Origin of the sequence: Lentzea sp. NPDC004782, from assembly GCF_040609115.1 — a bacterium.
Classification (GTDB): domain Bacteria; phylum Actinomycetota; class Actinomycetes; order Mycobacteriales; family Pseudonocardiaceae; genus Lentzea.
In genome coordinates, this window is record NZ_JBEXJN010000050.1 from 1 (window position 1) to 56,791 (window position 56,791).

General features: G+C 69.3%; 51 protein-coding genes (1 of these 51 cut by a window edge). 11 read left to right on the top strand and 40 right to left on the bottom strand.

The features are described 5' to 3' along the window. Positions 1–151: 151 nt before the first annotated feature. From ABZV40_RS35055 to ABZV40_RS35065, 3 genes are read right to left on the bottom strand one after another with little or no spacing between them, the layout of a single operon-like run. Complete coding sequence (locus ABZV40_RS35055; RefSeq protein ID WP_355451621.1) at positions 152–991, bottom strand: endo alpha-1,4 polygalactosaminidase; 840 nt, start codon at positions 989–991, stop codon at positions 152–154. A gap of 34 nt (positions 992–1,025) precedes the next feature. Then, complete coding sequence (locus ABZV40_RS35060) at positions 1,026–1,697, bottom strand: response regulator (RefSeq protein WP_355451624.1); 672 nt, start codon at positions 1,695–1,697, stop codon at positions 1,026–1,028. Then, positions 1,694–3,298, bottom strand: coding sequence for a sensor histidine kinase (locus ABZV40_RS35065; RefSeq protein ID WP_355451627.1), 1,605 nt, complete (start codon positions 3,296–3,298; stop codon positions 1,694–1,696). Before ABZV40_RS35065 ends, ABZV40_RS35060 begins: the two co-directional genes overlap by 4 nt. 157 nt (positions 3,299–3,455) lie before the next feature. On the opposite strand from ABZV40_RS35065, the gene ABZV40_RS35070 reads away from it, so the two are divergent. Genes ABZV40_RS35070 through ABZV40_RS35080 form a run of 3 tightly spaced genes read left to right on the top strand, consistent with a single transcriptional unit; the run spans position 3,456 to position 6,215 of the window. Next, entirely contained in the window at positions 3,456–4,259 is an 804-nt protein-coding gene (locus tag ABZV40_RS35070; RefSeq protein ID WP_355451630.1) for an ABC transporter ATP-binding protein, read from the top strand. 40 nt (positions 4,260–4,299) lie between these two features. Continuing rightward, on the top strand, positions 4,300–5,154 hold the full coding sequence (locus ABZV40_RS35075; protein ID WP_355451790.1) for an ABC transporter permease: 855 nt from the start codon (positions 4,300–4,302) through the stop codon (positions 5,152–5,154). Between the two features lie 35 nt (positions 5,155–5,189). Next, entirely contained in the window at positions 5,190–6,215 is a 1,026-nt protein-coding gene (locus tag ABZV40_RS35080; RefSeq protein WP_355451633.1) for an ABC transporter substrate-binding protein, read from the top strand. A 94-nt stretch (positions 6,216–6,309) separates the two neighbouring features. On the opposite strand, the gene ABZV40_RS35085 is transcribed toward ABZV40_RS35080, so the two are convergent. From ABZV40_RS35085 to ABZV40_RS35115, 7 genes are all read right to left on the bottom strand, one after another. After that, complete coding sequence (locus tag ABZV40_RS35085) at positions 6,310–6,927, bottom strand: DUF4360 domain-containing protein (protein WP_355451636.1); 618 nt, start codon at positions 6,925–6,927, stop codon at positions 6,310–6,312. A 224-nt stretch (positions 6,928–7,151) separates the two neighbouring features. Next, positions 7,152–8,048 (bottom strand): hypothetical protein, encoded by an 897-nt coding sequence (locus ABZV40_RS35090; RefSeq protein ID WP_355451639.1) that lies wholly within the window; start codon positions 8,046–8,048, stop codon positions 7,152–7,154. A gap of 110 nt (positions 8,049–8,158) precedes the next feature. Continuing rightward, positions 8,159–8,971, bottom strand: a complete 813-nt coding sequence (locus ABZV40_RS35095) for a carbohydrate ABC transporter permease (protein WP_355451642.1) — start codon at positions 8,969–8,971, stop codon at positions 8,159–8,161. After that, on the bottom strand, positions 8,968–9,864 hold the full coding sequence (locus ABZV40_RS35100; RefSeq protein ID WP_355451644.1) for a sugar ABC transporter permease: 897 nt from the start codon (positions 9,862–9,864) through the stop codon (positions 8,968–8,970). Before ABZV40_RS35100 ends, ABZV40_RS35095 begins: the two co-directional genes overlap by 4 nt. Next, entirely contained in the window at positions 9,861–11,156 is a 1,296-nt protein-coding gene (locus ABZV40_RS35105) for an extracellular solute-binding protein (protein ID WP_355451647.1), read from the bottom strand. Before ABZV40_RS35105 ends, ABZV40_RS35100 begins: the two co-directional genes overlap by 4 nt. 260 nt (positions 11,157–11,416) lie before the next feature. Continuing rightward, positions 11,417–12,685 carry a glucuronoxylanase gene (locus tag ABZV40_RS35110; RefSeq protein WP_355451650.1) on the bottom strand — a complete coding sequence of 423 codons (1,269 nt, stop codon included), beginning with the start codon at positions 12,683–12,685 and terminating at the stop codon, positions 11,417–11,419. A 214-nt stretch (positions 12,686–12,899) separates the two neighbouring features. Further along, positions 12,900–13,781 carry an SAM-dependent methyltransferase gene (locus ABZV40_RS35115; protein ID WP_355451653.1) on the bottom strand — a complete coding sequence of 294 codons (882 nt, stop codon included), beginning with the start codon at positions 13,779–13,781 and terminating at the stop codon, positions 12,900–12,902. Between the two features lie 172 nt (positions 13,782–13,953). Between ABZV40_RS35115 and ABZV40_RS35120 the strand changes: the two genes are divergently transcribed. Continuing rightward, the gene (locus tag ABZV40_RS35120) at positions 13,954–15,429 is read left to right on the top strand and encodes an RICIN domain-containing protein (RefSeq protein WP_355451656.1); all 1,476 of its coding nucleotides are present in this window, start codon (positions 13,954–13,956) and stop codon (positions 15,427–15,429) included. A 41-nt stretch (positions 15,430–15,470) separates the two neighbouring features. Here the strand turns inward: ABZV40_RS35120 and ABZV40_RS35125 are convergent, their stop codons facing one another. The 3 genes from ABZV40_RS35125 to ABZV40_RS35135 are packed head-to-tail and all read right to left on the bottom strand — an operon-like array spanning position 15,471 to position 17,857. Then, positions 15,471–16,037 (bottom strand): helix-turn-helix domain-containing protein, encoded by a 567-nt coding sequence (locus ABZV40_RS35125; RefSeq protein WP_355451659.1) that lies wholly within the window; start codon positions 16,035–16,037, stop codon positions 15,471–15,473. After that, the gene (locus tag ABZV40_RS35130) at positions 16,034–16,462 is read right to left on the bottom strand and encodes a nuclear transport factor 2 family protein (RefSeq protein ID WP_355451663.1); all 429 of its coding nucleotides are present in this window, start codon (positions 16,460–16,462) and stop codon (positions 16,034–16,036) included. Before ABZV40_RS35130 ends, ABZV40_RS35125 begins: the two co-directional genes overlap by 4 nt. 57 nt (positions 16,463–16,519) lie before the next feature. Further along, positions 16,520–17,857 carry an MFS transporter gene (locus ABZV40_RS35135; RefSeq protein WP_355451666.1) on the bottom strand — a complete coding sequence of 446 codons (1,338 nt, stop codon included), beginning with the start codon at positions 17,855–17,857 and terminating at the stop codon, positions 16,520–16,522. Between the two features lie 20 nt (positions 17,858–17,877). On the opposite strand from ABZV40_RS35135, the gene ABZV40_RS35140 reads away from it, so the two are divergent. Further along, the gene (locus tag ABZV40_RS35140; protein ID WP_355451669.1) at positions 17,878–18,234 is read left to right on the top strand and encodes a metalloregulator ArsR/SmtB family transcription factor; all 357 of its coding nucleotides are present in this window, start codon (positions 17,878–17,880) and stop codon (positions 18,232–18,234) included. Positions 18,235–18,303: 69 nt separating this feature from the next. Here the strand turns inward: ABZV40_RS35140 and ABZV40_RS35145 are convergent, their stop codons facing one another. Continuing rightward, entirely contained in the window at positions 18,304–19,209 is a 906-nt protein-coding gene (locus ABZV40_RS35145) for an AAA family ATPase (RefSeq protein WP_355451672.1), read from the bottom strand. Positions 19,210–19,409: 200 nt separating this feature from the next. Between ABZV40_RS35145 and ABZV40_RS35150 the strand changes: the two genes are divergently transcribed. Beyond that, positions 19,410–19,859 carry a hypothetical protein gene (locus ABZV40_RS35150; protein ID WP_355451675.1) on the top strand — a complete coding sequence of 150 codons (450 nt, stop codon included), beginning with the start codon at positions 19,410–19,412 and terminating at the stop codon, positions 19,857–19,859. Between the two features lie 35 nt (positions 19,860–19,894). Here the strand turns inward: ABZV40_RS35150 and ABZV40_RS35155 are convergent, their stop codons facing one another. The 13 genes from ABZV40_RS35155 to ABZV40_RS35215 form a co-directional block, all read right to left on the bottom strand. After that, a complete protein-coding gene (locus ABZV40_RS35155) occupies positions 19,895–20,257 on the bottom strand; it encodes an STAS domain-containing protein (RefSeq protein ID WP_355451678.1) in 363 nt (120 codons plus the stop codon). 280 nt (positions 20,258–20,537) lie between these two features. After that, a complete protein-coding gene (locus ABZV40_RS35160) occupies positions 20,538–22,082 on the bottom strand; it encodes an FAD-binding oxidoreductase (protein WP_355451681.1) in 1,545 nt (514 codons plus the stop codon). A 21-nt stretch (positions 22,083–22,103) separates the two neighbouring features. Beyond that, complete coding sequence (locus ABZV40_RS35165; RefSeq protein WP_355451684.1) at positions 22,104–22,979, bottom strand: LLM class flavin-dependent oxidoreductase; 876 nt, start codon at positions 22,977–22,979, stop codon at positions 22,104–22,106. Continuing rightward, positions 22,976–24,319, bottom strand: a complete 1,344-nt coding sequence (locus ABZV40_RS35170; RefSeq protein WP_355451687.1) for an aminotransferase class V-fold PLP-dependent enzyme — start codon at positions 24,317–24,319, stop codon at positions 22,976–22,978. Before ABZV40_RS35170 ends, ABZV40_RS35165 begins: the two co-directional genes overlap by 4 nt. Then, positions 24,304–25,065, bottom strand: a complete 762-nt coding sequence (locus ABZV40_RS35175; RefSeq protein WP_355451690.1) for an SDR family oxidoreductase — start codon at positions 25,063–25,065, stop codon at positions 24,304–24,306. Before ABZV40_RS35175 ends, ABZV40_RS35170 begins: the two co-directional genes overlap by 16 nt. Beyond that, positions 25,062–25,925, bottom strand: coding sequence for a sulfurtransferase (locus tag ABZV40_RS35180; protein WP_355451693.1), 864 nt, complete (start codon positions 25,923–25,925; stop codon positions 25,062–25,064). The genes ABZV40_RS35175 and ABZV40_RS35180 overlap by 4 nt, the downstream gene beginning before the upstream one ends. A gap of 19 nt (positions 25,926–25,944) precedes the next feature. Beyond that, positions 25,945–27,102, bottom strand: a complete 1,158-nt coding sequence (locus ABZV40_RS35185; protein WP_355451696.1) for an MFS transporter — start codon at positions 27,100–27,102, stop codon at positions 25,945–25,947. Positions 27,103–27,123: 21 nt separating this feature from the next. After that, positions 27,124–27,639 carry a cupin domain-containing protein gene (locus ABZV40_RS35190; protein WP_355451699.1) on the bottom strand — a complete coding sequence of 172 codons (516 nt, stop codon included), beginning with the start codon at positions 27,637–27,639 and terminating at the stop codon, positions 27,124–27,126. Next, positions 27,636–28,859, bottom strand: coding sequence for a styrene monooxygenase/indole monooxygenase family protein (locus ABZV40_RS35195; RefSeq protein WP_355451701.1), 1,224 nt, complete (start codon positions 28,857–28,859; stop codon positions 27,636–27,638). The genes ABZV40_RS35190 and ABZV40_RS35195 overlap by 4 nt, the downstream gene beginning before the upstream one ends. Then, positions 28,856–29,989 carry an LLM class flavin-dependent oxidoreductase gene (locus tag ABZV40_RS35200; protein WP_355451704.1) on the bottom strand — a complete coding sequence of 378 codons (1,134 nt, stop codon included), beginning with the start codon at positions 29,987–29,989 and terminating at the stop codon, positions 28,856–28,858. The genes ABZV40_RS35195 and ABZV40_RS35200 overlap by 4 nt, the downstream gene beginning before the upstream one ends. Continuing rightward, entirely contained in the window at positions 29,986–31,212 is a 1,227-nt protein-coding gene (locus ABZV40_RS35205) for a styrene monooxygenase/indole monooxygenase family protein (RefSeq protein ID WP_355451706.1), read from the bottom strand. Before ABZV40_RS35205 ends, ABZV40_RS35200 begins: the two co-directional genes overlap by 4 nt. After that, entirely contained in the window at positions 31,212–32,018 is an 807-nt protein-coding gene (locus ABZV40_RS35210; protein WP_355451709.1) for a TauD/TfdA family dioxygenase, read from the bottom strand. The genes ABZV40_RS35205 and ABZV40_RS35210 overlap by 1 nt, the downstream gene beginning before the upstream one ends. A 15-nt stretch (positions 32,019–32,033) precedes the next feature. Continuing rightward, positions 32,034–33,008 carry an isocyanide synthase family protein gene (locus ABZV40_RS35215; RefSeq protein WP_355451711.1) on the bottom strand — a complete coding sequence of 325 codons (975 nt, stop codon included), beginning with the start codon at positions 33,006–33,008 and terminating at the stop codon, positions 32,034–32,036. 188 nt (positions 33,009–33,196) lie between these two features. On the opposite strand from ABZV40_RS35215, the gene ABZV40_RS35220 reads away from it, so the two are divergent. After that, entirely contained in the window at positions 33,197–34,111 is a 915-nt protein-coding gene (locus ABZV40_RS35220; RefSeq protein ID WP_355451713.1) for a LysR family transcriptional regulator, read from the top strand. 10 nt (positions 34,112–34,121) lie between these two features. Here ABZV40_RS35220 and ABZV40_RS35225 read toward each other — a convergent pair whose 3' ends face one another. From ABZV40_RS35225 to ABZV40_RS35245, 5 genes are all read right to left on the bottom strand, one after another. Continuing rightward, on the bottom strand, positions 34,122–34,592 hold the full coding sequence (locus ABZV40_RS35225) for an SUKH-3 domain-containing protein (RefSeq protein ID WP_355451716.1): 471 nt from the start codon (positions 34,590–34,592) through the stop codon (positions 34,122–34,124). Positions 34,593–34,605: 13 nt separating this feature from the next. Continuing rightward, the gene (locus ABZV40_RS35230) at positions 34,606–39,078 is read right to left on the bottom strand and encodes a DUF6531 domain-containing protein (RefSeq protein ID WP_355451719.1); all 4,473 of its coding nucleotides are present in this window, start codon (positions 39,076–39,078) and stop codon (positions 34,606–34,608) included. Further along, a complete protein-coding gene (locus ABZV40_RS35235) occupies positions 39,075–39,398 on the bottom strand; it encodes a hypothetical protein (RefSeq protein ID WP_355451722.1) in 324 nt (107 codons plus the stop codon). Before ABZV40_RS35235 ends, ABZV40_RS35230 begins: the two co-directional genes overlap by 4 nt. Before the next feature lie 5 nt (positions 39,399–39,403). Further along, a complete protein-coding gene (locus tag ABZV40_RS35240; protein WP_355451724.1) occupies positions 39,404–39,874 on the bottom strand; it encodes a YbaB/EbfC family nucleoid-associated protein in 471 nt (156 codons plus the stop codon). 219 nt (positions 39,875–40,093) lie between these two features. Next, the gene (locus ABZV40_RS35245) at positions 40,094–41,734 is read right to left on the bottom strand and encodes a ricin-type beta-trefoil lectin domain protein (protein WP_355451727.1); all 1,641 of its coding nucleotides are present in this window, start codon (positions 41,732–41,734) and stop codon (positions 40,094–40,096) included. Between the two features lie 415 nt (positions 41,735–42,149). Between ABZV40_RS35245 and ABZV40_RS35250 the strand changes: the two genes are divergently transcribed. Next, positions 42,150–42,896 (top strand): DUF998 domain-containing protein, encoded by a 747-nt coding sequence (locus ABZV40_RS35250; RefSeq protein WP_355451730.1) that lies wholly within the window; start codon positions 42,150–42,152, stop codon positions 42,894–42,896. Between the two features lie 292 nt (positions 42,897–43,188). Here ABZV40_RS35250 and ABZV40_RS35255 read toward each other — a convergent pair whose 3' ends face one another. Then, complete coding sequence (locus ABZV40_RS35255; RefSeq protein ID WP_355451733.1) at positions 43,189–44,979, bottom strand: ABC transporter ATP-binding protein; 1,791 nt, start codon at positions 44,977–44,979, stop codon at positions 43,189–43,191. 225 nt (positions 44,980–45,204) lie between these two features. Between ABZV40_RS35255 and ABZV40_RS35260 the strand changes: the two genes are divergently transcribed. Continuing rightward, positions 45,205–46,470, top strand: coding sequence for a cation:proton antiporter (locus ABZV40_RS35260; protein ID WP_355451736.1), 1,266 nt, complete (start codon positions 45,205–45,207; stop codon positions 46,468–46,470). Between the two features lie 14 nt (positions 46,471–46,484). Here ABZV40_RS35260 and ABZV40_RS35265 read toward each other — a convergent pair whose 3' ends face one another. The 7 genes from ABZV40_RS35265 to ABZV40_RS35295 all read right to left on the bottom strand — a co-directional run bounded on the left by ABZV40_RS35265 (position 46,485) and on the right by ABZV40_RS35295 (position 53,939). Next, positions 46,485–47,381: a carbamate kinase gene (locus tag ABZV40_RS35265; protein ID WP_355451739.1), complete on the bottom strand. Its 897-nt coding sequence runs from the start codon at positions 47,379–47,381 to the stop codon at positions 46,485–46,487. Beyond that, positions 47,381–48,373: an ornithine carbamoyltransferase gene (gene argF, locus ABZV40_RS35270; protein WP_355451742.1), complete on the bottom strand. Its 993-nt coding sequence runs from the start codon at positions 48,371–48,373 to the stop codon at positions 47,381–47,383. Before argF ends, ABZV40_RS35265 begins: the two co-directional genes overlap by 1 nt. Positions 48,374–48,386: 13 nt before the next feature. After that, positions 48,387–49,631, bottom strand: a complete 1,245-nt coding sequence (locus ABZV40_RS35275; RefSeq protein ID WP_355451744.1) for an arginine deiminase — start codon at positions 49,629–49,631, stop codon at positions 48,387–48,389. Then, positions 49,628–50,998 carry an amino acid permease gene (locus ABZV40_RS35280; protein ID WP_355451747.1) on the bottom strand — a complete coding sequence of 457 codons (1,371 nt, stop codon included), beginning with the start codon at positions 50,996–50,998 and terminating at the stop codon, positions 49,628–49,630. The genes ABZV40_RS35275 and ABZV40_RS35280 overlap by 4 nt, the downstream gene beginning before the upstream one ends. A 192-nt stretch (positions 50,999–51,190) precedes the next feature. After that, entirely contained in the window at positions 51,191–51,994 is an 804-nt protein-coding gene (gene ppk2, locus ABZV40_RS35285) for a polyphosphate kinase 2 (protein ID WP_355451750.1), read from the bottom strand. Between the two features lie 196 nt (positions 51,995–52,190). Beyond that, entirely contained in the window at positions 52,191–52,751 is a 561-nt protein-coding gene (locus ABZV40_RS35290; RefSeq protein ID WP_355451753.1) for a CBS domain-containing protein, read from the bottom strand. Between the two features lie 69 nt (positions 52,752–52,820). After that, positions 52,821–53,939 (bottom strand): lycopene cyclase family protein, encoded by a 1,119-nt coding sequence (locus ABZV40_RS35295; RefSeq protein WP_355451756.1) that lies wholly within the window; start codon positions 53,937–53,939, stop codon positions 52,821–52,823. Positions 53,940–54,108: 169 nt separating this feature from the next. Here ABZV40_RS35295 and pflB point away from each other — a divergent pair, with 169 nt between their 5' ends. Then, on the top strand, positions 54,109–56,361 hold the full coding sequence (pflB, locus tag ABZV40_RS35300) for a formate C-acetyltransferase (protein ID WP_355451758.1): 2,253 nt from the start codon (positions 54,109–54,111) through the stop codon (positions 56,359–56,361). Next, positions 56,358–56,791, top strand: partial view of a pyruvate formate-lyase-activating protein gene (pflA, locus tag ABZV40_RS35305; protein WP_355451761.1) — the 5' portion only. It continues 298 nt past the right edge of the window; 434 of the gene's 732 nt are visible here — the first part of the coding sequence; its start codon is at positions 56,358–56,360; its stop codon lies beyond the right edge, outside the window. The genes pflB and pflA overlap by 4 nt, the downstream gene beginning before the upstream one ends.

Sequence of the window (56,791 nt, forward strand, 5' to 3'; positions counted from 1 at the left end):
CGGGCCGCCGCTGACGCGGCGACCCGCCCCAAGGAACTCACCCCTGGTTAAAACACCAGGTGGATGAAGGCGCCCTTCATCCACCTGAGGTCGCGAACGGAGTCCTTGCAGACGCCACCAACGAGCCGGGCAGGACCTTGCCGGGCCCTGGTCAGCAGTGCTGGAAGACGTAGTTCGAGTTGTCCGGACCGACCAGTTTCCGGTCGCGCAACGTCGTCGTCCTCGGTGTCGCCGGGTCCGCGCAGACCTCGGCGAACGTGCCACGCAGCTTGTCGGTGTACTCGATGTCCATCACGTGCACGCCGTAGACGCCGGTGTACGTCGCGCACTCGGAGAAGGCGTGGCACTCCTCCGTGACGGCGAAGTCGAAGCCGACCTCGTCGTGGGCGCGCCGGCTGACCTCCGCCGAGTTCTTCTGGCCGATCGGCAGGCCGCGGTCGTGTGCCCGTGCGCTGAGCAACGCCGCGTAGGCCATGTTGTGGTCGACGGTCAGCCGGCCGCCGGAGCGCGAGTAGGAGTCGAGGTTGTCGATCTCGACGGAGCCGAAGCCGCGGTCGGCGCAGCGGGTGATCGACTCGCCGGTGATGCGGGCCAGTTCGTCCCGGTTGGACGGTGTCGAGGTGTCCAGCAGGAACTCGTCCGGCCAGTCCGGGTCGATCACCGGCTCGCCGCCGGAGCCGGTGAGGAGCAGGTGCTTGCGCTGCGTCAGCCACAGCTCGCGGTCCTGCGGCTGGGTCTGGAAACCGTTGACGTAGCAGACGTTGTGGACGCCGGGTGCGGGAGCGGCCGTGCTGTCGCGGGCGATCAGGGTGACCCCGGCGGGAGGCTGGTAGGCGGTGCCGAGCTGGTAGTCCAGCACCGCGGGCGAGGGCGGCAGTGTCACCGCGGCGCGTTCCACCGTCCGCTTCGCCGGCGCGGGCTCGTCGTCCGCGCCTGCAGAGCAAGCGGCGACCAGGAACAGTGCTGCCAGCGGCAGGACGCGGACACTCATCGGACTCCTCGATCGCGGAACGGCGGCACCGAACCTACCGTCCCGCGCCGACCCAGCTGTACTCGTGCTCCGGGCGTCCGGTGGCGCCGTAGCGCAACCTCATCGTCGCGCCGCCGTCGCGCACCAGCGAGGTGAGGTACCGCTGCGCCGTGGCCCGCGCGATGCCGAGTTCGGTGGCGAGCTCCGCCGCGGACGCCGGCGAGCCGTACGAGCGCAACCCGTCGGCGACCAGCTGGGCCGTGGCCGCGGACATGCCTTTCGGGGTGTTGCGGCGGTCGCGTTCGTGCAGCAGGCGCACCGCGCGGTCGATGTCGGCCTGGCTCGCGGTGCGGCCGGCCGGGGAGAGCTGGGCGTGGTAGCGCGCGTAGGCGGTGAGCCGGTCGGCCAGGTCGTCCCCGTCGAACGGTTTGACCAGGTAGTTCAGTGCTCCGGCGGCGAACGCCGCGCGGACGGTGGCGGCGTCGGACACGGCGGTGAGCATGATCGTGTCCGTGGTCATCTCCCGCAGCAGCAACAGACCCGACTCGCCGGGCAGGTAGTTGTCCAGCAGCACGAGGTCCACCGGGGTGTCGGCGAGCCGGGCGCGGGCCTCGGCGGCGTTGTGCGCGAGGCCCGCCACGGCGAAGCCGGGGACGCGCCGGACGAAGTCGGCGTGCAGGTTCGCCACTCTGATGTCGTCCTCCACGATGAGGACGCGGATCGTCACGTCAGTTCCTCCTCGACCAGTACCTCTGCGGGTTCGAGCACCTGCGGCAGGTGAGCCAGGAACAGCGCTCCCCCGCCGCTGTTCTCCGCCAGCTCGACGTCACCGCCGAGACTGCGCGCCGCCTGGCGGGTGAGCGCGAGTCCGAGGCCGCGCCCCTCACCCTCCTTCGTGGACACGCCTTCGGTGAAGATGCTGTCCCGCAGGTGTTCCGGGACCCCCTCTCCGGAGTCGGTCACCGCCACGTGCAGGGTCGTGTCCTCGGCCAGCAGGTCGACCTCGACCGTCGCCGGGCGGCGCGTGCCGTGGCTCGCGGCGTGCAGCGCGTTGTCGACCAGGTTGCCCACCACCGTGGTCACCTCGACCGGTGCGACCACTTTGGACGGAACCCAGCTCGACGGGCCCAGCACCAGCCGCACGCCCTGCTCGGCCGCCGCCGACGCCTTGGCGGACAGGAACGCCTGCAGGTACGGGTCGTTGATCTCCTCGCTGGACCCGAGCATGGTGATCGGCCCGGACGACATCGCCGTCACGTACTCGAGCGCCTCGTCGTAGTGCCGCGTCTGCAGGAGCCCGGACAGCGTGTGCATGCGGTTCGCGAACTCGTGGCGCTGCGCCCGCAACGCGTCGGTCAGGCCGCGCGTGGCGCCCAGCTCGCTGGTCAGCGCCTCCAGGTCCGTCCGGTCGCGCAACGTCAGCACGCCGCCCAGGTCGTAGCCGTCCTTGCGCACCTCGCGGTAGTTCGCCACGAGGACGTGGTCCCCGGCGACGGTGATCAGGTTGTCGACGCGCTCCCGCGCCTCCAGCGCCTCCCGCAACGGCACCGGCAGGTCCAGCTCGGTGACGGGCGTGCCGACCGGGGCGGTGAGCCGCAGCAGTCGCCTCGCCTCGGTGTTGCACACGGACACGCGGCCGTTCGCGTCCACCGCGAGCACGCCCTCGCCGATGCCGTGCAGCACCGCCTGGTGCTCCTGCATCAGCTCGGCGAGCTCGTGCGGTTCGACGCCGAACGTCTGGCGCTTCAACCTGCGCGCGAGCAGAACGGCACCCGCGACGCCGAGCAGGAGCGCGCCGCCCGCGAACAACGCCGTGGTGCCGAGCTGGCGCCACCGGGCGTTGTCGATCTCGGACGCGTTGATGCCGACGCTGACCTCGCCGACGATCGTGCCGGTGTGGTCGCGCAACGGCACCTTGCCTCGGGCCGAGAGGCCGAGCGTGCCGCGTTCGATGTTGGAGACCCTGTTCCCCGCGAGTGCCGCGCTGGGATCGGTGCTCACGTGCTCGCCGATCAGGCCCGGGTTGCGGTGGGCCAGCCGGATGCCGTTCTCGTCGGTCACGACGACGAACAGGGCGCCGGTCGCGATCCGGGCGCGCTCCGCCTGCTCCTGCACCAGCGGCTGCTGGTCACCCGCCACGGCGTCGCCGAGGCCGGGATCCGACGCCACCGCCTCGGCCACGACGAGCGCCCGGTCCTTGTACTGATTGGACAGGTCGCGGCTCTCGGTCCACACGCCGAGCAGGGCGCCCACGACGAGCACCAGCGCCAGCAGGCCGATCTGCAGGATCAGCAGCCGGCGGACGAGCGGCATCTTCGCCCTGGTCATGCGCCAGACGGTAACTCCACGCGGCCGCAGAGCAAAAAGCGCAAAACGCGAATTACGTTCGTTGCGCGTACTGCGCGACAAAGCATCGGGGAGTGACGCAGCGCACCTACCGTTCACCGCCAAGCAACACCGGCGCAACACCAGGGAGCTGGCACGCATGGCGGAACTGATCGAGCTGCGCGGGGCGACGAAACGCTTCCCCACCGGAACCGGTGGGGTGCACACGGCGGTTCGGGACCTCACGATGACCGTGGACCGCGGCGAGTTCGTCGCCGTCGTCGGCCCCACGGGGTGCGGCAAGTCCACGACCCTGTCGCTCGTCTCGGGACTCGAACCCCCGTCGGAGGGTGAGGTCCTGGTCGGCGGGCAGCACGTCACCGGCATTCCGGAGGGTGTCGGGTACATGTTCCAGAACGACGCCGTGCTGCCGTGGCGCTCGGTGCTGGACAACGTCGCGGCCGGGCCCCGCTACCGCGGCGAGTCGAAGGCGGACGCCCGCGCGAAGGCGCGCGACTGGGTGCAGCGGGTCGGCCTCGGCGGGTTCGAGGACTACTACCCGCACCAGCTCTCCGGCGGCATGCGCAAGCGCGTCGCGATGGCGCAGACGCTCGTCAACGAGCCGTCGATCCTGCTGATGGACGAGCCGTTCAGCGCGCTGGACGTGCAGACGCGGGCGTTGATGCAGGACGAGCTGCTGCGGCTGTGGTCGGGCACCGGCGCGGGCGTCGTGTTCGTGACGCACGACCTGGAGGAGGCCATCGCGCTCGCCGACAAGGTCGTCGTGATGACCAGCAGCCCGGCGACGGTCAAGGCGACCTTCACCGTCCCGCTCGACCGGCCGCGGACGGTCGAGGAGGTCCGGCTGACGTCGCAGTTCCTGGAGATCTACCGGGAGATCTGGGACTCGCTGCGCGAAGAGGTCGAGAAGGCGCGGGAGCAGGGAGCACGTCGTGTCGCATGAAACCACGCAGGTACTGGAGGAACCGGCCGTGACGTCCACTGTGAACCCCGTGGCGAAGTCCACTGCGGACAGCGCGTCCCCGGTGGACGCGCGCACCGCGCACCGCAGGCGCAAGGCCAAGGTCTGGTCGATCCGGCTCCTGCTCGTCGTGGCGTGGCTGGTCAGCTGGGAGCTCACCGCGACCTACCTGATCGACCCGTTCTTCTACTCCAAGCCCTCCGCGGTCGCGGCGAAGCTGGCCGACTGGTTCACCGTCGGCACCAGCCAGGGCAGCATCTGGGAGCAGATCGTCGTCACGCTGCAGGAAGCGGTCGCGGGCTTCGTGCTCGGCGCGCTCGCCGGTGTCGTGCTCGGCATCCTGCTCGGCCGCAGCCGCCTGCTGGCCGACATCTGCGCGCCGTTCATCAAGGCGGCCAACGCCGTGCCGCGCATCGTGCTCGCGTCGCTGTTCGTGGTCTGGTTCGGGCTCGGCATGTCGTCGAAGATCGCCACGGCGTTCGTGCTGGTGTTCTTCGCGGTGTTCTTCAACGCCTTCCAGGGCGCGCGGGAGGTCGACCGCAACCTCATCAACAACGCCCGCATCCTCGGCGCCGGCCGGGTGCAGGTGCTCGGCACGATCGTCGTACCGTCCGCCACGTCGTGGATCCTCGCCTCGCTGCACTCGGCGTTCGGTTTCGCCCTCATCGGCGCGGTCGTCGGTGAGTTCACCGGCGCCGACCGCGGCCTCGGCCTGCTGATCAACCACGCCCAGGGCACCTTCGACACCGCGGGCATCTACGCGGGCATGATCGTGATCACGGTGATCGCCCTGCTCGCCGAGTGGCTGCTGACCCTCGCCGAGAACCGCCTGCTCAAGTGGCGCCCGCCGGCAGCCAGCGCGGAAGTCCAGATCTGACCCTCCCGACCCCCTCTTCCCCCGGAGTGAACGTCATGAAGATCCGCGCCACCGTCGCCGTGCTCGCCATCGGCGCACTGAGCCTCACCGCGTGCCGCACCCAGGCCTCGTCCGGTGTCAGCACCGACAACCCCGAGTTCAAGATCATGGTCGGCGGCATCGAGAAGGTCATCTACCTGCCCGCGAAGCTGACCGAGCAGCTCGGCTACTTCAACGAGGCCGGGGTGAAGGTCCAGCTGCTCACCGAACCCGCCGGTGCCACGGCCGAGAACTCCCTCGTCTCCGGCGACGTCCACGGCGTGGTCGGCTTCTACGACCACACGATCGACCTGCAGGCCAAGGGCAAGTGCATCACCAGCGTCGTGCAGTTCGCCGACGTGCCCGGCGAGGTGGAGGTCGTCGCCACCGCCAAGGCCGACACCGTCAAGAGCCCTGCCGACTTCAAGGGCCGCAAGCTGGGCTTCACCAGCCCGGGGTCGTCGACCGACTTCCTCACCCAGTACCTGGCCACCAAGAACGGGGTGTCCACTTCGGACTACACCGGGGTGAAGGCGGGGGCGGGCCAGACGTTCGTCGCCGCCGTCGACAACGGCGCGATCGACGCGGGCATGACCACCGACCCGACCGTCGCCACGCTCGTCAGCACGGGCAAGGCCAAGGTGCTGCTGGACATGCGGACCGCGGAGGGCACGAAGGCCGCGCTCGGCGGGCTCTACCCGGCCAGCTCGCTGTACATGGACTGCAACTTCGTGCAGCAGCACAAGGAGGCCGTCCGCAAGCTCGCCGGCGCGTTCGTGAAGACCCTGGCGTTCATCAACTCGCACAGCGCCGCGGAGATCGCCGAGAAGATGCCCGCCGACTTCGCGGGCGGCAACAAGGACCTCTACATCAAGTCGATCAACGACTCGAAGGGCATGTTCAACTCCGACGGCAAGATGAAGGCCGACGGCGCCAAGAACGTGCTGGAGGTGCTCAGCCAGTTCTCCCCGGCGGTGAAGCCCAAGAAGGACCAGATCGACCTGAGCAAGACCTACACCACCGAGTTCGTCACCAGCCCCTGACGATCCCGGCCGACGCCGTGGCACGCAGGGCCGGACATCCGGCGCGTGCCACGGCGGTCGTCGGTTCGCGGAAGACCGCGCGGGGAACTTGTCGTCATGGACAACGCTTCCAGGCGAAGTGGTAGTCCGTGGCGATGTAGGCGTCGGTCGAGTCCATCGCCATGAAGCTCGTCGTCGTCTTCGGGTCCGACGTGCCCACGTTGACCCGCAGCTCGGTGTTGAGGTTGAGGTTCCTGTTCTCGCCGCACGGGCGGTAGACGATCATCCAGTCCACGTCGGTGGCCTGCCAGTCGTCGCTCACCGGCCCTTGCCAGTTGTGGCTCCTGTACACCGTCTGCGGCGAGCCCTGGAAGTAGTAGTTGGATCTCAAGGTGCTGGTGGCACCACGTGCGAGGTTGACGAAGCCGCGGTAGTCGACCTCGGAGATGCCGTAGGTGAAGCCCTCCGGCACGTGCACGCGCAGGTTCAGCTGACAGTTCTTGCGGGCGTCCGTCGGGAGGGCGCCGACGCCGACCTGGGCGATGTAGCTGCTGTAGACCACGTGGAAGGTGGTGTTGTCCGGTGACACCTCCACCGAGGCCGTGCCGTTGGGGCAACCGGTTCCGTTGACGGTGGCCACGTCGATGGTGACCGCGCCGGGCGGCGGGACGTCGGTCTGCGGGAGGACGGCGGTGGACATCGCCAGGGCGGCGGCGACAACTGTGTTGACCATTGGGCACCTTCCGACTCGTGCGCTGAGCAGCGGCGCGGACGCGATCAGCGTTTCCAGGGGTACCCAACCCGATCGCGGGGGCGTGAGCGTTTCCGGTCGCCTTGCGATTGCCTGACGATCAGGCCGAGTCGCGGAACCGTTGAGCAGCAATGAGAGCGCCGGCCGACACGGTCTCGTGCCGACCGGCGTTCCCGGTCCGGAACCACCGCACCGCGTCGCGGTGATCAACTGTTGACGACCACCACCTCGTACCGGTCGGCCGTGGGCGGCAAGCCGGTGTCGAACTTGGCGTTGACGACCGCCAGCCGGCCGCCGAACTTCGCCGCGGTGCTGGGCGACTGGAAGGTCGGGCTGGTGATGACCTTCTCCAGGACGCCCGCCGTGGCGTCGCGGTCCAGGCGGATGCGGCTGACCTGGTTGTTGTGCACGACCCACATCGTGCGGCCGTCGCGCACGATGCCATCCGCGCCGGGCACGCTGACACCTGCGATCGTCTCGCTCGCGCCGGTGCGCGGATCGACCTTGTTGAGCTCACCGCGGGTGGTGTGCGCCACGATCAACGACCGCGAGTCCGGCGAGGTGGTGATGCCGTTGTTGTTGAACGACCCGCTGGTGTCCCCGGCCGGACCGGTCAGCGCCAGCGTGCGGAACTGACCGAGGCCGCCGGAACGGCTGACCGGCACGAAGTAGAGCTGCGCTTTCAGCGAGTCGGTGAACCAGGCGCCGTCGGTGGTCAGCGTGACGTCGTTGACCATGCCGGCGTTGGCCTCGGCGAACTGGTACACCGCAGCGGTCGTGCCGGTTCGCAGGTCGTAGACGTATGCCTGGCCGGTGAATCCGCCCGCGACGAAGAGCAGGTCGTGCCGGAGGTCGGCGGTCATGCCGACCGCCATGCGGCCGGCCGGTGCGTCGATGAACAGTCCGGCGGTGCCACGCCTGACGTCGCCGCGGTAGATGTCGCCGGCGAAGAGGTCTCCGGCGTAGAAAGTCGTTCCCCTGCCTTCGGTGATGCCCTCGGCCGACTTCGCGCCGGGCAGCACGATCACCTTCTCGGGCGGGGCCGCCGCGGCGGGCGTGACCAGCCCGAGGATCAACATCAGTGCCAGAACCAATGGACGCATCAGATGGACTCCTGTTCGTCGAAGATTCCACCGGCCATCCAACCGCACTCACCGGGCTCGCGGTGCGGAAACCAAATCCCGCAATAGATCCGAAGTGGACACCGGCGGCCTCACTTGACCGCGCCTGCGGTGATGCCTCGCGTGAGGGTGCGCTGGAAGATCAGGAAGAACACGATGGCCGGGATCACCCCGAGCAGAGCGGAGGCGCTGGTCATCGTGGCGTCCATCAGCCGCTGCCCCTGCAGCACGCCCAGCGCGACCGGAACGGTCTGGGTGTCGTTGGAGATCAGCAGGACCAGCGGCAGGAAGAACTCGTTCCACGTCCAGATGAAGGAGAACACGAACAGCACCCCCAGCGTGGGCCTGCTGACCGGCACCACGATCCGGACCAGGACCTGCCACTTGTTCGCGCCGTCGATCCTGGCCGCCTCGAGCAGCTCGTGCGGGAACCCGGCGTAGGTGGAGGTCAACAGGTAGGTGCCGAACGCGGCCTGGACGATCGTGAAGATGACGATCACGCTGAGCTGCGTGTCGTACAGCCCGGTCACCTTGGCCAGGAAGTACAGCGGGTACACCATCGCCTCCTGCGGCAGCGTGTTCGCCACCAGGAAGGCGATCAGGATCCACAGCCTGCCGCGGACCCGGCCGATGCCCAGCGCGTACGCGTTCAGCACCGACACGACGACCGCCAGCACCGCGACCGAACCGCTGATGATGAAGCTGTTGAGCAGCTTCCGGCCGAAGTCGACCCGGTCCCAGAAGTCGGCGATGCCCTGGAAGGTGATGTCGGTGGGCAACGCCAGCGGACCGCCGGACGCGTACTGGGCCGGCGTCTTCAGCGCGTTCAGGGCCACGATCACGAACGGCGCCAGCATCGCGACCGCGAGCACGATCAGCGACCAGAGCACGGCATGGCGTTTCACGCGCGTTCACCCCGGTTCTGCACCTTCAGGAACACCGCGGTGAGGACGAGGATCAGCACCGTCAGGACGGTCGCGATCGCCGCGCCGTAGCCGACCTGGGTCTTCTCGAAGAAGTTCTGGAACGAGAAGTAGGACGGGACGTTCGTCGCTCCGCCCGGACCGCCTCTGGTCAGCACGTAGATCGGCCCGAACACCTTGAGCGCGGCGATCGTGCAGGTCAACAGCACCACGAAGACCTCGGGCCGGATCTGCGGCACGGTCACGTGCCAGAACCGGCCCCACCACGAGGCTCCGTCGAGCTCGGCGGCCTCGTGCAGCGACGGATCGGCCCGCTGCAGACCCGCCATGAAGATCACGACCGGATAGCCGAGCTGGATCCACAGCAGCACGCCCATCACGCTCCACAGCGCGATGTCCGGGTCACCCAGCCAGTTCTGCGCCAAGAAGCCCAGCCCGGCCAGCCCGAGGAACTCGTTCAGCGCGCCCTGCGGAGCAAGGATCCAGCTCCACACGATCCCCGCCACGGCGACCGGCAGCACCTGCGGCAGGTAGACGCACGCCCGCAGCACGCTCGCCGCCCGCGGTCCGAACCTCTTGCCGATCACGTCGAACAACGCGGCCGCGACCACCAGCCCGGCCGCGGTCGGCAGGATCGCCATCGCCACCACCAGCGCCAGGTTGTGCTGGAACGACGACCAGAACGTGCTGTCGCCGAACAGCCGCGTGTAGTTGTCCAGGCCGGTCCACTGAGGATCGCCGACACCTTGCCAGCGGGTGAAGCTGATGCCGACGTTCATCACGAACGGCACCAGGATCACCGCGATCAGCAACAGCGCACCGGGGATCAGGAACAGCAGGTACGACCCGCGCTCCCGGACGGTTCTCGTGATCATTTGCCGACGTTGGCCAGGTTCTCCTGGTACGGCTTGGCCAGCTCGTCCAGGACCTGCCGCGGCGTGGCCGTGCCGGTGATCAGCTTCTGCACCGCGGACACCTGCACGTCGTAGTAACCGGGTGCGGGCCAGTCCGGGTAGAAGGCCAGACGGTCCTGCGCGCTCAAGGTCCTGAAGTTCTCGGTGAGTTCCTTGATCTGCGGCGAGGACGCCGGTGAACCGCTGTCCGCGAGGGGCACACCGCCCGCGTCCCTGAGCTTGTCCTGGATCTGCGGCGACATGGTGATCGCGATGAAGTCGTAGGCCAGGTCCTTGTTCTTGGAGCCCTGCGGCACCACCCACATGTTGCCCGCGGATCCGGCGGTCAGCCCCGGCCAGAGGAACGACCCCCACTGGAAGTTCTTGATGCCGGCCGCGAGCCTGCCGTACCACCACGTGCCCGTGATCATGATCGGGTGCTTGCCCTGCATGAACGACACACCCATGTCCTCGGCCTTCACCCCTGCCGAGTCCTTGCTGACGTAGCCCTTCTTCACCCAGTCGGCGAACGTGGTGGCGCCGTACGTCCACGCCTGGTCGTGGAAGTCCACCGTGCCGGTGTACCGCTGGTACCGGTCCACCCAGTCCTTGTCCGCCTTCGACAGCGCGAGCTGGTACATGATCTGGTGCGCCGGGTACTCGGCGCCGCCGACGGCAAGCGGCGTGACGCCGGCCGCGACGAACCTGTCCATCGCCGAGGTCAGCTCGTCGATCGTGGTCGGCACCGCGATGCCCCGCTGCGCGAACATGTCCTTGTTGTAGAAGGCCATCACGTACTCGGCGTAGTTCGGCACGCCGAACCACTTGCCCGACCCCATCACGCCGCGCTCGTCATAACGTGCGGTGGTCTGGACGCCTTGGCCGAGCTGCTTGTCCCAGCCGCGCTTCGCCACCACCTCGGAGAGGTCGGTCAGCAGTCCCTGCCTCGACAGCAGACCGGCGGTGGCGTTGCCCTTGTTGTACTCCAGCACATCCGGCGCGTCCTTGGAGTTCAGCACCATCGGCGCCGTCTTCTGGATCTGCTCGAAGCCCTTCGCCTCGAACGCCACCTTCACGCCGGGGTGGGTCGCCTCGAACTGCTTGACCGCCTCGGCCCAGGCGACCCCCATCGCGCTGTCCGGGTCCTCGTAGTGCCAGAGCTTCAGCGTCCTCGGCCCGTCGTCACCCGATCCCGACCCGCACCCCGTGATCACCAGCGCGGCTGCCAGCGTGATCACCAGAGCCCGCCCGGACCGCCCCCACACCCCAGTCATCGACCCCTCCTCCACGATGCGAACCGCCCCTGTCGAATTCGCGTCGAAGCGCTTCGATTCAGCCCGCTCCAGCACCGTAGCGCCAAAACCGGCCCAGCGGAACGCCGCCGGGATCAGCTGAACTGGAATCGCGCGGTCAGGCGTGGCGTCTGGCGAGGTGGATGAAGGGCGCCTTCATCCGCACCAGGTGCAGGAAGGCGCCCTTCATCCACGTAACGGCCCGGCGGGCGGGTTGCAGACAAGACCCTCCGGCAAGCCGCTCAGTTCAGGACGAACGTCCTGATGCTGCGGGCGGGCAACTGAGTGTTGAAGGTTCCGTTCGACACGGTGAAGTCGTCGTAGTGGGCGAGGTTCGCGCTTGCGTTCGTCAACCAGCTGGAGGCGGTCGCGGAACCCATGTCCCGGATGGTGAAGACGTGGTCGACCGGCGATGCGTTCTTGTTGACGGCGACGATCACGATCCTGGACCCGCTCTTGTACGCCGAGATGTAGACGTTCGACTGAGGGTTCGCGGTCGCGGCGATTCGCGAGTAGCCGGGACGAACCCACTTCGAGAAGTGGGCCATGTTGGCGCCACGCTTGCTGATCTGTCCGTCCTCCCGCATCGGACCGTAAGAGCGGCGGATGTACCACCACACGTAGGTTTGGAACCCGCCGTCCACCAGCGCGCGGTGGATGTGCTCCCCCACGTCGAGCGCCTGTGGCCAAAGATCGGCGGAGTCGGTGCTGTTGGGGTAGTAGACCTCGGTCATCCACAGCTCTTTGCCACCGCCCTTCTCCCGGAAGAGCGGGTAGGGGAAGTCCGCGGGCCGAGTGCCGTAGAGGTGTGTGCCGATGATGTCCACGTTCGCCAGCGCGGCGCCGTCGTTGAGAATGGGATCGGAGAGGTTCTTCCGGTACTGGAACGACTCGGGAGCGATGACTTTGGTGTTGATCGCACCCGCGTTCTCGCGCAGGAACCTGACGATCTCACCGGACGTCCACGCCGTCCATTCCTGCGCGTAGTCCGGCTCGTTCTGGACCGAGATTCCGTACAGGTTCACCCCGTTGTTCGCCATGAACGCGATGAAGTCGTTCAGGTGCTGCGCATAAGCCCCGTACGAGGAGTAACGCAGCCGTTTTCCTCCGGAGAACGTTTCAGTCATCGAGGCGGGAGGATTCCACGGGGAGGCGATGACCTTGGCCCCGAGCTCGACCGCGCGCCTGGCCGTGGCGACCTCGCGGCTCCAGTTGGCCCGGTTCTCGTGGACGGGGATGCGCAGCACGGTGAACCCGAGCTGCCCGGCACCGTTGCCGAACGCTGTTTCGCGCTGGGCGGCGGTGAGGTCGCTGATCCACACGGTGTGGTTCATACCGCCGAAGCCGAGGATTGTCTGCTGCACTTTCGACGGCTCGACGACCACGGAGGTGGCCGCCGCAGCCGGTGTCGCCACCGCCAGCGCCGGCAGCGCAACGCCCGCCGCCAGCAATGTCCGCCGGCGCAAGGGCTGCGAACCCGCGTGGTCCGAGTGCTCTCGCCGTGATGCCATGACATCTCCACAAAGTTGTTCTCGTTCAGGATCGGAACAACAAACCACCTACTGCCGAAGTGAAGACCAACACTCCGGGAGCGCTCCCAGCAAACAGTACTAACAGCGCTCCCACCTCACCGTCAAGGCACCGAAGAATCGAATTCGTCGAATGGCAAAAATTCTTCGCGCCAGGCCGGACCCTGGCAGAGCATGCCGTGCGGAGCCATGTTCCTCAGCGGCTCGCGCGCACCATGCGGATCCCGTTCAGCGCCGGGGTCGGCGCACCCCCGAACGCCGCGGACCCGCCGAGGTAACCGGAGATCAGGTCGGCGGCGGAGTGGTCCTCGACACCGGTGAACCCGAGGGCTCGCAACTGCGCGGCGATGCCGTCGGGGGTGAAGTAGCTGAACACGGGTTCGCCGACGGCGGCCAGCCGCTCGGCACGTGCGCGTTGGTAGGCGCGTTCCGCCTCGGTGGTCGCGGAGCGCAGGTAGTCGAAGACCACCTCGACCGGCTGGGCCTGACCGGCGATGTAGGCGAGGGTGGCTCGGGCGGCGTCGGGGGTCAGGTAGTAGACCACACCCAGCCACACGAACACGGCCGGGTCCGTCCGCCTGAATCCGGCGGCTTCCAGTTCCGTTGCCAGCGTTTGGGTTTCGAAGTCGACCGGCACGAAGGTCAGGGTCTCGGGGCTGTCGATTCCGGCCGTGGCAAGGCGTTCTCGCTTCCACGCCTGGGTGGCGGGGTGGTCGACCTCGAAGACGCGCACATCGCGGCGCGGATTGCGGTAGGCGAAGGTGTCCAGGCCCGCGCCCAGGATCACGACCTGCCGCGCACCGGCGGCGACGGCCGCCGCCACCGCGTCCTCGGCGAAGCGAGCCCTGGTGGCGAAGAACAGGCGGCGGGGCCGGTCCGTCACGGCGCCGCCGAGGCGATCGGTCGCGGCCGTGCCCAGGTTCGGGAGTTCTTCCGCGGCATGGCCGAGCACCCGTGCCGCGAGAGGATCGGTGAAGATCTGTGGCTGGTCAGCGATCTGGTGGTAGGCACGGGCATACGCGGTGACGAGCGCTGTCCGGCTGGGTCCGCCGTTCTCCATGCTGACGACGTTACTCACGAAGTCGCACCCCTGCGCCCGATCCCTCTTGTGAACGCTAACAACGTGGTGCCACACTGCGACTCGATCGTGTTCGGGCGAGTGCGCCCTCCGGAAATGAGAGCGTTCTCAGTTTCCCGCAACGACATCGAGCCGCCGCCGCAGCACCAGCACTGCACAGGAAAGGATCCCGATGTCGAGCAAGTTGCCTCACCTCGTAGCCGGGCGCCCGCGCACGACTCTCGCGGTACTCGTAGTCCTCATCGCCGGCCTCGTCGGGTTCGTGGCGCCGACGGGCCGGGCGCAAGCCGCGTCGAACACCTTCACCCTCGGTGCCGTGCGCACGGACACCAGCGGCCGCTCCCTGCAGTTGCACGGACTGGGCATCGTCAAGGTGGGTGCCACCTGGTACGGCTTCGGCGAGGGCAAGATCGGCCAGACCAGCTCCAACACCGCGTTCCAGGAGATCCCCTGCTACTCGTCGACCGACCTGGCCAACTGGACGCGGCAGGGTGTCGCGCTGGCCAGGCAGGGCAGCGGCGATCTCGGCCCCAACCGGATCGTCGAACGCCCCAAGGTCATCTACAACGCGAACACCCGGATGTACGTGATGTACCTCCACATCGACAGCACGAGCTACTCCGACCAGCGGGTCGGCGTGGCCACGAGCACCACCCCGTGCGGTCCTTACAGCTACCGGGGCAGTTTCCAGCCGCTGGGCAACCAGAGCCGCGACATCGGCCTGTTCCAGGACACCGACGGCAGTGCGTACCTGCTCAGCGAGAACGCCGGACGCAGCCTGCGCATCTACCGGCTCTCCAACGACTACCTCTCGGTGGCGAGCCAGGTGACGACGCTGCCCAACTACGAGTCGCCTGCGGTGATCAAGGCCAACGGCCTGTACTACCTGCTCGTCTCGCACCTGACCGGCTGGAACACCAACGACAACGTGTACGCCACCGCACCGTCGCTCGCCGGGCCGTGGTCGTCGTTCCGGAACTTCGCGGCCCCTGGCACGAACACCTACAACAGCCAGACCGCGAACATCATCACGGTCCAGGGCAGTGCCGCGACCACCTACATCTACGCGGGTGACCGGTGGACTCTGGGCAACATGGGTGACTCGCCGTTGATCTGGCTCCCCCTCACCATTCGCGGCACCACGGTCAACCTGGGCCAGTACCCGAGCTGGAACCTCGACGTGGAAACCGGTCTGTGGTCACCGAACTCCGGATTGCCCAGCAACGCCGTCCACACGCTGGCCAACCGCAACAGCTCGTTGGTGATGGACGCCTCCGGCGCCTCCACGGCCGACGGCGGCAAGATCATCCAGTGGCAGGCCACCGGAGGCACCAACCAGCAGTGGAAGCTCACGAAGGTCGCCGACAACGTCTTCACCGTCGTCAACGTCAACAGCGGCCTGTGCCTGGACGTGCCCGGCCAGTCGACCGCGGCCGGTGTGCAGCTGCAGCAGTGGACGTGTGACGGCCGCCCCGGCCAGCAGTGGGCGGCCGACCTGGTCGGCAGCCTGAACGGCAACGACTACGTGCTGGTGAACATCAACAGCGGCCTGCAGGTCGGCGTGGCGGGCTCGTCCACCGGTGGTGGCGCACAGGTTCAGCAGCTCGCCGGGACGAACGCGAGCAGCCAGATCTGGCGGGTGTCCTGATCTCGCGGGCGGCGGTGGTGGCCCGCGGATCGGCGAGCTGATCAGGACGACCGTTCGTCGGCCGGCTCCGCCGCGGGATCGACGAGCCGGAGAATCCAGGCGCTCCAAGCCGTGTCGGCGCGTTGGCCGGGCAGGTCGAGTGCGGCCGTGACCGTCTGGACCAGTCCGGTGGCGAAGAACGTGCGCACCTGCCACGCGTCGGCGCCGGTCAACTCGGTGATCGTTTTCATGAGGTCCAGGTGGCGTTGCCGCACCGCCTCCTGGACCTCGCCGTCCGCGGCCGCGTAGCCCTGCAGCATCACCAGGCCGACGGTTCGCTCGCGTTGCAGGAGCTCCACGTAGGCGCTGCCCAGTGCGGCCAGCGTCGGTCGCGTGCGTGCGAACGCGGCTTCGATCTTGTCGTACGTCCCGTCGACGATCTCCAGGAACAGCTTCTTCTTCGAGCCGAACATCTGCACGACGCGGGGGTGCGAGACGCCGGCCCGTTCGGCGATGGCGTCCAGGCGCCCTCCCGCCAGGCCGTTCCTGGCGAACTCGGCCTCGGCCGCCTCGACGATCAGTGCCCGGCGTGCCGCGGCGGGCATCCGGGCAGGCGTGCCCTCGCTCATCCGCGGACCTGGCGCTCCACGAACTTGTTGTCGTACAGGCACCGGTAGGCGTGGATCAACCCGTCCTCGCCCACCTCCAGCCGGTCGTCGCCGTGGAACTCGACGCGCCGGTCTGTGCCCGCGACGGTGCCGACGAACCGCCACGACACCACGACGGCCCGCCTGGTCGTCTCGGCGTAGAAGCCCACACGGGTGAACGTGTAGTCCGGGAAGGTCCGCGACATGTTCGCCACGAAGTCACGGATGGAATCGCGCCCGTACACCGTCTTGCCCAGCGCGGGCTCGTCGTAGACCAGGTCCTCCGCGCACATCGCCGCGACCGCGTCGGCATCGTGCCCGTTCCAGGCCTCCGCCCACCGGTCACCGAACTTCTCGACCGCGTCGATGTCGGCGGCGGCCACTTCAGCCAGGGTCGAAGTCGTCATGCAGCTAACTTACAAGTAAGTAAGAATCGTGGCAATGGCTCGGCCGGTGCGGCGGTCCTAGCGCGGCCAGCGTTCGTGGTGGTCGTCGATGCGGAACTCATGAGCGTGCCGGTACACGCCACCCGCGAGGACCGCGTCGTGCAGATGATCGTGGTCTGCGTCCAGGTCGCAGTGCTCGTGCTCGACGACCGCGGGATCGTGCCGCGGCCACAGCCGAAGCGCGATCAGTGCGCCTGCCGCGGTGATCGCGCCGAGGACGAGGAAGGCGGTGGTCGTGTTCGCCGCGGTCGCGACCCAGCCGGCCAGGGGGTAGCAGAGCAGCCAGCAGGCGTGCGACAGCGCGAAGTCCGCGGCGAACAACGCGGGCCGGTCCTGCGAGTGCGCGGACCGCCGCAGCAGCCGGGCGCCCGGCGCCAGCGCGAAGGAGCACCCGGCACCGATCAACGCCCACAGCACCAGCAACGCGGACCAGTGCCCTCCACCGAGCAGCGAGGCGAACGTGGCTCCGGCGAACAGCAGCACGAACAGCGCCACCACCGCGCGGATCACCACGGTCCTGTCGGAGACGCGGTCGAGCAGCTTGGGAAGCGTCAACGCGGCGGCCAAGGAGCCCACGCCGTTGAACGCGAGTGCGACGGCGACATCGGAAGAGCCGCGGCCGAGCACGTCGCGGACGTAGGCGACGGTGTTGACGAGGACCATCGAGCCCGCCGCCGCGGCCGCGAGATGCACGGCCAGCAGACCGCGCAGCCGGGGCGTGGCGAGGTAGATGCGGATGCCCCGGGTGGTCGCGGCGTAGAGGCTTCCCTTGCGGTGCACCGGTTTCGGCCGCGGCAGCACGATGGACACGACGAGGAGCGCGGAACCGGCGAAGCCGATGGCAGTGCCGAGGAACAGGTTGTTGAAGCTCATCAGCACCAGCAGGGCCGCCGCCAACGACGGGCTCAGCAGGCTCTCGAGGTCGTACGCCATCCGGGAAAGCGTGACGGCGCGGGTGTACTCGCGTTCGTCCGGCAGCACGTCCGGGATCGTCGCCTGGAAGATCGGCGTGAACGCCGCCGAAGCCGCCTGCAGCACGAAGATCAAGGCGTAGACCTGCCACACCTGGTCGACCCACGGCAGGACCACGGCGACTCCGGCCCGGATCAGGTCCAGCGTGACCAGGACGGCTCGTCGCGGCAGTGCGCCGAGCAGGGCGGCCGCGACCGGCGCGACGCTGACGTAGGCGACCATCTTGATCGCCAGGGCCGTGCCGAGCACCGCGCCCGCGTCCGCGCCGGCGATGTCGTAGGCCAGCAGTCCCAGCGCGACGGTCGCCAGACCGGTACCCGTGAGGGCTACGACGTGTGCGCCGAACAGGTGGCGATACGTGCGGTTGCGCAGAACAGCGAGCATGCGTGGCACTATATGTGCTCATGTACGCACGCGACGACGTTGCAACAACGGATGCCTGGCAACAACTACCTTCTGGCGCCCATGTCGAAGCTGCGGTGGACGGGTTCCGGATGCTCGCCGACCCGACGCGTTTCCGCATGTTGTGGCTGCTGTGCGGAGCCGAGTACGACGTCACGACGCTGGCCGCGGAGGTCGGGATCGCACGCCCGGCGGTCTCGCAGCACCTCGCGAAACTGCGCCTGACCGGACTGGTCACCGTGCGCCGCGAGGGCCGGCGAGCGCTCTACGCGGCGCGAGGCGGACACGTGCGGCGACTGTTGTTCGAGGCCTTGAACGCCGCAGATCATCACCTCACCGGCAAGCCCGACCACGACTGACGACGAGCAGAACAACGGCAGCAACAGCAAACGCCTCGATCAGCCCGATCGTCGCCAGCCCTGACGCCGTCAGGCGGTGATGTGCCGGATGACCGCGGCAAGGGCCAGCTCGCGCGGTTGAACGGTATCCACGGAGAGCGCTTCCCCGTGCCAGGAGGGAAAGCTCGCCAGTCGCTGCTGCACATCGGACCAGTCACCGGGGTCGTGCCAGCCGGGGATCGCGCGGCTGCGGCCTTCGAGCCTGCCGCGGTGGACCTGCGGGTCGGAGCACTGGCACACGACCGCACGGAACTCCGCACCGGCCCGGCGCGCCAGGCTGCGCCAGCGATTCCTGGTCTCCACCAGTTCGGTGGGATGATCGAGGATGACGGACTGTCCGGCGAGGAGTTGCCGCAGAGCGAGCGTGGTCAGCATCTCTTCGGCGGCAGCCATTGATTCCTCGAAATGGCGACCGCCGAACGGAGTCAGCGCACCGAGCAGCCAGTCGGTGGCGAAGACCGGGATCCCCAGCTCGGCGCCCGCCGCGTCGGCCAGGGTGCTCTTCCCGCTGCCGGGCACCCCGGAGAACACGACCAGCCGGGCGTTCACGGCGACGGAAGGCAGGTCGTAGTCCGTGAAATCGGCCGGCAACCTCGGTGTCAGATCGGTCGGCACCAGTCCGGCGACCCACGTGGAGGCAATTCGATGCGGCCGTGCGGCCTCCACGACGCAGGAGACGACGTCAACGGTGCCGTCGTGGCGGAGGATCCGCGCCCGCGCGGTGGTCTCGCCGACATCGAGACCGACCACGACGACCGGCGCGTAGTTCGCCGCGCGACCGCGGGTGACCTCGACGTACCTCTCAGGCGTGACGACGGCGCTGAACGCGGCTGCGAGCACGTCGGACGCGTCAGCTCCCCAGCCGGGCTTCCCGTCCAGGCCGTCAAGAATCCACTCCAGCCGCGCCAGGGCGGGACTGGCCGCGAAACGGTGCACTGTTCCCCCGGGCAACGTGGTCGAGGCGAGCCGATCAAGCCTAGCGAGGCTGCCCGCAAACAGACCGGACGTTCGCCCACGACTGAAAGAGACTGCGGTGAGCAGGCCGCGCTCGGGGAACTGTTCGCGGGCGGCGTGACCGCTGCCGACTCGCCCTCCGGACGCGTGAGGATGCCTTGGGCGATATGGTCTGACGCATCATGTGCGAACGCGCGAACGACCCCGGGGACGAAGGCGGCGACGCCACCATCGACGACCCGCTGCTCTCGACCCCGGTGGCAAAGCTGCTGGCACTGGCGATGGGCACGGACGTCCGGGTGTTCGACATACCCGCGGCACGCAGCGCGGGGCTCGCGGGCCTGGTCGGGGTCAACGTCGGCGCGGACGGCGAGCCGCAGTGCTCGATCGGACTCACCGACGACCTGGACGACGACCTGCGCGCCGACGTGCTGGCGTTCGGTCTGGCCGTGCTCGTCGGCACGCCGGAGATTCTCGGGGAAAGCCCCGACGGAGTCCTCGGGATCAGCCGGGAGCGCCTTCCGCAGGCCGGCAACGGGCCCGGCAACCTGGCCTGGCACATGCTGCAGACGTGCGGGCGCGAGTCGCCGTCGACCACGTTCCGCCTGATGATCATCCAGTCGGACGAGTAGCCCAGCTCGGCGACCGGAGCAACGTCCGCCCTCGGTCAGCCCGCGGTGACCGCGCTGCGGACGTCGGTGTGCAGATCGAGAACCTGTTCGATCCCCACGATCGTGAGCACGCGGTTCACGAAGCTCTCCTGAGGCGCCACGACCACCAGCCTCGTGCCGTGCTGGGTGGCTTCCATGTGGCTCTGGAGCAGCACGTTGATTCCGGCCGATCCCATGAACTGGACTTCGCTCAGGTCCAGGACGAGCACGCCCGGTCTGGTTTCGAGCTGGGCGCGAACCTCGTCCCAGACGACGTCATCGGTGGCCATGTCGAGCTCACCGGCTACTGCGGTCACGGGTACGAGATCGATGTGAATGGTCTGCACCGAAATGGGCAGGCGCGGATTGAGCTTGGTCATGGCCTTGCTCTTCCCTGCTGGGTGCGTGCGCTGCCGAGCGCGGCCGTCCAGGTCATCACGACAGCGGCCTGTCACCGGGACGGGCAACGCCTCCCATTTACGCCGTAGTGGCCCCGACCAAGCACGACCAGACTACCCACTTCTTCGCAGGCCGCAAACGTCGTGGTCAGCGCCGTGTGGTAAGAAGCTGAATTTGATCCACACTGAAGCAACTGCAAATAAGAAGCTCGCTGAGCGGCCGCGGCAGCCCCGGCGATGGCACCGCCGGGGTTGCCGAGTCTCACGGCAGCCTGATCGACTGCGCGTGCCGGAAGAAGTCACGCGGGTCCCAGCGGGCCTTGATCCGCTGCAGCCGCGGGTAGTTCTCCTTGAAGTACAACCCGTGCCAGTCCACAGAGGACCGGTTGAACCGGGGATCGCCGAGATCGGCGTCCGGGTAGTTCACGTAACAGCCGTCGGTGACGGTGTTCGGCACCGGCACGCCACCGGTCTCCGCGTATGTCGCGGCATAGGACTCACGGGCCCAGCGCACGTGCAGATCGTCTTCGGCCGGGTCGTTCCAGAACACCTGCCACTGCAGCTTGTACGCCGCGTCGCGGTGCGCGGAAGCGGTGGCATCCGGTGCCACGTCGGCGATTCGGCCGCCGTACGAGGTCAGCTGCACGGCCGCGGTCGGGTTCACGATGTCGGTGCGGGTCAGGTGCGAGTGCAGCGCGGCGAGGTGGCTCTCGGGGAACGTCGAGCGCATGTAGGCGGACTTGTACTCGGCACGCAGGGTCGGGTCGTTCAGCGTGGTGTTGGTGGTGCCCAGCAGGCGGATCGCCTGCAGCCACGGCAACGAGCGCGTGTTCACGAACTGGGGCATGGCGGGCAACTCGGCCATCGGCGTGGTCAGGGCACCCGGCGTCACCGACACCCCGGCGTTGATGTCGCGGAGGTAGGACGACAGCACCGACTCGGCGTCGGGAGCGGTCGCGTCGACCAGCGCCAGCAAGCCGATCTGGCCGGCGCTGCGGTGGGTCAGCACCAGCTGGCTCATCAGCTCCACAGTGGACCGGCGGTGCTCGACGTGCCAGGACGCGTAGTTCTGCGCGATCCGTTCGAACTCCGGCTCACTGATCTCCTCCCACGGCCAGCTGACCGCGCTGACCAGCAGAGAGGCGGGCGGCTGCGGCAGCAGTCCCGCTGGATCGTGGCCGGACGCTCCCGGCGTGCGGAACCAGTAGCGGGTGACGACGCCGTAGCTACCGCCGCCCGCGCCGGTGTGCGCCCACCACAGGTCGTGGTTCGGGTCCTGCGGCGAACGACTGGCCGTCACCGCGCGGGCGCAGCCGTCCTCGTCCACCACCACGACCTCGACGGCCTCCAGGTGATCGACGACCAAGCCGTGCCGGCGGGCCAACGGGCCCCACGCACCGCCGCAGACGTGGCCGCCCATGGCGACCGAGTAGCAGAAGCCGGCCGGCACGACCACTCCCCAACGGGGGTAGGTCGTCTGGTACGTCCGCAGGTTGGTGGCACCGGACTCCACCGCGATCGCACGGCGGTGGGGATCGAAGTAGACGTCGGACATGCCGGACATGTCGATCACGACCTCGACGTCCGGGTTGAAGACGAAGTCCTCGTAGCAGTGACCGCTCGACCGCACGGACACGCGCTTGCCGCGGTCGACGGCGTCCTGGACGACCGCGACCACCTCCTCGGTCGAGCGCGGGAGGTGCACCGACTCCGGCGTGCCCCGGTAGCGCTGGTTCAGGCCGCTGACCAGGTCGGCGTAACGCGCGTCCTGTTGTGTCACCGCGCCGGTGTGTTCTCTGGTTTCCATGTCTCCCCCATTGGTGAAGCATCACTCGCGCAGGGGAGGAATCACTTCCAGTGCGACGCGTTCGAACTCCTCCTGATGCGCCTCACCCGGCCAGTCGAGGACGAAGTCCGACACGCCGATTCCCCCGAAGCGGTCGAACACCTCCTCGTAGCTGTGTCTCCCCCACCTCGGGTCCCAGGGCCCGAAGATCGTGTAGCCACGCCGGATCGCCGCGGGATCACGTCCTGCGGCAGCGGCCAGCGCGTCCAGCTTGCGGTTCTGGGTGGTCGTGGCCCGCAGCGTCTCCTCGTCGGACGCGCCGGGCGGGCCGTGGGTGTTCCAGCCCTGTGCGAACGCGGCCGCGGTGCGCAGCACGGTCGGTGACTGTCCACCCAGGATGATCGGCGGGCGTGGCGTCTGCACGCAGCCGGGTGCGGTCGCCACGTCCTTCACCCAGAGCACTTCGCCGGCGTAGCTGAACATCAGCTCGTCCGCGCGCAGCAGGCCCTCCGTGATCGACACGTAGTCCGCGAACCGCCGCATGCGTTCCTTGGGCGCCCACGGGTCCTCGCCCACGCTGTGGTGGTCCCAGCCGAACAGGCCGGCGCCGATGCCGAGGTCGAGCCGGCCAGCGGACAGGTGGTCGAGCGTCATCGCCTGGCGGGCCAGCTGGGCCGGCGGGCGCAGGATCTGGTTGGCCACCATCGTGCCGATGCGCACGCGGGTGGTCGCCAGCGCGATCGCCGCCAGCACGAGCCAGCTGTCGTGCCACGTGCGGCGGCGATCGCGAAGGTCACCGCTGTGGTCGGGCAGGTAGATCTGGTCGAACCCCAACCCCTCCAGCCACCGCGCCCGCTCGACGAGCACCCCGACCGGCTGGTCCGGGTAGAGCATCACGCCGAACCGGCGTCCGATCACCACTCCTCCAGAAAGGCCGGCGCCTGGCGGGGGTCCGGTACCGGGACCCAGGCACCGCCGCGCCGCTCGTAGGTCCACTGTGGACCTTTGTGCACCAGCGCGTCCAGCCCGGCCACCAACCGGTCGACGTGTTCGGCCGTCGTGCCGAGGCCGATGCTCGCCCGCAACGCGCGGTCGAGGTGGGGCATGTCCTTGTCGGTGAGCAGGGAATCCACCATCTGGTGCGCGCAGAACGCGCCGTCGCGGATCCCGATCCCGTGTTCGGCGGCCAGCGCCGTGGCGACCAGCTGCTGGTCGCGGCCGGTCACGGTGAACGGCACCACGCCCACCTTCGGGTGGTCGTCGTCCCACATGCCGAGCTGCTGCACGCCCGCGATCCCGGCGATCCCGTCCCGCAGGCGCCGGGCCAACGCCGTCTCGTGCGTGATCACGGCGCCCCAGCCGATCCTGGTCAGCGCGTTGCAGGCGACACCCATCGCGTGGGCGCCGATCACGTTCGGCGAGCCGCCTTCGTGCCGGTGCGGTACCTCGGACCACGTGACGTGCTCGGTCCCGGCGTGCTCGGTGACGAGAGCCGTCGCGCCACCGCCCGCGAGGTACGGTTCCGCCGTCGCCAGCCAGTCGGTCGTGCCCACCAACGCGCCCGAACCGAACGGCGCGTAGAGCTTGTGGCCCGACAACGCCACCCAGTCGATGCCCCAGGACGCCAGCTCGATCGGCCGGTGCGCCGCCAGCTGGGCCGCGTCGAGCACCGTGCGGGCCCCGAAGAGCCGGGCGATCTCGGCCAGTTCACCGATCGGCCACAGTTCGCCGGTGACGTTGGACGCCCCGGTGAGCACCACGAGTTTCGGACCGGAATGGGATGCCGCCAGCGCACGGGCCAGCGATCGCACGGCCTCGCTCGGGCTCGCCGGCACGCCGAGCCGCCGCACCCGCGCGCCGCGCCACGGCAGCATCGCGGCGTGGTGGTCCGTCGCGAACCGGAACACCTCGGTGCTCTCCGGCAGCGAACGGCCGAGCAGGTTCAGCGCGTCGGTGGTGTTGCGGGTGAACAGCACGGTGCTGTCCGGCGGGGCACCGGTGAACCGCCGCACCGCTCGCCGTGCCTGTTCGTAGATCCGCGTCGAGACCTGGGAGGCGTAGCCCGCGCCCCGGTGCACGCTGCTGTACCAGGGCAGGAACGCGTCCAGCTCACGCCGCACGTCGGCCAGGCAGGGAGTGCTGGCCGCGTAGTCCAGGTTCGCGTAGGGCACCATCTCCCCGGTCACCAGGGGAACTTCGAGATCAGCGCCGATCACCGACGGCAGCAGGTCGGTCGCGGTGGTCACCTCGCTGTCCACCCGCCGTCCATGACGAGCACGGACCCGGTGAAGAACGCCGCGTCGTCGCCGGCGAGGTAGGCGACCGCCGATGCGGCCTCTTCCGGGGTAGCGATGCGGCCCAACGGGTGCAGCGAGTTGAAGTACGCCGTCATCTCCTCGCTCGCGCCGACCGACGACCGGTACATCGGGGTGTCCACAGAGGCCAGTGCCACCGCGTTGACCCGGATGTTCCGCGGTGCGTACTCCAGCGCGGCGGCCTTGGTCAGGCCGATCACGCCGTGCTTGCCCGCCACGTACGCGCTGATGCCCGCGCCGAACCCGACCACGCCGAGCTGGGAAGCGTTGTTGACGATCACGCCGCCGCCGCGCCTGAGCAACGCCGGGATCTCGTGCCGCATCGACATGAACGTCGTCGTGAGCACCGTGAACAGGTCCTCGCCCCACGTCTTCGGGTCCTGCTCGGCCACCAGGCCCATGGTGCCCATCGAACCGGCGTTGTTGAACGCGACGTCGAGCCCGCCGAACCGCTCCTCAGCGGTGCGCACCGCGTTCTCGAGGTCCTCGTCGACGGTCACGTCCGTGCGCACGCCGACCGCTTCGCCACCTGCGGCGCGAATCTCCTCCGCGACCCGGTCCAGCTCCTCGGTGCGCCGCGCCGCCAGCACGACCCGCGCGCCCTGGGCGGCCATCGCCTTCGCCGCCGCCTCGCCGATGCCGGAGCTCGCCCCGGTCACCAGCGCCACCTTGCCCCGCAGTCTCGTCACTTCGTCCCCCGGAAGGTGCGTTCGACCGGCACGCCGATCAGTGATCCGTATTCGGCCCACGATCCGTCGTAGTTGCGAACCTCCGGCCAGCCGAGCAGTTCCCGCAGCACGAACCAGGTGTGCGCGGACCGCGCACCGACCCAGCAGTAGGTGATCGAGCCCGCCTGCGGGTCCACGTCCGCGAACAGCTCCGCGAGTTCCGCGTCGGACTTGAAAGTTCCGTCGACGTTGACGACGGCGTCCCACGGCCGGTTCAGCGCACCCGGCACGTGCCCGGACCGCTGCGCGACCTCGTGCGGGTTGTTGCCGGGCGCGAAGGCCTCACCGGCGAACCCCGGCGCGAAGATCTCGCCGGAGTACTCCTCCGGTGTGCGGACGTCGAGGACGTTCTTGACGTTGATCGCGGCGATCACGTCGTCCCGCGTCGCCCGCACCGTGAGATCCGGCTCGTCCACGCGGTAGTCGGTGACCGCGCGCAACGGCACTTCCGTCGACAACGGACGTTCGTCCAGCTCCCAGCGCGTGCGCCCGCCGTCGAGCAGCCGCACGTTCTTGTGGCCGTACAACGTGAAGTACCAGTACGTCAGCGCCGCCAGGAGGTTCGACGCGCCGGAGTACAGCACGACCGTGTCGTCTCGACTGATGCCCTTGGCGGACAACAGGTCCCCGAACCGCTCCGGCCCGACGACGCCGAGCCGCAGGTCGTCCTGGAACTCGTCCCAGCCGATCCACACCGCGCCGGGCGGGTGGCCCTTCACGTACTCGGTGTCCTCGTTGCCGGTCTCGACGAGCACCACACCGGGCGCGCCGAGGTTGCGCTCGACCCAGTCACCGTCCACCAGAGCGTTGTCGCGCCCCATTTCCCATCCCCCAACAGTTCTATGCGGCTGAGACCTTCTCAGCAGCGGCGGTGCGGTCGCGATACCAGGCGAAGAGGCTCACCAGGATGCCCGCGACGGTGACGCCGGCGCCGACGAGGTAGATCGGCTTCAGGCCCGGACCGTCGATCACCCGGCCGCCCAGCCAGCCGGCGAACGCCGCGGCGAGCTGGTAGGCCGACGCGTTCACCGCGATGGCCAGCGTCGGCGCGGCGGTGGCGGTGCTCATCACGCGTGCCTGCATGCCGGGCACGACGGAGAACCCGAGCGCGCCCACCACGAACACCATCACGCCGGTGGCGACGATGCTGCCGCTGACCGCCCACATGACCACCAGAGCGGCCGCGAGCGCCGACAGCAGACCGATCTGCGAGGGCATCAACGCCCGGTCGGCCAGCCAGCCGCCGGCGAAGTTGCCGACCGCCGCGCCCACGCCGTACACCAGCAGCATGGTCGCGACCGTGCCCGCCGCGTATCCGGTGACGTCGGTCAGCAGCGGCGCGACATAGGTGAACACCATCAGCAGCCCGGCGTTGCCCACCGCGGTGACCAGGATCGCGAGCTGCACGTTGTGGGCGCGGAACACCTTGAGCTCGGCCACCGCGGAACCACCGGCGTTCGCCACCGCGGGCACCAGCCGCCAGGTGAGGACGAGGCCCAGCGCGCAGACGATCGCGATGGCCAGGAACGTCGTTCGCCAGCCGTACTGGTTGCCGATGAAGGTGCCGAGCGGCGCGCCCAGCACCATCGCGATGTTCATGCCGAACACCAGCTTGGACACCGTCGAGGCCTGCTTGCCCTCCGGCGCGGTCGACACCGCCGTCACGATGGCGTTGGCGAAGAACGTCGACGTCACCAGTGCGGTGATGACCCGGGCCGCGAACAGCATCCCGTACATCGGCGCGAACGCCGACGCGAGGTTGCCGACCACCGTGATCACCATCAGTGTCAGCATCAGCGGCTTGCGCGGGTAGCGGGCGGTCAGCGCGGTCAGCAGCGGGCCACCCACGATCATGCCGATCGCGTACGCGGTGACCAGCAGGCCGGCCGCGGGGATCGACACCTGCAGATCGGTGGCGACGTCCGGCAGGATGCCGGCGATCACGAACTCACCGGTCGTGATGCCGAACACGCACACCATCAGGGAAATCAGGCTCATCGGCATATCAGTCTTCTTTGTTCAGAGGGTTGGTGCTGGGCCGGCGAATCCGTACCCGTAGGTCTCACCGAGCTTCACGATGTGGTCGAGCCCGTACGGGAACTCCTCGGTCGGCAACGTCAGTGCCTTGGCGTGCGGGATCTCCGCGTCGAGGAAGAGGTCGAACTGCGGCCGCTCCCCCTCGCGCGGCGTCGAGTGGATCGTGAGGAACTTGATGTCCGAGGTGGCGACGAACCCGTGCGGGATGGTCCGCGGGATGATCATCGTGTCGCCGGCTTCCGCGATCTGCTCCTTGCCGTCGCAGACCATCTTCAGCGTGCCGTCGAGCACGATGAAGACCTCGTCCTCGAAGTGGTGCACGTGCTGCGGGGTCGTGTAGCCCCGCAGCCCGGTGTGCTGCACCACGGTGAAGCTGTTGCGCGTCGCCTCACCCGGAACGCGCACCTGGGCGAGGCCGCCCATCAGCCACACCGCGGTCTGCTCGCGCTCGGGGATGAACCGCCCCTTGTCGTCGAGCTCCACGTTCAGGTCGGTCATCGGGTTCCTCCGGGGAATCCGGCGAGGAAGCCGTCCACGCCCGCCGGACTGGACAGGGTCTGCCACATGGCGACCGGATCGTTGAAGTTGCTCACGAACGCGTCCGCGACCCGCCGGTCCCGCGCCGCGGCCTGGAACAGGCCCACCACGTGCGGAGGTGGTGGCGCGAGGAACGCCGTGCTCCACTCGACCACCGGCTTCGCGTGCTCCCACAACGAGTCGGAGGCCTTGCGGCAGAACGACTCGTCGAACGGCCCGGTCTGCGCGCTGATGAGGTCCGCGAGCGCGAACGCGCTGTGGGAGCCGAGGTTGGCGCCCTGCGCGGTGAGCGGGTCGTTCGTGATCCACGCGTCGCCGATCGCGAGCGCGCACCGCCCGTTCGGCAGCGTCGCCCAGCCCTTGCGCACGATCGGGGTCACACCACCCTGCAGCACCTCACGCGGGCCGATGGTGGCGAACTCGCCGGTGTCGACGCGTTCGCGCAGCTCGGGCATGAACTGCTCCAGCAGGGTGAGCACCTCGCGGTAGAACTTCGCCGGGTCGGCGTCGGCGTCGAGGTGGCTCACGGACTCCAGCGGACCACCCGGCACCGCCTCGAACGCGAGCACGTTCGCCCGGCCCTTCGGCGAGAGGAACGGGATCTGGAAGATCTCGCCCACGCCCGGGATCAGCCGCAGGTCCAGCTGGTTCGGGCTCTTCTCGACGATGCCGCGGTAGATGCCGGTCGTGATGATCCTCTGTGGACCGCCGAACGGCGAGAGTTCCGGCACTCGCGGGAACAGGTCCCGCATCGAGCGGTCCCCGTTCGCCACCACGACGAGGTCGTGCTCGCGCGCCACCGCGCCGAGATCCGGAGCACCGATCACGACCTCACCGCCGCGGCTCGTGAAAGCCTCGAACAGGTGCGGCAGGTAGAGCCGGAAGTCCACGACGCTGGACGGCGGGGTGAGCGTCGCCTCGAACTCCAGCGGCGGGCCCTCGGGCGCGGACACGGCGACCGACCAGGCGAGCACGCGTGCCTCGTCCGGCCAGTCGAACACGCCGAGCGCCTTCTCGCGGTCCTGGGTCGCGCCGAACCGCGCCGGGAAGTTCTTGGGAGAGCCCGACCTCAGCCCGTCCGCGTCCTGCGTCGAGTGAACGGTGACCGGGATGCCGAGCTGCTGCAACCGCAAGGCGAGCTGCAACCCGGAGATCCCGGCGCCGATGATCCCGATGCTCATGCGCTCACCGTCGCCGTCGTGCGCAGGTGCGTGCCGAGCCACGCCACCGTCTCGACGGTGTAGTTCGCGGCGTCCGGCGAGGCCAGCGCGGACATCGGGATCAGCATCGGGTGCCGCATCCCGGCGTCGATCAGGTCACCGATCCGGTTCAGCACGGTCTCGCGGCTGCCCACGATCGCCTGTGCCGCGACGACCTCGTCCGGGATGTCGCGCATCGCCCGCTCGAACTCCGCACGGGTCAGCTTGTGCGGCAGCAGTTCCTTCAGACCCCGGTAGTCCGGCCCGAACGGGTGCTCGTAGCCGAGTTTGCGCCACGAGGCCGCGCTCGCGTGCAGCGCCATGTACCGGATCAGCTTGGTCTGCAACAGCTTGTGCGCCTCGGCGTCGGTGTCCGCCACGACGATCGGCACACCTCCGGCCGCGACGATCGCGTCGGGGTCACGGCCCGCCGCCTCGGCCGCGTCCCGCACGACACCCCATCGGCGCCCGTACTCGGCAGGCTCGACGAGCTCGGACGGCACCCACCCGTCGGCGTACCGGCCGGTGAGCTTGAGCATCCGCGGGCCGTTCGCGCCGACCCACACCTCGGGTGTGCGGCCTTCCGGTGCCCGCAGGCCCATGAGCGCCTGGTCGAGCGTGAAGTGCTTGCCCTTGAAGTCGTGCGGGCCGACCCCCTCGAAGAACATCCGCAGGATCTGCAGCGTTTCCTCGGTCCGTTCGACCTGCCGGTCGTGCGGCAGCCCGTACGGCACCAGGTTCTCGAACGCGCCGGCGCCGATGCCGAGCACCGGCGCGCGTTCGGTGAACTGCGCCAGCGTCAGCGCCGTCTGGGCGAGCACCGCCGGATGCCGGCGACCGGGGTCGGTGACGGCGACGATCAGCTGCATCGGGCCCGCGTGCGGGGCGAAGTTGCCCAGCACGGTGGCGAAGTCGAGGCACTGGTCGGGTTCCGGCATCGCTTCGGCCAGATGCGTGAACTCGGCGTCCCACGCCTGCCGCGGGAACACGTTGATCAGGTGGTCGAACACCAGGAACGCGTCGAGCCCCTGCCCGCGCGCGAAGTCCAGCAGGCCGCGCCCGGCCTCCACCGAGCCGACGGCGTCCCAGACCAGGCCGATCTTGACACTCATGACGCACTCCTCGCTGCCGCCAGGAACTCGGTCGTGGCCTCGGGCGTGCGGATGCTCTGCCACATCGCCTTCGGCCGGTCCAGGTTCGCCACGAACGCGTCCGCGACCCGCTGGTCGCTCGACGCGGCGCCGAGCAGTTCCAGCACCTGCGCGGGCGGTTCGCCCAGGAACGTGTTCGTCCAGTCGACGACCGGCTGCGCGGTCTGCCACAACGTGTCCGCCACCATCCGGCAGAACGCCCCGTCGTACGGTCCGTTGTGGACGGACAGCAGGTGGGCGACCTGGAACGCCTGCTGCGAGCCGAGGTTCGCCCCCTGCGCGGTCAGCGGGTCGTTCACGATCCACGCGTCACCCACCGCGACGGCGAACCGGCCGTCGGCGACCTCGGCCACGCTGTGGCGCACGGTCGGGACCAGCGCGCCCTGCAGCTTGTCGACCGGCCTCGCCAGCCCGAACTCGCGTTCGTCGATGCGTTCCCGCAACGACGGCGCGTGGTGCGTGATCAGGTCCAGCACCTGCTTGGCCAGCAGCTCGGGCGCGTCGCGGTAGTCGCCGAGGACGACCTCCTCGAACGGCCCGCCGGGTACCGCCTCGATCAGGATCGCGGTGAGCGGCCCGCCGAAGGAGTGGTACATCGGCGCGTGGACCTCACCGGCTCCCGGCACCATGTTCATGGTCATGCCGGCGGGCTCGGGCGGGCGCACCCCGGTGAACAGGCCACCGAGCAGCCGCCGTTGCGCTGTCTCGTACGGGGATCGCGCCGGGTCGCGCGGGAAGACGTCCCCGAGCGCACCGCGGCCGGCCGCGACGACCAGCAAATCGTGCCGCTGCGCCAGTTTCGCGAGCTCGCCGCGCGTCAACGGCCGGTGCCGCTCGACCTGGCCACCGCGCCGGACGTACTCCTCCAGCAGGTGCGCGAGGTACATCCGGAAGTCCACGGAGCTGGCCGGTTGCGGCAGTTTTCCGCTGAACCCGAGGTCCGCACCCTCCAGCCGCATGTGCATCCACGGGTTGTCGAACTCGCTCGACGCCCACTTCGAGATGCCGAGCACGGCCTCCCGTTCCCGCGTGGAGGCGAACCGCGTCACGAAGTTCAGCGGTGGCCCGGCACGCAGGTCGTCCGGGTCCTGCGGGGAGTGCAGGACGGCGTCGACGCCGATCTGCTGCAGGCGGAGTGCGAGGTGGAGGCCGGAGATCCCGGCCCCCACGATGCCGATGCTCATCAAATGACCTCGACCCGCTGCAGGTGCCGGTTGGTCGGGCCGGAGAAGGCGTTGCGGCCGTGGATCAACGAGAAGTTGTCCGCCAGCAGGATGTCGCCCGCCTGCCACTCGTGGTCGTAGCAGTACTCACGGCGGTGCACCGTGCTCGCCAACGACTTCAGGAACTCCTCCTGGTCGTCGACACCGTCGACGCTGACGAACACCGGGTTCTTGTAGACCTCCGGGTCGAGCGGCTCGGCGAACCGCAGCACCGGCAGACCCGTGGCGGGGTGCTGCGAGATCAGCTTCTCGGTGACCTCACCGCCGTAGTGGGCGAGCTTCTCGGTCGAATAGGTCATGCGGATCTTCGACCACAGCTCGCGCGTCTCGGGGTCGGCGTCCCGGTAGACCGCGGTGGTGTCCGAGAACACCGTTTCGCCGCCCGCGCCGGGAGTGGCGTCGAGGCATTGGAAGAAGAACCACCGCGGATTGTCCTCGACGAACGCCCCGTCCCAGTGGAACGGCACGTCGCCGCTCGCGAACAGGTAGTTCTTCGGGTCGTCCTCGACCACCAGGTCGACCACCTCACCGGGCGGCCATTCGAGGACCTCGCCCCATTGGCGGCACCAGTCCGCGAACTGCTGTTTCTCCATGAGCTGGAATCCGCGCAGCACCAGCACGCGCGACTCGATCGTCCACGCGGCGAGCGTGTCGACCGGAATGTCCGAGATGTTCTGGCCGCCGATCGGCGCCTCGACGATCCTGCCGAACGGCCGCAGCGGGGTGTGGACCAGGGAGTCGACCGAAATCGACGTGGACGCAGTCATGCCGTGACCGCCTTTCTAGGAATTGATGCCGAGATGGGGAGCGACGAAATGGCTCGGCCGGCCGTCCCTCCAGACGACCGTGGCCTGGACCTCCTCCGCCTGCCATCGTTTGACCAGCGAAAGGTTCTGCCCGTCGTCCAGCACCACGCCGTGCCACGGCGTGAGCCAGTTGTCACCCGTTCGCAGCAGCTGCAGCCCGAACTTCTCGGAGTGCGGTGGCTGCGGGTGGATGGACAGCCGCATCGCGTCCGGAAAACGTTCCGCGACCACGCGGCTCCACGCATTGCTGCGCAGAATGGTCAGGTAGGCGCTCTCCTTGGACTCCTTGCGGAGCTGGGACTTCGACGCCTCGTGGCCGCGCGCGCCGACCAGGTCCTCGAACATGAACCGGTGGATGCCGTTGAACAGCGATCGGGCCGCCGGGTCGTCCTTGATCTTCGCCTTGAGGTCGTCCAGCGTGGCCGAGTAGTTGCGGTCGAGCACGTCACGCAGAATCGGGTAGTCGAGGCTGCCGAACGCGTCGTCCAGGCCCCACATCTCGAGCGACGTCCAGTTCGCCGTCTCGATCATGTTCGTCAGGCTTTCCCGGTACGCGGTGACCGCCGCGTCGCTGACGCCCACGACGTCGCCGAACACGTGGCCGTCCGAGCAGATCGTGATGCGGGCACCAGGGGAGTAGAAGTGCCCGATGTAGTCGCACAACGACTGCAGGAAATGAAGAGCCAAGCGCTCACCCAGATCCGGCAACGCACCCAGGACCTTGTCCCGGTTGGGCGACTTGGCCGGAAAGGCCGGGATCACGAAATGGATTTGCTCGCCGTTGCGGACGAACGCGTCGATCTTCGACCTGCGCGCCTCGAAACACGCGATGCAGTCCTTGTCGTCGAAGTCGCCCGAGTCGTCCAGGCGGCGATAGCGGTAGAGGATTGCTAATACTTTCTGGGACACCTCAGCGGCCGAGGTCAAAACCTCGGCAGTACTGCCGCTCACACGAGCCCCCCGCGATGGCATGGAATTGTCTGATATCACCCAGTCGGCCGCACGCCTCCCCAGAGACATGTCGACCGAGAACTGGCCCCCAGGTTGCCAGCGATCACTCCCCGCAGGCAACCGCATACCGATAGCGACTTCACGTAGAATGATAATGTGGCGATTATCGATCTAGCTCGGGATATGCGATGACCAGCGCAGACGACCCGACTGCGCACCAGTTGCGGCTGCTGCTGGTGCTGGCCGAGGAGCTGCACTTCGGCAGGGCCGCCAGTCGTCTGTACCTGACCCAGCCCGCACTCAGCCAGCAGATCAGATCTCTCGAACAACGCCTCGGTGTCGAGCTGTTCACCCGCACCAGCAGGCGAGTGGAGCTCACCAAGCAGGGCCAGTCCCTGCTCCCCTACGCCAAAGCCGTCGTCGACGCGAGCGACGCCCTGCGCGGTGCCGTCCGCCGCGCCATCCCGACCAAGCTGCGCCTGGGCGTCTGCGAGAGCTTCGGCGCGCTCGCCCCGACCCGCCAGGTGATCGCCCAGACGTCCGAGCGCCACCCCGAGCTCGGCCCGGACGTGCACGTGGCCGACGACTTCACCGAGCAGCTCGCGATGCTGACCGACGGCGTGATCGACGCGGCGTTCGTCTACCTGCCGGTCCCCGAGGGTCTGACCGCGTCCGTGCTCAGAACCGAGCCGCGCGTGGTGTGCATGGCGGTGTCGGATCCGCTCGCCCAGCGCCGGTCGGTGTCGCTCGCCGACCTCGCCGACCGGCCGATGGTGAACCTCGGCTCGAGCACGTTCCACGTGGGCCGCGACTACTGGGCGCACGACCCCAGGCCCGACGGCTCCAGGGTCCGCTACACCGACCACCAGGTGACCCGCTTCGAGTCGCTGCTGTCGGCGGTGTCGCTGGGCCGCGCGATCGCGTTCGTGCCCGCCGCGGCCATGACCCTCTACCCGCGCCCGGACCTGCGTTACCTGCCGGTGGACGACCTGCCCGGCTGTGCCTTCGGGGTCGTGTGGCACTCGAACGACCACGACAAGCCCAAGATCGCCGTGCTGGAGGACATCGCGCGTCGCGTCCGCAGGGCAGCCGCGGCCTCGTGACCGATCCGCCTCACCAGCGGGGCCAGTGCGTGTTCCGGATGACGCGAGGCTCTCCGGCACCGAGCAGCATGGCTTCGAAAGCGGCGTTGACGGTGTCACCGATGTCGAGCATCTCGACGTCGTCGTACGACGCGACCTTGCCGTGCTCCCCCACGAAGACGCAGCTGGCGGAGATCCACTCCGCCAGCGGGTAGAACCGCTGGTGGAACAGCCCTTCCAGCTCCTGTGCGATGTCGACCGCCCCGGCGCCCGCCAGCTCGGGGTCGAAGGACAGATCGGCCCGGTACTTCGCCTGAGGCGCCGGATGCACGCTCAGGTCCCCCAGGGTCTCCAGCAGCTCCCGCGCCACGTCGGACAGGTGGTAGCCCTCGCTGCCGAGCACCTCGTGCCACGGTTCGATGTCGACGCGGCGACCCCGTGTCCAGCCGCTGGCCTCCAGGACCGCGACCAGCTCAGGGGAGAAGCTGTCGACGACCGACATGAGAGGCCACCTTTCACCAGGAGATCCCGAGTGCTCGCAACAAGGGCTGACAATAGTCGGGACACGGCGTCATCCACGTGCCGTGCTTGGTGGTCGGGCTGTTGATCGGTTTCACGTGGACTGCCCTGGACTCACCACCGTGCATCGCCGCCGGGCCTTCCTCGGCGATCGCCTTGGAGATGGCGTTGACCTCGGCGCACGAGCCGTGCCTGCCGCCGACCGGCGCGATCTTCTCCATCTCGGCCCGCAGCTCGTCGGGAATCGGCACGCCCTCGCTGCTGTGCGCGTAGTACTTCTTGCCCGACGGTGAGGTGTACTCGGCGGCGACGCGGGGTGTCGCGGCCTGGTTCTCGCCGCGCAGGGTGTCGGCGTACTGCCCCAGCGGGCACTTCGTGAGTCCGAGCGGGTCGGTCCACGCCGTCGGGTTGGGCACGTACGCGCTGGGGTTCGGGCCGCCTTCCAGCCCCAGCGGGTCGTTGCTCTGGTACCGGCCGGTCTCCGGGTCGTAGTACCGGTGGTAGTTGTAGTTGAGCCTGCTCTCCGGGTCGTGGTACTGGCCGGGGAAGCGCAACGGGCAGCTGACCTCCGCCGCCGCGCCGGTGCGCACGCCCCACAACGACTCCTCGGCCCGCCACGCCACCGAGCCCGCGGCGTCGACCAGCTCCGTGGCAGTGCCGACCAGGTCCGTGACGATGGCGTAGAAGCGCGCGTCGACCCCGGCGCGGTCGAGCTGGCTCACCGGGCGGAAGGTGCCCGGTTCGTACTCCCACGTCGTGGCGCCACCGCGGCCGGACTGTTCGACGAGCGTCCAGTCGTCCCAGTGGAAGACGGTCTCCTCGGCCACGGTCACGCCGTCCGCGGCGAGCCGCCGCTTCGCGAACCGGCGGCCGAGCGCGTCGTACAGGTAGCGCCAGCGGGTGCCGTCCGGGGTGATGACGGCGATCAGCCGGTCGTCGGCGTTCCAGGTGTAGTGCCAGACATCGGCCTTGCGGGACAGGCGGGTCTGCCTGCGCATCACCACGCGGCCCTGCCGGTCGTGCCGGTAGTGCACGGCGCCGGCGCGCCGCAGGAGGGTGCCCTCGTACACGCGCGGCCCGGCCGCCGACTCGCCGGAAGCGCTGGGCCAGGCGGCGTTGACGACGTTGCCCGCGCGGTCGTACTGGTACCGCTCGGTTTCCGGGCCACCGCGCACCCCGGTCACCCGGCCGCTGGGGTCGAGGTCGAAGTCGCGCGGGCCGGCGAACTGGTCGACGACGCCTTCCAGGTAGCCGTCCGACCGGTAGCGGTAGGACCGGCGCAGCAGCAGACCACCGCGGCCCTGACCCGACACCGCCTGCGTGCGCAGCCGGTGGTTGCCGTCCCACGTCTGCACCAGCGTGGCCGCCCCGAGGTCGCGCTCCACCTCGCGGCCGGCGACGTCGTGGCGGAACCGCACGGTGCGACCGGCGGTGTGCAGCGCCACCGGACGGTTGCCGGCGTCGTACTCCCACACGCTGTCCACTCCGGACGGTGTGGTGCGGGCGACGCGCCGGCCGAGGACGTCGTAGCGGGACGCCACGGTCATGCCGTTCGTCGTCTCCTCGACCACCCGGCCGAGGACATCGCGCACGAAGACGGTGTCCGCGTCCGGGTTCGTGGCGCGCAGCAGCCGGCCGAGCGGGTCGAACGCGAACGTGGTCCGGGCGCCGTCCGCGATCTCCTCGACGACGTTGCCCATCGGGTCGTGCCGGTACCGCGAGGTCTCCCCTGCACCGTTCGTGCGCGCAACGATCTGACCCGCGGCGTCGCGCTCGTAGGTCTGCACGCGGCCGTCGAAGTCGGTCTCGCGCACCAGCCTGCCGCACGCGTCGTACTCGTAGCGCCACACGAGGCCCTGCGGGTTCGTGACCGACGTGGGGCGCAGCTCGGTGTTGTAGCCGAGCTCGGTGCGGGCGCCGTCCGGTCCGACCTCCACCACCGGCAGGTCGAAGCAGCCGAACTCGGTCGTGCTGTCGCGGCCCCGCGCGTCGGTGCGGCGGACCGTGTTGCCCTCGCCGTCGTAGTGCCAGCGCTCGGTCGAGCCGTCGGGCAGCGTGCGCGACAACGGCTTGCCTTCGACCGTCCAGGAGAGCCGGGTGACGCCGCCCGCGGGGTCGGTGATCACCGAGACGCGGCCCAGGGCGTCGCGCTCGTACGTGGTGGTCGCGCCGGTGGGGTCGGTGGCCGCGATCAGCAGGCCCGCCGCGTCGTACCGCAGGGTGCTGGTCTGGCCGAGCGCGTCGGTGATCGTCGCGAGGTTGCCGCGGTGGTCGAACGTGTAGCTCGTGCGCGCACCGGTGGGATCGGTCACCGATGTGCGGTTGCCCCGGTCGTCGTACTCCTGCGTCCAGACCGCGCCGTCCGGTTCCACCACGGTCGTGGCCAGACCGAGCTCGTTGTGCTCGGTCCGCAGCGTGTTGCCGTCCGCGCGGACGAACGTGGACAGGTTGCCGTCCGCGTCGTACTCGCACCGCACGGTGCGGCCGAGCGCGTCGGTGCGGGAACGCAGCCGGTGGTGGGCGTCCCACTCCGACGTCACCGCGTTGCCGAGCGGATCGACCTCGCGGATCACCTGGAGCCGCTCGTTGAGGTGGTACGTCGTGGTGTGCCCGAGCGAGTTGGTCGACTTCGTGACGAGGTTCGCGCGGTCGTACTCGAAGGTGTAGCTGAGGAAGCCGTCCTTGCCGTCGCCGCGGACACATCGGCCCTCGGCGTCGTAGGTGAAGCGGTACCAGACGCCGTTGCGGTCCTCCCAGCCGACGACGCGCCCGTCCACGTCGTAGTCGTACCGCAGCGGCAGTCCCGAGGAGTTGACCACCTCGGTCAGGTTGCCGTCGTGGTAGCGGTAGCCGATCAACGGCACGTCGGGACCGTCCGCGCGGCGCAGGCCGATGCCGGTGATCAACCCGTCCGCGGTGTCGACGCGGAGGTGGTGGCCGCCGGAGTGCCGGATGCCGGTGATCGTGCCGGTCGCGTCGTAGTCGACGTCGATCCGGTTGCCGTTGCGGTCGGTGATCGCGGTGATCGGCAGACGACCGGTTCCCGCGCCGGCGAAGTGCAGTGTCGTGCCGCGCTTGTGGTCGGTCACGGTGTAGCCGTCCGCGGCGCGGGCCAGCCGCAGCGGCGCGCCCTCGACCGGCAGCACGAACCCCGAGTCGCCGGGCACCGGGAACTTCAGCAGCATCCCGTCCGCGGCCGCGAAGTGCACCGCGTCCGGCTCGACCTCGACCTTCTGGTCCAATGTGGACGCCCACGACCGGCCGAACCAGCGGCCGACCCGGTGCGAGGACCGGTGCGTGCGGACGACGACCAGCGGCAGCGCGCCGGGCAGGTCCACGTCCGTGCTGGTCGTCAGCATCACGCCGGTCGACACGTCGACGGGGTCGCCGACCGCCGGAGTGCCTTCGGCCGGCTTGGAGTTGGCGCTGGGGTTCTCGTTGTGGGAGCCGATGGAACCGTCGGCGCCGGACGTCCTGGTGCCGCCCTCGCCGGTGGTGCTGTGCGGCTCCCCGCCGTGCGGTGCGGAGCCGTCGCCGGACGTGGTGGTCGTGCCGGTCTCGTGCGGGGTGCTCTCGTGCGGCGGGGTGCTCGTGCCGTGCGGCTCGCCCGCGCTCGACACGTGCGTCTCTCCGCCACCGCCCGCGTGCGGTTCGGCCGACGAGACGTGCGTACCGCCGCCCTCGCCGTGCGGCACGTGCGGCTCGCCGCCGCCGTGCCCGTGCAGGGCGTTCATGACCTTCTGGACGCCCTGCCAGATCTCCTCCAGCTTGCTCATCAACGGCCGCAGCTTCTCGACCGAGTTGATCAGCTTCTTGATCGTGGCGCCGATCTTCTCCGTCCACTGCGCGACCTGCTCGACGACCTGCGCGACGACGACCGGGGTGCCGAGGCCGAGGGAGAAGACCTCTTCGAGCGCGTCCTGGACGAAGTCGCCGATCGCCTGGGTGACCATGTCGCGGACCAGGCCGCGCACCGCACCGGTGATCACGCCGACCACCTGGACGACCGTGCTGATGGTGTTCGCGCAGGTGGCCGCGGTGGACAGTCCGCCGACCTTGCCCTCGACGTGCCGCCGGTAGGCGTCCGCGGCGGGACCCGCCCAGTTCGCGGTGTCCCTGCTCGCCGCGTCGGTGAGGTTCTTGGCGGCCTCGCCGACGGCCTTGCCGATGTTGGCCCAGGTCTGCGAGTAGGCGGCGATCTGGTCGGCGTCGCCCGCGAGGTGGTCCAGGGCGTCCTTGAGCGGCTTGACGTGCTCGATCAGGAAGTTCAGGCCGTAGGAGATCAGCGTGCCGACCGGGTTCATCGCCACGGTCAGCAGGTCCATGCCGGCGCCGAGCGCGGAGATGCCACCCTCGACCCAGCTGCCCGACTCGACCGCGTCGTACACCCCGGCGGCGTCGTCGATCAGGTTGATGCCGCTGTGCCAGGTCGTCGAGTCGTGCTTGGCCGCCACCAAGGGGGTGGTCACGTCAGTCTCCCGTGGATCTCGGTGAAGCTGCGGGCGGTGCCCTGCTCGATCGACTGGTAGTGGTCGGCGGTCGCCTTGACCTCGCCGGCCATGGCGCCGACGGCCTCCTGCGCGACCTTCAACGTCAGCAGGCCGGGCGCGCTGACCGCCATCACGATCGGTACGAACAACGGCCCGCAGATCAACCCGTACGCCTGCACGCCCATCGTCACGGACTGGGCGGCCTCCAGGGCCTGACCGATCGTCTCCGCCACCCGCCGCACCGACGCCACGTGGTCGTGCAGCTCGGTGGTCACCACCTGGTACCCGCCGTCGGCCATCGCGGTCAGGCCTCGCTCATGACGGACTCACCGCCGAAGTCGTCGTCATCGCGCGGTTGCGCCGGCCGCGCGGGCGGGGGCGTGTCGTCCGGCTCCGGGTCGGGGAACCTCGCCCGGTAGTTGCCGACGATCGTCTGCTGCGTCCCGCTGTCGGCGTCGCCGATCGTCGCCGCCATCACCTCGGCGAGCTTCTCCGGCAGTTTCGCCTGCGCGCGGCGCATCGTGAGCAGCACCTCCGCAGCCACCTCGGCACCCGAGAGCTCCCGCACCCGGTCGGTGATCCGCAGGTCGGTGACGTTCCCGCCGGCGTCGATCGTGACGGTGACCAGGCCGTCCGCCGACGACTCCACCACCGAGACCTGTCCCGCCTGTGCGCGGAGCTCCTGGTACCGCTCGGCCTTCGCCTTCGCCTGCGCGACCCACTGGTCGATCCCGGCGGTCGAGCTCAGGCTCCCGTTCGGTGTCGGGCCGCTCATCGTCAACGCCTCTCCCCAGCCTGGACGGTTCGACGAAGGCTGCCAGGAGGCCGTTCCGGGGATGCGGAAAACGGTGGCGGCACCATACGAACGGCCGATGACAAACGGCGCAAACGGGATGCGGCACCGCGGGACGACCGTCCGATCACCCCGGCCCGGTCGAGAACGCGCAGCCGTCGGGCGCGCCCAGCTCGGCGGCGATGGCGGCTGGACAGTGGCTCACGACATGCGCAGGGTCCATTGCTGGTTCGTCTGGCGGTTGCAGGTCCACAGGATCAGCTTGGTGCCGTTCGCGGTCCCTTGGCCGTTCGCGTCCAGGCAGAGGTTCGACGGCACGTTCGTGATCGTGCCGTCCGCGTTCACGTTCCACTGCTGGCTCGCCTGGCCGTTGCAGTCCCAGATGACGGCGGCTGTTCCGTTGGTGGTGCCCCGGTTGGACGCGTCGAGGCACTTGCCTCCGACGCCGGTCAGCCGCCTGTCCGCGGTGCGGGTCCAGGACTGGTTCGCCTGGCCGTTGCAGTCCCAGAGCTGCACCTGGGTGCCGTTGGCGGTGTTGCTGTTCGGCACGTCGAGGCAGCGTCCGGACTGGGTGCCCACGATCTGCCCGCCCGCCGGGGTGCCGTCGGTGCCGGTGATCGTGAGCAGGACGGCCTCTCCCGCCGGCACCGAGGTGGTGTAGCCGGAGGTGAAGCTGCCGCGGTCGGTCGCGGCCCACACGTCGCGCACGGCGGCCGGACCGGTCAGGCCCGCGGACGACCAGCGGACCGTCATCGACGCGGCCGAGCCGGTGCGGTTCAGGAGCACCACGGCCCTGCGGCCGTTGCCGGACAACACCTTCTGGTAAACCTGCAGACCCGGCGAGTCCTCGGCGACCTTGGTGCCCTGGCGCCCGAGCGGGTCCTGGTCGACCGCGATCATCTCCCGGTTGGTCAGCACGGCGCGGGTGGCTGCGGTCATGTCGCTGAGCTTGTTGCCGGCCAGCAGTGGCGCGCCCGAGATCGCCCACAGGCTCAGATGCGTGCGGTTCTGCGCGTCGGAGAAGCCGGGCAGACCGGCCACGAGCATGTCGGGGTCGTTGTAGTGGCCGGGGCTCTGGGCACTCGGGTGCTGCGCGGAGTCGAAGTTCGCGAGCACCCGTGACATCGCCGGCCGCTCGCCCCAGTAGATGATGTCGCCGCTGGTCCGCCACAGGTTCGAGATGCCGGGCGCCCAGTTCCACGGCTGCGCGCCGCCCCACTCGCAGACCGAGAACACCATCGGCCGCCCGGTCTGCGCGGTGGCACGGGCGATGGCGTCGCTGATCGCCGTGTAGGTGCCGGCGGCGTTGAGCCCTTCTTTCGAGCCGCCGCACCAGTCGACCTTCACGTAGTCGAAGCCCCAGCGGGAGAACTGGAGGAAGTCCTGGTCGTAGTGCCCTTCGCTGCCGGTGCCGGGATAGGCGGGGTGACCGGTCGGGTAGTAGTAGCCGCAGCCGTTGCGGCCGGCGTCGGTGTAGATGCCCGCCTTCAAACCCCTGCTGTGGATGTAGTCGACGACGGCGGACATCCCGCCAGGCCACTGCGCGGTGTCGACGGTGATGCCGCCCGCCGAGTCACGGGTGCCCTTCCACCATCCCTCGTCGATGTTGACGTACTCGTAGCCGGCGTCCTTCATGCCGGAGGCCACGAGGGCGTCGGTCTGCTGCCGGATGACGGACTGGTCGATCGCTCCGGCGAAACCGTTCCACGAGTTCCACCCCATCGGTGGCGTCGTGATCGGTGCCGCACCGGAAGCGGCCAGGGACGTGTGCGGTGCCGCCACGCCGACGCCGGTCATCAGGAGGATCGCGCACGCGAGTGAGCGCAGTCGCCTTGTCCACATGGCAAACCCCATCAACGTCGATGGCTGGAGCGGACCTTGCTGCGGCGGATGTGAACGCTAACACGAGCGTGCTTTGGAACACAACGGTCGAAACTGATCGATTCAGGTGACAGTTGTTAGCGCACACAGGGAAGGTCGACCCGTGCGCTGACACTGAGCACAGCCAGATGGCGGACGGTTCCGGCCAGGAGGCGGAGGGTGTTTCGACGGCCGTCGCGATGTAGTGGTCGAGGCGGTTGCGCGCACTTCGCACGTGGTGGGCGCTGAGCCACGCCTCCAGGTTCGGCACCCACCCCACGCGCCGTGCCGGGTTTGTCCGGCTGCAAGCGACGCGATCGGCGGACGCCCACCAGACCGCCCACAATGAGGTTCGAGCCCGGACACAGCACAACAGGAGGCTGAGGGAGGCACGGCGATGAAAAGACCTTCCAGGCGCCGCGTCCTTCGCGGGCTCGACCAGCCGGGCGTGTGGCTGATCGTGGCCGCGCTGCTGTACTCGTCCTGGCTCCTCGAACTGGCGCTGCCGACCGGTCTGTCCGTCGTGGACAGTTATGTGAGCGAGCTGCTCGCCGACGACCAGCCGTACCGGTGGGTGTTCCGCGCCACCGACGTCCTGGGCGCCTGCTGTCTGCTGCTCGCCGCACGACGGATGCGCGGGCGTCTGATCGTCGCGTCCGTGCTCGTCTTCGCGGCCGCGACCCTCGCCGACACCGTGCTGTCACTGGATTGCGCGGCGAGCGTCGACGCGCTGTGCCGCTACCGCGAGGCCACCGGATCGGTGTCGCTCGGGCACCGCCTGCATCAGGTCACCAGCGTGCTGACGTTCGGCAGCGCCCTGGCAGCCGCCGCGGGTCTCGAACGGAGGACCCGCCGGTGGCACGCCAGGGTGGTGGTCACGTTGCTGGCCACGACCGGCGTGCTGTCCGCGGTCCTGGCGAACCAGCCGGGAGCCGGTCTGGTGCAACGTGTCCAGCTGCTGACCGTCGCGGCGGGACTGCTGCTCGGAGCGCTGACGTCCTTCCGGTGTCCTTTGTGGAACCCGGTTGACCGGCGGGGTCCGTCCCGGCCAGGCAGCTGGGACACCAGGCGGCTGTTGGCGGCACTTGTGTCATGGCGTTCCGGGAAGACGCCGCAGCGAAACGGGTTTCGCCCTCTCCGGTGAAGATCTCCGTTGCCGTGCAGGAAGTTCTCCGGACGACCGCGGTCCCCGGACCCGCGCGGCAGTGCCCGCGTCAGTGCTGACCTGACCGCCGCGGCGGACACCGCAGAAGACGGATCGGCCGATCGTCCACCGCCGTTCCCGGACAGTCGGCCACTTCGTGCTGTCGTCCCAGATGTCCGTGCCCGCGGGAACCGAGGCCCAGTCCGCCTGGACGCCGGGCTGCGGGAACGAGCCGGATGATCGCGGAAAGGCTCGGAGTGCGCCGGACAGGCGCACTCCGAGCAGCCCCTGCTCATCCGGCTTGTTCGCCGGTGAGCAGCTGAGTGGCGGCGAACTCCGCGTACAACGGATCACTGAGGACGAGCTCGTCATGAGTGCCCTTAGCCCGCACGGTCCCGTTGTCCAGCACCACGATCCGGTCCGCCTGCGTCACCGTCGACAGCCGATGCGCCACCACGAGCACCGTCATCGTCTTCGCCGCCGTCGTGACCACGTCCCTGATCGCCATCTCGTTCGCGGCGTCCAGCTGCGAAGTGATCTCGTCCAGCAGCAACAACCGCGGACGGCTGATCAGCGCACGCGCGAGCGCGACCCGTTGCCGCTCACCACCGGACAGGAAGGTGCCGCGGTGCCCGACCGGGGTGTCCAGGCCGTCGGGCAGCCGCTCGACGAGCTGGTCCAGCCGGGTCTGAGCCACCACGTCCCGGATCTCGTCCTCGGTCGCCTCCGGGCGGCCGTAGACCAGGTTCTCGCGCAAGGACCCGGACAACAGCGGCGCGTCCTGTTCGACGTAGCCGATGCCCGCGCGCAGGCTCGCCAGCTCCCACTCCGCCAGGTCACGGCCGTCCAGCCGGATGTGGCCGGAATCCGGTTCGTAGAACCTCTCGATCAGCGCGAACAGCGTGGACTTCCCCGCACCCGAGGGACCGACGAAGGCGGTCATGCCGAGCGCGGGAACGTCGACGCTGACGCCGCGCAGCACCTCCGGCAGGTCGGGGCCGTACCGGAACCGGACGTCGGAGAAGACCAGGCGCGCCCCGCCCTGCCCCGCTGTCCCGGTGCTGCCGGTGCTGACGGGTTCAGCCGGCATCTGGTCGACCTCGCCCAGCCTGCGCACCGCGGCGAGTCCGATCTGCAGCCTGCTGCCGGCGTGCAGCAACTGCCCGATCGGCTCGTGCAGGTAGAACAGGAACAACAGGAAAGCCACCAAAGTGGACAGTGAGATCGCTCCGGTCGCGACCCGCGCGCCACCGATGCCGAGCACGGCGAGGAACGACGCCTGCACCGCGAGACCGGTGGAGCCGTGCACGAGTGATTCCCACCAGGCCGAACGGACACCGGCACGCCACGCGTTCTCGGCACCGCGCTCGATGGCGGCGATCTCCCTGGCCTCCGCGCCGGCCGCCTTCACCGTGCGGAAGGCGCCGAGCACCCGCTCCAGCCGCGCGCCCGTGTCACCGACGGCGCTCTGGGCGGCGTGAGACGCCTTCTCGATCATCGGCATGCCGGCCGATGCGAGCAGGCCCACCACCAGCAGCACGGCCAGGGTGACGCCCAGCAGGACGAGGTCCATCACGCCCATCATGACGACCATCACCACGGTCGTCACCGATCCGGTGACCAGGGCGACGAGCGCGTGCGTGCAGACCTCGCGCAGCAACGTCGTGTCACCGGTGAACCGGGACAGCAGGTCTCCCGGCTCGGCGCGTTGCACCGCGGGCACGCGCAACGACAGCAGCCGCCCGGCCAGCCGTTTCCTGGCGACCAGCACGACCGACTCGGCGGCGCGTTCCAGCAGGTAGTCACCCACCATCGCGATCGCGGCGCCGGCCAGCGCCAGGCCGACCAGCAGCGCCAGCAGACCGGTGATCCCGTCACCCGAGCCCAGCCGGTCCACCAGCGCCTTGGCCGCCAGCGGCTGGGCGGCGGCGGCAAGACCGCTCAACAGGAAGAGTGCGCCTCCACAAAGGATGGTGAGTCTCTGGGGCCTGGCGTACCCCAGGAGCGTTCGCCAGGTTGCGCGGTCGATCGGGGTGCGCACGGTGAAACAACTCCGTCTTCTCCGGTCGTGGCTGACAGTCACGGCCCGAGCGGACGCGGGCCGGTCCCACGATCATCGGCCGCGCGGCACGTCCTGCGGCACCGGTGGACGAGCTGGAGCTTCCAGCCAGGTGGCCTGATGACACCCCACCACCTGGGGGAGGCCGAAACGCCGCGAACGTACCGAGACACGTCCACGGAGTGTCCACAATGGCACTGAGGACAGTACGCTTCCGGTCCGTCACATCGCCTCACGAAGCACGGTCACATGAACTCGCTGCTCCTCATGATCGCGATCGCCATCGCGGTCCGTTCCTTCGCCGCGTCACGGCTGGACCGGTGGAACCTCGGCGCGCCGGTCGTCATCGTCGCGGCGGGCGTCGTCATCGGTCTGGTCAACGAACATTCGATCAAGATCGCGCTGAACACCCAGGCGATGTTGTACGTGGCCGAGATCGTGCTCGCCGTGCTGCTGTTCGTGGACGCCACGGAGGTGCGTGGCGGGCGGTTGTGGGGCAGCTCACCGGGACTTGCGGCCAGGGTGCTGTTCATCGCGATGCCTCTCAGCCTCGTCGCGGCGATGTTGCTCGGCTGGTGGTTGTTCCCCGGCCTGCCCTGGCCCGTGCTCCTGCTGCTCGCCGGCGTGGTCGTGCCCATCGACTTCGCCCCCGCCGAACGGGTCGTGCGCGACCGCGGCCTGTCGTCGCGGGTGCGCAGCGTTCTCAACGTGGAGAGCGGCTACAACGACGGCATCGTCTCGCCCCTGTTCCTGTTCGCGTTGATCCTGGCGGGCGACCAGACCCAGGAACGGACACCGCTCTCCGCCCTGGCCACCGTGCTGCCCTTCGCGCTCAAGGCCCTCGTCGCCGGCCTGCTGCTCGGCACGGTGCTCGCGCTGCTGATGACCGCCGCCCATCGCGCGGGATGGCTCACCGAGCAGTCCGGCCGCGTGGTCGTGCTGCTCGTACCGCTGCTGACCTACACCGCCACGGTCGCTGTCGACGGCAACGGGTTCGTGGCCTCCTTCGTCTGCGGCATCACGTTCCGCTACGTCCACCGGCAAGCCAAGGCACGCCAGATCCGCAACGCCCCGCAGGGCCGGGATCTGCTGCGCGGCGGAGTGCTGGACGAGGACTTCCGCCTGCTGGAGGACTTCACCACCCTGCTGACCATGACGCTGTGGTTCGTCGTCGGCATCACCGCCGTGGTGGCGTTCTCGGACGGACTGCCCTGGCAGGTGGCGCTCTTCAGCGTCGCGGCGCTCACCGTGGTCCGCATGTTCCCGGTGCACCTCTCGCTCACCGGAGCGGTGCTCTCCCAACGGGAACGTCTCCAGGTCGGGGCGCTCGGGCCGCGCGGCACGACGTCGATCGTCTTCGGTCTGCTCGCCTTCAACCGGCTTCCCGAAGGAGCCGCCGCCGACACCATCCTGCTCGTCACCGTGACCGTGGTCCTCGGCAGCGTGGTGCTGCACGGCATCGGCGCCGGCCCCACCGTCAAATGGCTGACACCCGCGAAAGAGGTTCGTCGCTGAGCCGCGGCACCCGCTCAGCCGACCGTCGTGCCTGCCACGCCACGCACGATCGCTTCCGCGTCCGCCAGCGCACCGATCGCCGCCCGCGAGCCGGTCGCCTCGACGAACCGGCGGCAGGCCTCGATCTTCGGTCCCATCGAGCCGGCGGGGAACGTCAGGTCCTCGAGTTCCGCCAGGTCCAGGTGGTGCAGCGGTTCGGCGTCCGGTGTGCCGAAGTCGGTCATCACGGCGGGGACGTCGGTCAGCAGGAGCAGGCGGTCGGCTTTCAGGGCGATCGCGAGCTCGGCCGAGGTGAGGTCCTTGTCCACGACCGCCTCGACTCCGTGCAGGCGGCCGTCGTCGACGACGGGCGCTCCTCCCCCGCCGGCGCAGACGACGATCGTCCCGCCGCTCACCAGTTGCTCGACGGACTCCTGTTCGACGAGCCGGAGCGGCTCCGGCGAGGGCACGACGCGGCGCCAGTGCGCGCCGTCCGCGGCCATGGTCCAGCCGTTCTGCTCGGCGAGGTGGCCGGCCTGGGCGCGGTCGTAGACGGGGCCGATGAACTTGGTCGGTGCCGCGAAGGCCGGGTCCGCCTGGTCCACGACCGTCTGGGTCACGATGGCGAGGACCGGTTTGCGGACGCCCGCGTTGCGCAGTGACTGGGCCAGCCAGTAGCCGATCATGCCCTGGGTTTCGGCTCCCAGGGTGTCGAGCGGGTACGGACGGGTGAGGGAGGGGTCTGCCTCGCTTTCCAGGGCGAGCAGGCCGATCTGGGGGCCGTTGCCGTGGCACACCACGAGCTCGTGTTCGGCCGCCAGCGGCGCGAGTGCCCGCGCCGCCGCTTCGACGTGGTGGAGCTGAACGGAGGCGTCGGCGGGTTCGCCGCGCACGAGCAGGGCGTTGCCTCCGAGTGCGGCGACGATGCGCATCAGGAGGCCAGTCCGGCGATCATGACCGCCTTGATGGTGTGCAGCCGGTTCTCCGCCTGGTCGAAGACGACCGAGTTCGGGGAGTTGAAGACGTCGTCGGTGACTTCGGCACCGTCGAGGCCGTACTGGTCGTGGACGCGGCGGCCGACCTGGGTGGTGCGGTCGTGGATGGACGGCAGGCAGTGGAGGAACCTCGTGTCCGGCTTGCCGGTGGCCTTCATCAGCTCGGCGGTGACGCGGTAGGGCGTCAGCAGTGGCACGCGGGTGTCCCACGCCTCCGCCGAGTCGCCCATGCTGACCCAGACGTCGGTGTAGACGAAGTCGACGCCGCGGACGGCCTGCTCGGGGTCGTCGGTGACGAGGACGCGGGCACCGGTCGCGATGGCCAGCTCGTGCGCCTTGTCGATCACGTCGGCAGGCGGCTGCAGCGAAACCGGGGCGGCGATGCGGACGTCCATGCCGAGCAGTGCGCCGGTGATGAGCAGAGAGCGGGCGACGTTGTTGTGGCCGTCGCCGACGAACGCGAAGCTGATCTCCTCGACCGGGCCGGGATGGTTCTCGATCATGGTGAGCACGTCGGCGAGCATCTGGGTGGGGTGCCAGGAGTCGGTGAGGCCGTTCCAGACCGGGACGCCGGCGTGGTCGGCGAGCTCTTCGACGGTGTCCTGGGCGAAGCCGCGGAACTCGATGCCGTCGAACATGCGGCCGAGCACCTTGGCGGTGTCCGGAATGGACTCCTCGCGGCCCATGTGCGAGCCCGTGGGGTCGAGGTAGGTGACGTGGGCGCCTTGGTCGTGGGCGGCGACCTCGAAGGCGCAGCGGGTGCGGGTGGAGCTCTTTTCGAAGACCAGGGCGATGTTCTTGCCGATGAGCAACGGGTGTTCGGTGCCGGACGCCTTGGCGCGCTTGAGGCCGCGGGCCTGGGAGACGAGGTCGAGGAACTTCTCCTTGGTGAGGTCGAGTTCCTTGAGCAGGGAGCCGGGGTGTCGCATCGAAGTGGTCCTTTCAGATGCCGTCGCGCTGGATCGGGCAGGTCATGCACCGGGCACCGCCGCGGCCGCGGCCGAGCTCGTTGCCGGGGATGGAGATGACCTCGATGCCGTGGTCGGCGAGCATGGTGTTGGTGACGGTGTTGCGCTCGTAGCCGACGACGACGCCCGGTGCGAGCGCGAGGAAGTTGTTGGCGTCGTCCCACTGTTCGCGTTCGGCGGCACGGGCGTCCTCCGCCGCGCACAGCACGCGGAGGCGGTCGAGGCCGAGCTGGTCGGCGATCGTGGTGAACACCGAGTCGCGTTCCTCCACGCGCAGGCCCGCGGAAGCGTGCTCCACGACCTCCAACGGGTCCGCCGCGGTGATCAGCCAGGTGCGCAGGAGGGCCGGATCGAGCTCCGGGTAGCGGATGAACGTCGCCGGGTCGAGCATCGTCATGACGGTGTCGAGGTGCATGAGCGCGTGCGACCGCGGTAGCCCGACGGCGATCACCGAGGTGGCCTGGCCGGTGCGGAACAGTTCCCGTGCGAGGATTTCCACGCCCATCGGGGTGGTCCGCTCCCCCATGCCGATCAGCACGGTGCCGCGGCCGAGGACGAGGATGTCGCCGCCTTCCAGGGTCGCGGGCTGGTGGGTCGCGTCGTCGCCGCCGTAGTAGGTCGGGAAGGTGGCGTCGGCGAACAGCGGGTGGAAGCGGTAGACGGCCTGGCAGTGCAGGGATTCGCGGCGCCGGGCGGGTTTGGCCATCGGGTTGATCGTCACGCCGCCGTAGATCCACGCCGAGCTGTCGCGCGGGAACAACGTGTTCGGCAGCGGCGGCAACACGAAGTCGTCGAGTCCCAGTGAGCTCCACCTCAGGCTGTGCACGCCGAGTGGAGACATGTCGGCGCGGGTGACTCCGCCGACGAGCAGCTCGGCCAGCTGCGGGGCGTCGACCTTCTCGGCGAACTCGCGCACCGGCCCCGCCAGCGTGGGACCGAGCAGCTCCGGGGTGCAGACGCGGTCGAGCACGAACGCCCGTGCCTCGGGCAGCGCCAGGGCCTCCGCGAGCAGCGTGCCGGTGTGGTGCACGGCGATGCCACGGGCGCGCAGCACGTCGGCGAAGTGGTCGTGTTCCTCGCGAGCCTTCGACGCCCACAGCACGTCGTCGAAGAGCAGTTCGTCGCAGTTGCGCGGGGTGAGCCTGCTCAGCTCCAGGCCCGGCCGGTGCACGATCACCTGACGGAGCGTGCCGACCTCCGAGCGGACGCCGAGGGTCATGACTTCGCCTCGCCGTACTCGCCCCTGCCCACCTTGAGCCAGATGTACAGAGGCACGCCCAGCAGCAGGCAGACCGCGCCGTAGTAGACGGCCTGGTAACCGCTGCCCGCCAAGGCCCAGAAGGAGAAGACCAGAGCGAGGAGCGAGATGACGCCGTCGCGCACCAGGTGCGGCCACTCGGCCCTGCGACCGCGGACCAGCAACCAGTACAGCTGCGCGGCGGCGCTGAACAGGTAGGGCACGACGGCGGTGAACACCGACAGCAGCACGAGCGTGGTGAAGACCTGCTCGAAGTTCGTGTAGCTGACCACCACCAGCGCCGAGGCCAGGACGGTCGAGCTGACGATGCCGAAGCTCGGGATGTCGCCTCGGGTGCGCAGGAACGCCTTCGGGAACAACCCGTCCTTCGCGGCGGCCATGGGCATCTCACCGATGATCAGCGTCCAGCCGATGAGGCAGCCCAGGCCGGAGACCACGGCGGCGATCGCGATGACCTGCCCGGCCCACTGACCGCCGAAGATGGCGTTCGCGGCGTCGGTGAACGGGGCCTTGGTCTCGCGCAGCGCGCCGTTCGGCACCGTGCCGAAAACCGTGAGCGTGCCGAGGATGTAGATCACGGCGCAGCCGATGGTGCCCAGGACGGTGGCACGGCCGACGTTGCGTTCCGGGTCGCGCACGCGGCCGGCGGCGACCGAGGCGGTCTCGATGCCGATGTAGCTGAACAGCGCGATGGCCGCGGCGGCCGAGATGGCACCCCAGATCGAGGTACCGCTGGCGTTGAACGCGCCGAAGTTCGCCGACTTCACGAAGAACACGCCGACCGTAGCCATGAACAGCAGCGGCACGATCTTCAGCACCGTGAAGAGGATCTGCGTGACCGCCATGTTCCGCAGACCCGACAGGTTCACCAGAGCCGGGATCCACAGGCCCGCCAGTGCGATCACGATCGACCAGCCGACCTTGTGCTCGGTGTTCACGAACACCTCGACGTAGCCGACCAGCGCGACGACGATGGCCGCGTTGCCCGCCCACGCGGTGATCCAGTAGCACCAGGCGTTGAGGAACCCGGCGAACTCGCCGAACGCGTCCCGCGCGTACACGTACGGGCCGCCGGAACCGGCGATTCGCTTGGACAGCGCCCCGAAGGCGAGGGCGAGGGCCAGCGCGCCGATCGTCACCAGCACGAACGCCACGAGGCTCACCGGACCGAACACGGCGAGCGCCGCGGGCAGACCGAACACGCCGGTCCCGATCACCGAGCCGACCACCAGCGCGATCGCGGTCGGCAACCCGAACCTGGACGTCTTCGGCAGGTCGGCGTCAGGACCGGGCAGTGTGACCGGCGGTCCGGCGGTGTCTGTGCTCACGGCGAGCTCCTCACTCCGATGTGGACTTTTCGCTGGTGAGAAGCCTCCGCTCAGCAAGGAGGACAGCCCACCGGCCCAGGTCTCGTCGGTGAGGGGCACTAGGTCCTGCCCGGCGCGGGACCGCGGTCTCTGCGCGGGGCGACCACGCACGAGAAGCCTCGGAGTGCAGCCCGACTCACCGGGAGGCGGGCCTCAGCCGGACTGGACGTCGAGCTCACCGGCCCGGTCGGGCACTTCACGCTGCAAAGTGCGCGCGGTGCGCTGATAGCCCCGCGACGGCGGACGGTGCGGCAACGTGATCTCGGGCGGCGTCACCTCCTGGTAGTCCACCGTGCTCAGCAGATGGGCGATCATGTTGACCCTGGCCCGGCGCTTGTCGTCGCCTTCCACCACGTACCAGGGGGATTCGGCGATGTCGGTGTGGACCATCATCTCGTCCTTGGCGCGGGAGTAGTCCTCCCAGCGCGTCAGGGACTCCAGGTCCATCGGCGACAGCTTCCACCGCTTCAACGGGTCGTCCAGGCGCTTGCGGAACCGGCGTTCCTGCTCGGCGTCGCTGACCGAGAACCAGTACTTGCGCAACAGGATGCCCTCCTCCACGAGCATCCGTTCGAACAGCGGGCACTGCCGGAGGAACAACCGGTGCTCCTCCGGCGTGCAGTAACCCATGACGCGTTCGACGCCCGCGCGGTTGTACCAGCTGCGGTCCAGCAGCACGATCTCCCCCGCCGCCGGAAGATGTGTCACGTAGCGCTGGAAGTACCACTGGGTGCGTTCGCGCTCGCTGGGCGCGGGCAGCGCGACGATGCGCGCGACCCGCGGGTTGAGGTGCTCGGTGATCCGCTTGATCGCCGAGCCCTTGCCCGCCGCGTCCCGGCCCTCGAACACCACCACGAGCCGCGCGCCGGTCTCCCTGACCCACTCCTGCAGCTTCACCAACTCGATCTGCAGGCGGTACAGCTCTCGTTCGTAGACGTCGCGCTTCAGCCTGTCCATCTGCGTCTCCGCCTTGTCCTCAACGAGATTCCGCCAACATGAAGTGGCACTTCAGCCTCGTGGGCGGCGCGGTCGCCGGTGAGTGGCCGGGGTCCCCGGGAGTCAGGACCTTCGTCCTACCGGCCATGCCGGGTGCCGCCGCGGTGACGATCCACGACCGGCACTTCCGGCGACACTCCAGCGCATACCCCGACGATCAGGAGGCGACGCTCGACCCGCGCACGCCGGGCACGGTGCGCACCAGCGCCTCGACCACCTTGCGTTCGGCCACGTCCGCGAACGGGCCGGACACGTTGACCTCGCCGGCGTGCACCGACACCGTCCACCGGGGACTGCCGCTGTACGCCCTCAACGCCGCATCGACCCGTGCCGCGAGCACCGCGTCGGCCGGGGTGAGGATGCGCAGCAGGTCGCTGCGGCTCACCACCCCCACGAGCACCTGCCCGTCCGCCACGATCGGCAGGCACCGCAACCGCTGCGACAGCATGGTCGCGGTCAGTTCCGCCGGCGTGGCCGTCATCGGCGCGCTGATCACGGCTTTGCGCATCACCCGTCCGACGGGCCCGTTCGCGATCTCCGGCGTCATGCCCGCCAGCAGCAGGTCGGCACCGGACACGATCCCGATCAGCCTGCCCTCGCCGTCCACCACGGGCAGGGCGGAGAACCCGTGATCACCCAGCAGCGCGCTCGCCGCACGGACCGTGGTGTCCAGGTTCACCACGACCGCTGGACTGGTCATGACATCTGCAGCGTTCATACCGTTGAGCCTGTGCTCCAACCGCTCAGGCGGGCAGAGCGGTTGGCCATCTCCCCGGCGGGACGTAGGTCACTTCGACGCAAGACGATGCCGCGCGGCCGCCAGGTAGGTTGCCGCCGGCATCCCCGCGAACAGCTGCCACTCCTGCGGCATCGACGTCGCCTCGTCGAGGAACCGCAGAGCGGGCTCAGCGGTGCGGTACCTGAACAGCGCACCGAACGCCCGCTCCAGTTGCGCGGGCTCCTGAGTGACGACGTCGAGCAGCACGCCGTCGAACAACCGGAACCGCGCTGGTGCCTCGGGCAGGTCGAACGGATGGCCGTGCCGGTGCATCGACTCCGCGATCGCCGCGCTGTCGGCCTGGACGCGCTGATAGGCGAAGCCGGTCGACGCCTTCAGCAAGCCGCCGCGCGCCCCGATCGTGAGCACGTGACCAAGCCGGCGCGAGGGTCGGGCGGCGCGCAACGGCAGCACCGCGTGCTCTTCGCTGCCGACCTCGTAGTCGCCTGCGCCCGCGACCTCCGACAGGTACTCGGCGAGCGCGTTCCGCTGAGCTGTCTCGTCCTGCGGTGTCCCCGGCGCGGCGAACGACGTGTGTTCCACCAGAGCGTGATGGGCGTCCTCGGGCAGCACGTAGACGAAGCTCGCTCCGTTCCGCTGCGGTGTGCGGAAGTCGAACAACGTCGGGACCTCAGCGTCGAACGCCGCCCGTTCGCTCGTGACCCTCCACCCGCGGAAGACCAGCTGTGCGTCCGCGGGAGGTTCCGGCTCGGCGCCGATCACGCTGTCGAACACCCACCTGGCCCTCAGGAACTGGCCGTCCACGATCACCCCGCCCTCGGCGACGCCGTCGACATGGCCGTCCTGGAAGGTGAAGTGCCGCAGGGGATCGGTGAACCGGCGCACCACCGCGACGAGGTCCTCCCCGCGCACGACCCGATAGCGGTAGCGGCCCAGCGGCAGCACGCTCGTCCGCCCGTTCACGTGCACGCGGATCTTGTCGAACCACCGGCAGGCCGCCGCGTCGAGCAGCCCGGGCCCGCAGCTCCAGGACGCCCAGGCCCTGGTCACCACGGGCCTGCTGCCGTCGTCGATCACCACCACGGGATGCCGGTGATCCGCCACGGCGAGGTGTGCCGCGAGGCTCAGCCCGCTCAGCCCTCCGCCGGCGATCACGATTCGCGTCATCCCACCACTCTCATCACCGATCCGCCGCACGGGAAACGGCTTTGCGCCCACCGGGGCGAGGACCTTCGTCGCTCTCACGACAGGCCCGCGGCCCCTGCGTGCCGGCGACCGCGTCTAGAAGGATCAAGTCGGGCCGAAGCCCACACGTGCCGAAGGAAGGGCAGCGTCCATGACGGCGACAGCGCAACGCGTGACCAGCACCGCCTGGCAGGGCTTCCGAGCCGGATCGTGGTGCGACCAGATCGACGTGCGTGGTTTCATCCAGGCCAACTACTCCCCCTACGAGGGCGACGCCGGGTTCCTGACCGGCCCGACGCCCCGCACGACCGCGCTGTGGCAGCAGCTCAGCGAGATGTTCGTCGAGGAACGCGCCCGCGGCATCCACGACGTCGACGCGCGCACTCCGTCGTCGATCACCGCGCACGCACCCGGCTACATCGACCGCGACCACGAGCTCATCGTCGGACTGCAGACCGATGCTCCGCTCAAGCGCGCCATCATGCCCCAGGGCGGGCTGCGCATCGTGGAGTCCGGGCTGCGCAACTACGGTTACGAGCTCGACCCGCAGGTGCGGGAGATCTTCACCCGCTACCGCAAGACCCACAACGACGGGGTGTTCGACGCCTACACCACCGAGATCCGTCGTGCCCGCAAGGCCGGCATCATCACCGGACTTCCGGACGCCTACGGGCGTGGCCGGATCATCGGCGACTACCGCCGTGTGCCGCTCTACGGCATCGATCGGCTCGTCGCGGCGAAAATGGCGGAACGGGCAGCACTCGACGAGTTCTGGTCCACGGAGGACGTGATCAGGGATCGGGAGGAGCTCGCCGAGCAGCTTCGCGCGCTGGAGGAGCTGCGCCGGATGGCGGCCTCCTACGGCTACGACATCTCCGGGCCCGCCACCTCCGCCCGCGAGGCGGTGCAGTGGCTGTACTTCGCCTACCTCGCCGCCGTGAAGGAGCAGAACGGCGCGGCGATGTCACTGGGCCGCACCTCGACGTTCCTCGACGTCTACCTCCAGCGCGACCTCGACGAGGGCCGCCTGACCGAGCGCGAGGCGCAGGAGCTCGTCGACGACCTGGTGATCAAGCTGCGCATCGTCCGGTTCCTCCGCACCCCCGAGTACGACCAGTTGTTCTCCGGCGACCCGACCTGGGTCACCGAGTCCATCGGCGGCATGGGCTCCGACGGCCGCACGCTCGTGACCCGCACGAGCTTCCGGTTCCTGCAGACCCTCTACAACCTCGGTCCCGCGCCCGAACCGAACCTGACCGTGCTCTGGTCGCCGCGACTGCCCGTGGGCTTCAAACGGTTCTGCGCGAAGGTCTCCGTCGACACCAGTTCGATCCAGTACGAGAACGACGACCTGATCCGGCCGCGCTTCAGCGACGACACCGCCATCGCCTGCTGCGTCTCCGCCATGCGGGTCGGTGAGCAGATGCAGCTGTTCGGTGCCCGCGTCAACCTCGCCAAGGCGCTGCTCTACGCCATCAACGGCGGCCGGGACGAGATGTCCGGTGTCCAGGTGGCGCCGGCGTTTCCGCCCATCACCTCCGAGTACCTCGAACCCGCCGAGGTGCGCGCCGCGTTCGACCGGATGACCGACTGGCTGGCCAGGACCTACGTCGAAGCGCTCAACATCATCCACTACATGCACGACAAATACGCCTACGAACGCATCGAGATGGCGCTGCACGACCACCCCGTCCAGCGGCTGCTCGGCTGCGGCATCGCCGGACTCTCGGTGGTGGCGGACAGCCTGTCCGCGATCGAGCACGCCCGCGTCCGGGTGATCCGCGACGAGACCGGCCTCGCCGTCGACTACGCCGTCGAAGGCGACTTCCCGAAGTACGGCAACAACGACGACCGGGCCGACGCCATCGCGGTGGAACTGGTCGAGACCTTCATGAGCAAGGTTCGGCAGCACCCCGCACACCGCCGCGCCGTGCACACCCAGTCCGTGCTCACGATCACGTCGAACGTCGTCTACGGCAAGCACACCGGCAACACCCCGGACGGCCGCCGAGCCGGCGAACCGTTCGCACCGGGCGCCAACCCGATGAACGGCCGCGACAAGCACGGCCTGGTCGCGGCCGCCCTGTCCGTCGCCAAACTCCCCTACGACCAGGCGCAGGACGGCATCTCCCTCACCGCGAGCATCACGCCCACCGGCCTCGGCCACACCCCTGACGAGCAGGTGACCAACCTCGTCGGCGTACTCGACGCCTACACCGACGCGGGCGGCTTCCACCTCAACGCCAACGTCCTGAACCGCGAAACCCTGCTCGACGCCATGGCACATCCGGAAAACCACCCGCAGCTGACGATCCGCGTCTCGGGCTACGCGGTGAACTTCATCCGGCTCACGCCCGAACAGCAACGCGACGTCATCAACCGCACCTTCCACGAGTCGCTGTGACCATCACCGGATCAGTTCACTCGTGGGACGTCGCCACCGCGGTCGACGGACCGGGCACCCGCTTCGTCCTCTTCCTCAGCGGGTGCCCGCTGCGCTGCCTGTACTGCCAGAACCCCGACACCTGGCACATGCGCGACGGCCACCGCACGACCGTCGACGAGGTCGCCGCCGAGATGGCGAAGTACCGCCGGTTCATCGAGGTGGCAGGCGGCGGCATGACCATCAGCGGCGGAGAACCGTTGCTGCAGCCCGATTTCACCGCGGCCGTGTTCCACCGCGCCAAGCAGCTCGGCCTGCACACCGCCCTCGACACCTCGGGGTTCCTCGGCGCGCGAGCGACCGATGAGCTCCTCGCCGACACCGACCTCGTGCTGCTCGACATCAAGTCCTGGGATCCTGTCCGCTACCGGCACGTGACGGGTGGCGAGGT

What these genes read in the sequence shown, in the direction of transcription:
- ABZV40_RS35055 (WP_355451621.1), bottom strand. Translation starts at nt 991, where the DNA reads ATGAGTGTCCGCGTCCTGCCGCTGGCAGCACTGTTCCTGGTCGCCGCT.
- ABZV40_RS35065 (WP_355451627.1), bottom strand. Translation starts at nt 3,298, where the DNA reads ATGACCAGGGCGAAGATGCCGCTCGTCCGCCGGCTGCTGATCCTGCAG.
- ABZV40_RS35070 (WP_355451630.1), top strand. Translation starts at nt 3,456, where the DNA reads ATGGCGGAACTGATCGAGCTGCGCGGGGCGACGAAACGCTTCCCCACC.
- ABZV40_RS35080 (WP_355451633.1), top strand. Translation starts at nt 5,190, where the DNA reads ATGAAGATCCGCGCCACCGTCGCCGTGCTCGCCATCGGCGCACTGAGC.
- ABZV40_RS35085 (WP_355451636.1), bottom strand. Translation starts at nt 6,927, where the DNA reads ATGGTCAACACAGTTGTCGCCGCCGCCCTGGCGATGTCCACCGCCGTC.
- ABZV40_RS35090 (WP_355451639.1), bottom strand. Translation starts at nt 8,048, where the DNA reads ATGCGTCCATTGGTTCTGGCACTGATGTTGATCCTCGGGCTGGTCACG.
- ABZV40_RS35100 (WP_355451644.1), bottom strand. Translation starts at nt 9,864, where the DNA reads ATGATCACGAGAACCGTCCGGGAGCGCGGGTCGTACCTGCTGTTCCTG.
- ABZV40_RS35105 (WP_355451647.1), bottom strand. Translation starts at nt 11,156, where the DNA reads ATGACTGGGGTGTGGGGGCGGTCCGGGCGGGCTCTGGTGATCACGCTG.
- ABZV40_RS35110 (WP_355451650.1), bottom strand. Translation starts at nt 12,685, where the DNA reads ATGGCATCACGGCGAGAGCACTCGGACCACGCGGGTTCGCAGCCCTTG.
- ABZV40_RS35120 (WP_355451656.1), top strand. Translation starts at nt 13,954, where the DNA reads ATGTCGAGCAAGTTGCCTCACCTCGTAGCCGGGCGCCCGCGCACGACT.
- ABZV40_RS35125 (WP_355451659.1), bottom strand. Translation starts at nt 16,037, where the DNA reads ATGAGCGAGGGCACGCCTGCCCGGATGCCCGCCGCGGCACGCCGGGCA.
- ABZV40_RS35130 (WP_355451663.1), bottom strand. Translation starts at nt 16,462, where the DNA reads ATGACGACTTCGACCCTGGCTGAAGTGGCCGCCGCCGACATCGACGCG.
- ABZV40_RS35135 (WP_355451666.1), bottom strand. Translation starts at nt 17,857, where the DNA reads ATGCTCGCTGTTCTGCGCAACCGCACGTATCGCCACCTGTTCGGCGCA.
- ABZV40_RS35140 (WP_355451669.1), top strand. Translation starts at nt 17,878, where the DNA reads ATGTACGCACGCGACGACGTTGCAACAACGGATGCCTGGCAACAACTA.
- ABZV40_RS35150 (WP_355451675.1), top strand. Translation starts at nt 19,410, where the DNA reads ATGTGCGAACGCGCGAACGACCCCGGGGACGAAGGCGGCGACGCCACC.
- ABZV40_RS35155 (WP_355451678.1), bottom strand. Translation starts at nt 20,257, where the DNA reads ATGACCAAGCTCAATCCGCGCCTGCCCATTTCGGTGCAGACCATTCAC.
- ABZV40_RS35160 (WP_355451681.1), bottom strand. Translation starts at nt 22,082, where the DNA reads ATGGAAACCAGAGAACACACCGGCGCGGTGACACAACAGGACGCGCGT.
- ABZV40_RS35180 (WP_355451693.1), bottom strand. Translation starts at nt 25,925, where the DNA reads ATGGGGCGCGACAACGCTCTGGTGGACGGTGACTGGGTCGAGCGCAAC.
- ABZV40_RS35185 (WP_355451696.1), bottom strand. Translation starts at nt 27,102, where the DNA reads ATGAGCCTGATTTCCCTGATGGTGTGCGTGTTCGGCATCACGACCGGT.
- ABZV40_RS35190 (WP_355451699.1), bottom strand. Translation starts at nt 27,639, where the DNA reads ATGACCGACCTGAACGTGGAGCTCGACGACAAGGGGCGGTTCATCCCC.
- ABZV40_RS35195 (WP_355451701.1), bottom strand. Translation starts at nt 28,859, where the DNA reads ATGAGCATCGGGATCATCGGCGCCGGGATCTCCGGGTTGCAGCTCGCC.
- ABZV40_RS35200 (WP_355451704.1), bottom strand. Translation starts at nt 29,989, where the DNA reads ATGAGTGTCAAGATCGGCCTGGTCTGGGACGCCGTCGGCTCGGTGGAG.
- ABZV40_RS35205 (WP_355451706.1), bottom strand. Translation starts at nt 31,212, where the DNA reads ATGAGCATCGGCATCGTGGGGGCCGGGATCTCCGGCCTCCACCTCGCA.
- ABZV40_RS35210 (WP_355451709.1), bottom strand. Translation starts at nt 32,018, where the DNA reads ATGACTGCGTCCACGTCGATTTCGGTCGACTCCCTGGTCCACACCCCG.
- ABZV40_RS35220 (WP_355451713.1), top strand. Translation starts at nt 33,197, where the DNA reads ATGACCAGCGCAGACGACCCGACTGCGCACCAGTTGCGGCTGCTGCTG.
- ABZV40_RS35225 (WP_355451716.1), bottom strand. Translation starts at nt 34,592, where the DNA reads ATGTCGGTCGTCGACAGCTTCTCCCCTGAGCTGGTCGCGGTCCTGGAG.
- ABZV40_RS35235 (WP_355451722.1), bottom strand. Translation starts at nt 39,398, where the DNA reads ATGGCCGACGGCGGGTACCAGGTGGTGACCACCGAGCTGCACGACCAC.
- ABZV40_RS35240 (WP_355451724.1), bottom strand. Translation starts at nt 39,874, where the DNA reads ATGAGCGGCCCGACACCGAACGGGAGCCTGAGCTCGACCGCCGGGATC.
- ABZV40_RS35245 (WP_355451727.1), bottom strand. Translation starts at nt 41,734, where the DNA reads ATGTGGACAAGGCGACTGCGCTCACTCGCGTGCGCGATCCTCCTGATG.
- ABZV40_RS35250 (WP_355451730.1), top strand. Translation starts at nt 42,150, where the DNA reads ATGAAAAGACCTTCCAGGCGCCGCGTCCTTCGCGGGCTCGACCAGCCG.
- ABZV40_RS35260 (WP_355451736.1), top strand. Translation starts at nt 45,205, where the DNA reads ATGAACTCGCTGCTCCTCATGATCGCGATCGCCATCGCGGTCCGTTCC.
- ABZV40_RS35265 (WP_355451739.1), bottom strand. Translation starts at nt 47,381, where the DNA reads ATGCGCATCGTCGCCGCACTCGGAGGCAACGCCCTGCTCGTGCGCGGC.
- argF (WP_355451742.1), bottom strand. Translation starts at nt 48,373, where the DNA reads ATGCGACACCCCGGCTCCCTGCTCAAGGAACTCGACCTCACCAAGGAG.
- ABZV40_RS35275 (WP_355451744.1), bottom strand. Translation starts at nt 49,631, where the DNA reads ATGACCCTCGGCGTCCGCTCGGAGGTCGGCACGCTCCGTCAGGTGATC.
- ppk2 (WP_355451750.1), bottom strand. Translation starts at nt 51,994, where the DNA reads ATGGACAGGCTGAAGCGCGACGTCTACGAACGAGAGCTGTACCGCCTG.
- ABZV40_RS35290 (WP_355451753.1), bottom strand. Translation starts at nt 52,751, where the DNA reads ATGAACGCTGCAGATGTCATGACCAGTCCAGCGGTCGTGGTGAACCTG.
- ABZV40_RS35295 (WP_355451756.1), bottom strand. Translation starts at nt 53,939, where the DNA reads ATGACGCGAATCGTGATCGCCGGCGGAGGGCTGAGCGGGCTGAGCCTC.
- pflB (WP_355451758.1), top strand. Translation starts at nt 54,109, where the DNA reads ATGACGGCGACAGCGCAACGCGTGACCAGCACCGCCTGGCAGGGCTTC.